Annotated in this window: 59 protein-coding genes, 1 tRNA gene and 1 riboswitch (1 of these 61 cut by a window edge); of the genes, 24 read left to right on the forward strand and 36 right to left on the reverse strand. The window is 61.7% G+C overall.

The window, feature by feature from the left end:
- The 4 genes from INF37_RS07425 to INF37_RS07440 form a co-directional block, all read right to left on the reverse strand.
- Window positions 1-217: transposase (locus INF37_RS07425; RefSeq protein WP_193537461.1), on the reverse strand; the 217-nt coding region annotated here is incomplete at its 3' end.
- Between the two features lie 276 nt (window positions 218-493).
- On the reverse strand, window positions 494-787 hold the full coding sequence (locus tag INF37_RS07430) for a hypothetical protein (RefSeq protein ID WP_193537463.1): 294 nt from the start codon (window positions 785-787) through the stop codon (window positions 494-496).
- 1 nt (window position 788) lies between these two features.
- Entirely contained in the window at window positions 789-1,334 is a 546-nt protein-coding gene (locus INF37_RS07435; protein ID WP_193537465.1) for a DUF6883 domain-containing protein, read from the reverse strand.
- A gap of 141 nt (window positions 1,335-1,475) precedes the next feature.
- A tRNA-Pro gene (locus INF37_RS07440) sits at window positions 1,476-1,552 on the reverse strand.
- Between the two features lie 135 nt (window positions 1,553-1,687).
- On the opposite strand from INF37_RS07440, the gene INF37_RS07445 reads away from it, so the two are divergent.
- The 3 genes from INF37_RS07445 to INF37_RS07455 are packed head-to-tail and all read left to right on the forward strand — an operon-like array spanning window position 1,688 to window position 3,547.
- Window positions 1,688-2,077: a spore cortex-lytic protein gene (locus INF37_RS07445; RefSeq protein ID WP_101693350.1), complete on the forward strand. Its 390-nt coding sequence runs from the start codon at window positions 1,688-1,690 to the stop codon at window positions 2,075-2,077.
- Between the two features lie 19 nt (window positions 2,078-2,096).
- Window positions 2,097-3,254 carry a peptidoglycan-binding protein gene (locus INF37_RS07450; RefSeq protein ID WP_193537467.1) on the forward strand — a complete coding sequence of 386 codons (1,158 nt, stop codon included), beginning with the start codon at window positions 2,097-2,099 and terminating at the stop codon, window positions 3,252-3,254.
- 23 nt (window positions 3,255-3,277) lie between these two features.
- The gene (locus tag INF37_RS07455; RefSeq protein ID WP_193537469.1) at window positions 3,278-3,547 is read left to right on the forward strand and encodes a hypothetical protein; all 270 of its coding nucleotides are present in this window, start codon (window positions 3,278-3,280) and stop codon (window positions 3,545-3,547) included.
- Between the two features lie 55 nt (window positions 3,548-3,602).
- Here INF37_RS07455 and hisE read toward each other — a convergent pair whose 3' ends face one another.
- The 20 genes from hisE to rpsB all read right to left on the reverse strand — a co-directional run bounded on the left by hisE (window position 3,603) and on the right by rpsB (window position 23,296).
- Entirely contained in the window at window positions 3,603-3,935 is a 333-nt protein-coding gene (hisE, locus tag INF37_RS07460; RefSeq protein ID WP_193537471.1) for a phosphoribosyl-ATP diphosphatase, read from the reverse strand.
- Window positions 3,936-3,938: 3 nt separating this feature from the next.
- Window positions 3,939-4,274 (reverse strand): phosphoribosyl-AMP cyclohydrolase, encoded by a 336-nt coding sequence (gene hisI / locus INF37_RS07465; protein WP_101693354.1) that lies wholly within the window; start codon window positions 4,272-4,274, stop codon window positions 3,939-3,941.
- Window positions 4,275-4,325: 51 nt separating this feature from the next.
- On the reverse strand, window positions 4,326-5,081 hold the full coding sequence (gene hisF, locus INF37_RS07470; RefSeq protein ID WP_193537473.1) for an imidazole glycerol phosphate synthase subunit HisF: 756 nt from the start codon (window positions 5,079-5,081) through the stop codon (window positions 4,326-4,328).
- The gene (hisA, locus tag INF37_RS07475) at window positions 5,075-5,797 is read right to left on the reverse strand and encodes a 1-(5-phosphoribosyl)-5-[(5-phosphoribosylamino)methylideneamino]imidazole-4-carboxamide isomerase (protein WP_193537475.1); all 723 of its coding nucleotides are present in this window, start codon (window positions 5,795-5,797) and stop codon (window positions 5,075-5,077) included. The genes hisF and hisA overlap by 7 nt, the downstream gene beginning before the upstream one ends.
- Window positions 5,794-6,402, reverse strand: coding sequence for an imidazole glycerol phosphate synthase subunit HisH (hisH, locus tag INF37_RS07480; RefSeq protein WP_193537477.1), 609 nt, complete (start codon window positions 6,400-6,402; stop codon window positions 5,794-5,796). The genes hisA and hisH overlap by 4 nt, the downstream gene beginning before the upstream one ends.
- Complete coding sequence (gene hisB / locus INF37_RS07485; RefSeq protein WP_193537479.1) at window positions 6,402-7,013, reverse strand: imidazoleglycerol-phosphate dehydratase HisB; 612 nt, start codon at window positions 7,011-7,013, stop codon at window positions 6,402-6,404. Before hisB ends, hisH begins: the two co-directional genes overlap by 1 nt.
- Window positions 7,013-8,314, reverse strand: coding sequence for a histidinol dehydrogenase (gene hisD, locus INF37_RS07490; RefSeq protein WP_193537481.1), 1,302 nt, complete (start codon window positions 8,312-8,314; stop codon window positions 7,013-7,015). The genes hisB and hisD overlap by 1 nt, the downstream gene beginning before the upstream one ends.
- On the reverse strand, window positions 8,311-8,961 hold the full coding sequence (gene hisG / locus INF37_RS07495; protein WP_101693360.1) for an ATP phosphoribosyltransferase: 651 nt from the start codon (window positions 8,959-8,961) through the stop codon (window positions 8,311-8,313). Before hisG ends, hisD begins: the two co-directional genes overlap by 4 nt.
- Window positions 8,958-10,127: an ATP phosphoribosyltransferase regulatory subunit gene (gene hisZ / locus INF37_RS07500; RefSeq protein ID WP_193537483.1), complete on the reverse strand. Its 1,170-nt coding sequence runs from the start codon at window positions 10,125-10,127 to the stop codon at window positions 8,958-8,960. Before hisZ ends, hisG begins: the two co-directional genes overlap by 4 nt.
- Before the next feature lie 140 nt (window positions 10,128-10,267).
- On the reverse strand, window positions 10,268-10,780 hold the full coding sequence (locus INF37_RS07505; RefSeq protein ID WP_186962731.1) for a ferritin: 513 nt from the start codon (window positions 10,778-10,780) through the stop codon (window positions 10,268-10,270).
- 79 nt (window positions 10,781-10,859) lie between these two features.
- Window positions 10,860-15,020 carry a PolC-type DNA polymerase III gene (locus INF37_RS07510; RefSeq protein WP_193537486.1) on the reverse strand — a complete coding sequence of 1,387 codons (4,161 nt, stop codon included), beginning with the start codon at window positions 15,018-15,020 and terminating at the stop codon, window positions 10,860-10,862.
- A 35-nt stretch (window positions 15,021-15,055) separates the two neighbouring features.
- On the reverse strand, window positions 15,056-16,093 hold the full coding sequence (ispG, locus tag INF37_RS07515) for a flavodoxin-dependent (E)-4-hydroxy-3-methylbut-2-enyl-diphosphate synthase (RefSeq protein ID WP_193537488.1): 1,038 nt from the start codon (window positions 16,091-16,093) through the stop codon (window positions 15,056-15,058).
- A 16-nt stretch (window positions 16,094-16,109) separates the two neighbouring features.
- On the reverse strand, window positions 16,110-17,168 hold the full coding sequence (locus tag INF37_RS07520; protein WP_101693365.1) for a M50 family metallopeptidase: 1,059 nt from the start codon (window positions 17,166-17,168) through the stop codon (window positions 16,110-16,112).
- A 63-nt stretch (window positions 17,169-17,231) separates the two neighbouring features.
- Window positions 17,232-18,368 carry a 1-deoxy-D-xylulose-5-phosphate reductoisomerase gene (locus tag INF37_RS07525; protein WP_193537490.1) on the reverse strand — a complete coding sequence of 379 codons (1,137 nt, stop codon included), beginning with the start codon at window positions 18,366-18,368 and terminating at the stop codon, window positions 17,232-17,234.
- Between the two features lie 17 nt (window positions 18,369-18,385).
- Complete coding sequence (locus tag INF37_RS07530) at window positions 18,386-19,210, reverse strand: phosphatidate cytidylyltransferase (RefSeq protein WP_101693367.1); 825 nt, start codon at window positions 19,208-19,210, stop codon at window positions 18,386-18,388.
- Window positions 19,210-19,956: an isoprenyl transferase gene (locus tag INF37_RS07535; RefSeq protein ID WP_101693368.1), complete on the reverse strand. Its 747-nt coding sequence runs from the start codon at window positions 19,954-19,956 to the stop codon at window positions 19,210-19,212. The genes INF37_RS07530 and INF37_RS07535 overlap by 1 nt, the downstream gene beginning before the upstream one ends.
- 78 nt (window positions 19,957-20,034) lie before the next feature.
- Window positions 20,035-20,589 carry a ribosome recycling factor gene (gene frr / locus INF37_RS07540; protein ID WP_101693369.1) on the reverse strand — a complete coding sequence of 185 codons (555 nt, stop codon included), beginning with the start codon at window positions 20,587-20,589 and terminating at the stop codon, window positions 20,035-20,037.
- Window position 20,590: 1 nt separating this feature from the next.
- Window positions 20,591-21,313, reverse strand: a complete 723-nt coding sequence (pyrH, locus tag INF37_RS07545) for a UMP kinase (RefSeq protein ID WP_101693370.1) — start codon at window positions 21,311-21,313, stop codon at window positions 20,591-20,593.
- A gap of 259 nt (window positions 21,314-21,572) precedes the next feature.
- The gene (gene tsf, locus INF37_RS07550) at window positions 21,573-22,490 is read right to left on the reverse strand and encodes a translation elongation factor Ts (RefSeq protein WP_101693371.1); all 918 of its coding nucleotides are present in this window, start codon (window positions 22,488-22,490) and stop codon (window positions 21,573-21,575) included.
- Window positions 22,491-22,573: 83 nt separating this feature from the next.
- Window positions 22,574-23,296, reverse strand: coding sequence for a 30S ribosomal protein S2 (gene rpsB, locus INF37_RS07555; protein WP_101693372.1), 723 nt, complete (start codon window positions 23,294-23,296; stop codon window positions 22,574-22,576).
- A gap of 260 nt (window positions 23,297-23,556) precedes the next feature.
- Here rpsB and INF37_RS07560 point away from each other — a divergent pair, with 260 nt between their 5' ends.
- Entirely contained in the window at window positions 23,557-24,468 is a 912-nt protein-coding gene (locus INF37_RS07560; RefSeq protein WP_193537492.1) for an SIR2 family NAD-dependent protein deacylase, read from the forward strand.
- Here INF37_RS07560 and INF37_RS07565 read toward each other — a convergent pair.
- Window positions 24,465-25,079 (reverse strand): hypothetical protein, encoded by a 615-nt coding sequence (locus INF37_RS07565; protein WP_193537494.1) that lies wholly within the window; start codon window positions 25,077-25,079, stop codon window positions 24,465-24,467. The two genes, INF37_RS07560 and INF37_RS07565, sit on opposite strands and share 4 nt — an antisense overlap.
- 235 nt (window positions 25,080-25,314) lie before the next feature.
- Between INF37_RS07565 and INF37_RS07570 the strand changes: the two genes are divergently transcribed.
- The 3 genes from INF37_RS07570 (at window position 25,315) to INF37_RS07580 (ending at window position 28,104) form a co-directional block, all read left to right on the forward strand.
- Window positions 25,315-25,956 (forward strand): hypothetical protein, encoded by a 642-nt coding sequence (locus INF37_RS07570; RefSeq protein WP_193537497.1) that lies wholly within the window; start codon window positions 25,315-25,317, stop codon window positions 25,954-25,956.
- Between the two features lie 271 nt (window positions 25,957-26,227).
- Window positions 26,228-27,541: an HD-GYP domain-containing protein gene (locus INF37_RS07575; protein ID WP_193537499.1), complete on the forward strand. Its 1,314-nt coding sequence runs from the start codon at window positions 26,228-26,230 to the stop codon at window positions 27,539-27,541.
- Window positions 27,535-28,104: a DUF5317 family protein gene (locus tag INF37_RS07580; protein WP_193537501.1), complete on the forward strand. Its 570-nt coding sequence runs from the start codon at window positions 27,535-27,537 to the stop codon at window positions 28,102-28,104. Before INF37_RS07575 ends, INF37_RS07580 begins: the two co-directional genes overlap by 7 nt.
- 47 nt (window positions 28,105-28,151) lie before the next feature.
- Here the strand turns inward: INF37_RS07580 and INF37_RS07585 are convergent, their stop codons facing one another.
- From INF37_RS07585 to alr, 3 genes are all read right to left on the reverse strand, one after another.
- Window positions 28,152-28,682: a hypothetical protein gene (locus INF37_RS07585; protein WP_193537503.1), complete on the reverse strand. Its 531-nt coding sequence runs from the start codon at window positions 28,680-28,682 to the stop codon at window positions 28,152-28,154.
- 116 nt (window positions 28,683-28,798) lie between these two features.
- Entirely contained in the window at window positions 28,799-29,164 is a 366-nt protein-coding gene (locus INF37_RS07590) for a type II toxin-antitoxin system PemK/MazF family toxin (RefSeq protein ID WP_101693379.1), read from the reverse strand.
- 202 nt (window positions 29,165-29,366) lie between these two features.
- The gene (alr, locus tag INF37_RS07595; protein ID WP_193537505.1) at window positions 29,367-30,491 is read right to left on the reverse strand and encodes an alanine racemase; all 1,125 of its coding nucleotides are present in this window, start codon (window positions 30,489-30,491) and stop codon (window positions 29,367-29,369) included.
- A 318-nt stretch (window positions 30,492-30,809) separates the two neighbouring features.
- On the opposite strand from alr, the gene INF37_RS07600 reads away from it, so the two are divergent.
- Window positions 30,810-31,202: a hypothetical protein gene (locus INF37_RS07600; RefSeq protein ID WP_186962741.1), complete on the forward strand. Its 393-nt coding sequence runs from the start codon at window positions 30,810-30,812 to the stop codon at window positions 31,200-31,202.
- A 312-nt stretch (window positions 31,203-31,514) separates the two neighbouring features.
- Here the strand turns inward: INF37_RS07600 and INF37_RS07605 are convergent, their stop codons facing one another.
- The 5 genes from INF37_RS07605 to INF37_RS07625 all read right to left on the reverse strand — a co-directional run bounded on the left by INF37_RS07605 (window position 31,515) and on the right by INF37_RS07625 (window position 36,593).
- Window positions 31,515-32,114, reverse strand: coding sequence for a hypothetical protein (locus tag INF37_RS07605; protein ID WP_328821049.1), 600 nt, complete (start codon window positions 32,112-32,114; stop codon window positions 31,515-31,517).
- Between the two features lie 16 nt (window positions 32,115-32,130).
- Window positions 32,131-33,702: an NAD(P)H-hydrate dehydratase gene (locus INF37_RS07610; protein WP_193537507.1), complete on the reverse strand. Its 1,572-nt coding sequence runs from the start codon at window positions 33,700-33,702 to the stop codon at window positions 32,131-32,133.
- A 240-nt stretch (window positions 33,703-33,942) separates the two neighbouring features.
- The gene (locus INF37_RS07615) at window positions 33,943-34,674 is read right to left on the reverse strand and encodes an SDR family NAD(P)-dependent oxidoreductase (RefSeq protein ID WP_186962743.1); all 732 of its coding nucleotides are present in this window, start codon (window positions 34,672-34,674) and stop codon (window positions 33,943-33,945) included.
- 27 nt (window positions 34,675-34,701) lie between these two features.
- Window positions 34,702-35,739 (reverse strand): BMP family lipoprotein, encoded by a 1,038-nt coding sequence (locus INF37_RS07620; protein ID WP_193537510.1) that lies wholly within the window; start codon window positions 35,737-35,739, stop codon window positions 34,702-34,704.
- A 107-nt stretch (window positions 35,740-35,846) separates the two neighbouring features.
- Window positions 35,847-36,593 carry a GntR family transcriptional regulator gene (locus INF37_RS07625; protein WP_193537512.1) on the reverse strand — a complete coding sequence of 249 codons (747 nt, stop codon included), beginning with the start codon at window positions 36,591-36,593 and terminating at the stop codon, window positions 35,847-35,849.
- Window positions 36,594-37,008: 415 nt separating this feature from the next.
- Here INF37_RS07625 and purE point away from each other — a divergent pair, with 415 nt between their 5' ends.
- The 10 genes from purE (at window position 37,009) to purD (ending at window position 46,484) form a co-directional block, all read left to right on the forward strand.
- The gene (gene purE / locus INF37_RS07630; protein WP_101693998.1) at window positions 37,009-37,524 is read left to right on the forward strand and encodes a 5-(carboxyamino)imidazole ribonucleotide mutase; all 516 of its coding nucleotides are present in this window, start codon (window positions 37,009-37,011) and stop codon (window positions 37,522-37,524) included.
- 57 nt (window positions 37,525-37,581) lie between these two features.
- A complete protein-coding gene (locus tag INF37_RS07635) occupies window positions 37,582-38,271 on the forward strand; it encodes a phosphoribosylaminoimidazolesuccinocarboxamide synthase (protein WP_101693387.1) in 690 nt (229 codons plus the stop codon).
- A 57-nt stretch (window positions 38,272-38,328) separates the two neighbouring features.
- Entirely contained in the window at window positions 38,329-39,039 is a 711-nt protein-coding gene (gene purC / locus INF37_RS07640; RefSeq protein ID WP_101693388.1) for a phosphoribosylaminoimidazolesuccinocarboxamide synthase, read from the forward strand.
- An 84-nt stretch (window positions 39,040-39,123) separates the two neighbouring features.
- Window positions 39,124-40,551, forward strand: coding sequence for an amidophosphoribosyltransferase (locus tag INF37_RS07645; protein ID WP_101693389.1), 1,428 nt, complete (start codon window positions 39,124-39,126; stop codon window positions 40,549-40,551).
- Between the two features lie 33 nt (window positions 40,552-40,584).
- Window positions 40,585-41,628: a phosphoribosylformylglycinamidine cyclo-ligase gene (gene purM / locus INF37_RS07650; protein WP_101693390.1), complete on the forward strand. Its 1,044-nt coding sequence runs from the start codon at window positions 40,585-40,587 to the stop codon at window positions 41,626-41,628.
- A 4-nt stretch (window positions 41,629-41,632) separates the two neighbouring features.
- Window positions 41,633-42,265, forward strand: coding sequence for a phosphoribosylglycinamide formyltransferase (gene purN / locus INF37_RS07655; protein WP_101693391.1), 633 nt, complete (start codon window positions 41,633-41,635; stop codon window positions 42,263-42,265).
- Window positions 42,266-42,321: 56 nt separating this feature from the next.
- A riboswitch (ZMP/ZTP riboswitch) is annotated at window positions 42,322-42,402 on the forward strand.
- A 56-nt stretch (window positions 42,403-42,458) separates the two neighbouring features.
- Window positions 42,459-43,166 carry an IMP cyclohydrolase gene (locus INF37_RS07660; protein ID WP_193537513.1) on the forward strand — a complete coding sequence of 236 codons (708 nt, stop codon included), beginning with the start codon at window positions 42,459-42,461 and terminating at the stop codon, window positions 43,164-43,166.
- A 36-nt stretch (window positions 43,167-43,202) separates the two neighbouring features.
- A complete protein-coding gene (locus INF37_RS07665) occupies window positions 43,203-44,375 on the forward strand; it encodes a phosphoribosylaminoimidazolecarboxamide formyltransferase (protein WP_193537515.1) in 1,173 nt (390 codons plus the stop codon).
- Between the two features lie 3 nt (window positions 44,376-44,378).
- The gene (locus INF37_RS07670) at window positions 44,379-45,197 is read left to right on the forward strand and encodes a TraX family protein (RefSeq protein ID WP_193537517.1); all 819 of its coding nucleotides are present in this window, start codon (window positions 44,379-44,381) and stop codon (window positions 45,195-45,197) included.
- Between the two features lie 27 nt (window positions 45,198-45,224).
- Window positions 45,225-46,484 carry a phosphoribosylamine--glycine ligase gene (gene purD, locus INF37_RS07675; RefSeq protein WP_193537519.1) on the forward strand — a complete coding sequence of 420 codons (1,260 nt, stop codon included), beginning with the start codon at window positions 45,225-45,227 and terminating at the stop codon, window positions 46,482-46,484.
- A 62-nt stretch (window positions 46,485-46,546) separates the two neighbouring features.
- Here the strand turns inward: purD and INF37_RS07680 are convergent, their stop codons facing one another.
- The 3 genes from INF37_RS07680 to murQ are packed head-to-tail and all read right to left on the reverse strand — an operon-like array spanning window position 46,547 to window position 49,154.
- Entirely contained in the window at window positions 46,547-47,011 is a 465-nt protein-coding gene (locus tag INF37_RS07680) for a GNAT family N-acetyltransferase (RefSeq protein ID WP_193537522.1), read from the reverse strand.
- Complete coding sequence (locus INF37_RS07685) at window positions 47,008-48,231, reverse strand: anhydro-N-acetylmuramic acid kinase (protein WP_193537524.1); 1,224 nt, start codon at window positions 48,229-48,231, stop codon at window positions 47,008-47,010. The genes INF37_RS07680 and INF37_RS07685 overlap by 4 nt, the downstream gene beginning before the upstream one ends.
- Window positions 48,231-49,154, reverse strand: a complete 924-nt coding sequence (gene murQ, locus INF37_RS07690; protein WP_193537526.1) for an N-acetylmuramic acid 6-phosphate etherase — start codon at window positions 49,152-49,154, stop codon at window positions 48,231-48,233. The genes INF37_RS07685 and murQ overlap by 1 nt, the downstream gene beginning before the upstream one ends.
- A 168-nt stretch (window positions 49,155-49,322) precedes the next feature.
- On the opposite strand from murQ, the gene INF37_RS07695 reads away from it, so the two are divergent.
- From INF37_RS07695 to INF37_RS07720, 6 genes are all read left to right on the forward strand, one after another.
- A complete protein-coding gene (locus INF37_RS07695) occupies window positions 49,323-50,168 on the forward strand; it encodes a MurR/RpiR family transcriptional regulator (protein WP_193537528.1) in 846 nt (281 codons plus the stop codon).
- A gap of 49 nt (window positions 50,169-50,217) precedes the next feature.
- Window positions 50,218-51,255: a serine hydrolase domain-containing protein gene (locus INF37_RS07700; RefSeq protein WP_193537530.1), complete on the forward strand. Its 1,038-nt coding sequence runs from the start codon at window positions 50,218-50,220 to the stop codon at window positions 51,253-51,255.
- Between the two features lie 61 nt (window positions 51,256-51,316).
- Window positions 51,317-52,924, forward strand: a complete 1,608-nt coding sequence (locus INF37_RS07705) for an ABC transporter substrate-binding protein (RefSeq protein WP_193537532.1) — start codon at window positions 51,317-51,319, stop codon at window positions 52,922-52,924.
- A 151-nt stretch (window positions 52,925-53,075) separates the two neighbouring features.
- A complete protein-coding gene (locus INF37_RS07710) occupies window positions 53,076-54,020 on the forward strand; it encodes an ABC transporter permease (RefSeq protein ID WP_101693401.1) in 945 nt (314 codons plus the stop codon).
- A gap of 16 nt (window positions 54,021-54,036) precedes the next feature.
- Complete coding sequence (locus tag INF37_RS07715) at window positions 54,037-54,873, forward strand: ABC transporter permease (protein ID WP_101693402.1); 837 nt, start codon at window positions 54,037-54,039, stop codon at window positions 54,871-54,873.
- 16 nt (window positions 54,874-54,889) lie between these two features.
- On the forward strand, window positions 54,890-55,738 hold the 5' portion of the coding sequence (locus INF37_RS07720) for an ABC transporter ATP-binding protein (RefSeq protein WP_193537534.1). Its footprint extends 165 nt past the window's final position; only the first 849 of its 1,014 coding nucleotides appear in the window; the start codon lies at window positions 54,890-54,892; its stop codon lies off the right edge, out of view.

The following is a 55,738-nucleotide window of genomic DNA, read 5'->3' on the forward strand; positions in this document are numbered from 1 at the left end:
GGGTGACATCTCCAGAAGTGGTGGTGAGATTTCGGCTATAGTGGCCGCTGCGATAGCCCTGGCGCTGCTCATTGCGTTCATACCGGGCAGCCTGGGTCAGTTTCTGAGCCTCGGCCTCCAGCAGCTCGTTGAGGGTTTCCTCTACGCTGCCTCGTACCAACTCCTTGAGCTGCCCCTTGATAACTTCCTCGTTTAGCTGTACAATCTTCTCGGACATGGTTTGCTGTCTCCTTTCGAATGGTGGTGTCGCAACTTCATTCTACCAGAGATCTGCAAACCATGTCTTTTTTTGTTTTTGCGAAACTTATTCTACCTGACCGGAGAGAATAAGCAAAAAGTTGCACGCTTCCGTACAACTATCACAGAACAATTTAAAAAATAAAAAATCGGAGTACCCCGAAGGATACTCCGATTGGTCCGAGTGTCATTAAAGGATCTGTGGAAATCCAGTAATATCAATGGTTTGCAAGCAGCAAGCAAGAGCTTTATCCAATCAAATCATATAATTGGAAATACCCTCTGCCTTTTTCTCTTTTTCTAGTGCATCAAACTGCGCCTTGATTTGCTCATTCACATCTGGGGACATAACAGGGATCAATTTCAGATCCTCTTCTTTCATGTAGAGATCTGCAATATCTTCCTTATCTCCACATTGAGGAAAGAGAACGACCCAGCAACCGTCTTTTGGCTCCTCTTCCCAGACGACCCCTTGCATTCCTTTGTGAACGCCTTCTTTTGCATAGCTGTCTTTTTCTACAATCACTTCTACACAGTCCATCATCTTCATTTTATTTTCCCCCATACGGCGTATTCAATTTGAGTTTTCCGTTCGGCATAATCATCCATCCAGTAATAAATGACACGCTACCTGATTCGCCTTTTCTGGGAATCGTAACTCTGATATTAATTCGCTGGCCTCGTTTATCCAACTTTCCTAACGTATAGTCACCGGATAGGTATTTTTCAAGTGCCTGTTTCTCAATTTCATTCTTAAGCCACATGGAATCGGAAACAGAATAGCCCCAACTTTCAAATGCTCGATTTTTTCCATGCCTATATGTATTTTCTGGGTCAAATAGATAGGGATCAAATTTGCTGTAATCGCTATATGATGTTGCATTCATCAAAACCAAAGCATAAGGAATCGGGTCTAATGTGCAGTGACAATAAGGATGATGTGGACAAGGTGGGGCTTTTTCTTTCTGAAACCAACAACCATCTAATTTCAGACATTCTTCACAGTGAGTTTTTCCTTCTGAATGATGTGTCCATTTGACCCAGCTTGGTAGTCTGGCACCCTTTTGTATTGTACCGAAACATTGCTTATAGTACAATAGTTATTCCCCCTTTTGAAAGTATAAGAAAATCATTCTTTACAAATAGAGGGAAATAAGCAAAAAGTTGCACGTTTCCGTACAACTATCACAGAACAATTTGGAAAATAAAAAATCGGAGTACCCCGAAGGATACTCCGATGGTCCGAGTGACTGGATTCGAACCAGCGGCCTCTTGAACCCCATTCAAGCGCGATACCAAACTTCGCCACACCCGGATTTCGTCGCCTCACCAGACGGCTTATATAATATAGCATATCTTTCCTCCTTTGGCAAGCCCTTTTTTCAAAAAATTTTTGACACATCGGAAGCGGCCTTTCCATACACTGAAAAAGAAAAAGGAGGAATGCGCTTTGGCTTCCATCGGAACCATCATCACCCGTATTTACGCCTCCCAGGCCCGTCTCCCGATCCAGGGTGCCACCGTGGCCTTTACCCAGGGCGCCGCCAATGAGCGGCAGACTCTGCTGGCCGTCCGGGTCTCCGACGCAAACGGTCAGACCGCCCCCGTCCGCCTTACGACACCCAGCCAGTCCCAGGGTACCAGTCCCGGCGGAGAAACCCCCTATGCCCTGTGCAATATCTGGGCGGAGGCCCCCGGATACGAATACCATGTCATACAGGGGGTACAGGTCTTTCCCGGTACGGAGACCATCCAGGAGATCGAACTCACCCCTCTCCCCCTCACGCTGCCCAACCACCAAAATACCGACACCGCCCAGATCACCCCCCAAGAGCTTTGATTCGATTGGAGTGAACGCCATGCCGTCCACCGTACTCCCGTACATCCCGCAATATATTACCGTGCATCTGGGCCCTCCCGGGTCAGACGCCGAAAATGTCACGGTCTCCTTTCCAGACTATGTAAAAAATGTGGCCTCCAGTGAGATCTACCCCACCTGGGAGCCCGCAGCGCTCCGGGCCAATATCCTGGCTATCATCTCTTACGCCCTCAACCGGGTCTATACCGAGTACTACCCCAGCCAGGGCTATCCGTTTAACATCACCTCTTCCACCGCGTACGACCAAAAATACATCCATGGACGCAACACCTATGAGAATATCGACCAGATCGTGGACGAGATTTTCAATACTTACATCCGCCGGATCGGCTATGTGGAACCTCTGGCCGCAAAATTCTGCAACGGCACCACCACCACCTGCGATGGCCTTTCCCAATGGGGCAGCCAGGATCTGGCCAAACAGGGCTATGACACCATGGACATTCTCCGCTATTATTACGGCGACAACATCGAGCTGGTCAGCAACGCGCCCATTCTGGGCATCCAGTACTCCTATCCCGGCGCTCCGCTCCGGCAGGGAGCCCAGGGCCCCGACGTGGTCCAGCTCCAGACCATGCTCAACCAAGTGGCCAGAGATTATCCAGCCATTCCCCGTATCCAGCCGGTGGACGGGATCTTCGGCCCCTCCACGGAACAGTCCGTCATCCGCTTTCAGGAGATCTTCGGACTCACCCCGGACGGTGTCGTGGGGAATGCCACCTGGTATCGACTGGTCTATCTCTATGTGGGAATCCGCGACCTGTCCGAACTGGTCAGCGAGGGACAGACCTTTTACAGCTTCCAGCTGCAAAATCTCAACGACGGGCTCCTCACCCTGGGCAGCCAGGGCGACGGCGTCAAGGTACTGCAATACATGCTCACCGTGCTCTCGGAATTTTACCCCGATGTCCCCGCGGTGGAACAGGACGGCATCTATGGTGACAGCACCCGGCGCTCCGTGATGGCCTTTCAGCGACACGTAGGTCTGCCGGCCACCGGGGCGGTGGATTCCGCCACCTGGACCGCCCTTTACCGCGCCTATGAGGGCATCCGCGATACCGTCATCGTTGACGGAAACCTCTTCCCCCTGGCCTCATTTGTCGGGGAGCAGGGCCAGCCCGGTACAAACAGCCCCTGACCTTACCGATAGGAGGTGATCTTGTGTACCATGCGATTCCCCCCGGGACACGCTGCCCGGAGTGCGCCCATGCCCAGCGGCTCTTTCTGGAGCTCTCCACCGCTCTCTCCGGAATCGAACGCTGCCCCGCCACCGGTCTGCACACCGGTGCCTCTGTCCGCAATGTCATGTGGCTCCAGCGCTCCCTGGGGCTGGCACAGACCGGAGTGATGGACGACACCCTGCTCTCCGTCCTTGCCGCACTCCACCGCTCCGCCCGCCGCTGTTCCGGCTGTTATGGAGCATCCGTTTAAAACATACCAAAGCGGGGGACGGCAAGCCGTCCCCCGCTGTTTGCTTCTCTTTGTCTTAAGTCTCCCGGTCCACGGTGTGGAACTGTTTCAGGTTGCCGATTTTCTGACTGCGCCGGTCCAGCTCCTCCATCACGGCGCTCAGCGGGATCTCCTGGGCTGCCAGAAGCACCATCAGATGATAGATGAGGTCGGAAATCTCTCCCACCGTCTCGGGGGCCACCCCGTTCTTGGCGGCGATGATGGTCTCGGCAGACTCCTCACCCACCTTTTTCAGGATCTTGTCCAGTCCCTTGTCAAAGAGATAGCAGGTATAGGAGCCCTCCTGCGGATTGCGTTTGCGCTCCAGTACGACCTCGTATAATCTCTCCAGTACGTCTTTCTCGCACATGGTTTATCCCTCCTGTGGTTCCATTGGTATCTCATTGAAAAAGCAGCTCTCCCGCCCAGTGTGGCAGGTGGGCCCCACCGGTTTGCAGAGGTAGAGCAGTGTGTCGGTGTCACAGTCGGTGATCATCCGCTGCACCCGGAGGAAATGGCCGGAGCTCTCCCCCTTGTTCCAGAGCTTCTTCCGGCTCCGGCTCCAAAACCAGGCCGTCCTGGTCTGGAGGGTGCGCTCCACCGCCTCCCGGTTGGTAAAGCCCAGCATCAGCACTTCCTTGGTGTCGGCCTCCTGAATGATCACAGGGATCAGATCCGACTTGGTGAACAGGCGGTCCAGATCAAACATATCCCTTTCCCCTTTCCGGGAGCTGCGGCTCCCTTTTCCTTCTCTCCCGGATCAGCGCACCGGGATACCCCGGCCCCGCAGATAGTCCTTGACCTGTGGGATGCTCAACTCCCGGAAGTGAAACAGTGAGGCGGCCAGCGCCGCGTCACAGCCGGTCTCCCGGAACACCTCCTCGAAGTGCTCCAGCTTGCCGCAGCCGCCCGAGGCGATGACCGGAATCCCCACCGCCTGGGTCACCGCCCGGGTCATGGGGATGTCGAAGCCGGCTTTTGTCCCGTCGGCGTCCATGGAGGTGAGCAGGATCTCTCCGGCGCCCAGGGCCTCTCCCCGGCGCACCCACTCGATGAGGTCCAGTCCGGTGGGCTTTCGTCCCCCGGCCACCACGACCTCCCAGCCGCCGTCTCCTCTGGCCCGGGCATCCACCGCCAGGACCACGCACTGGGAGCCGAAGCGCTCCGCCGCCCGGGCGATCAATTCCGGGTTGGCCACGACGGCCGAGTTCATGGAGATCTTGTCCGCCCCCGAGCGGAGCAGGGTCTGCACATCCTCCACCGTGCGGATGCCGCCCCCTACGGTGAGGGGAACAAAGACCTGCTGTGCTGTCCGCTCCACCACATCGGCCACTGTCTTGCGGGCCTCCACCGTGGCGGTGATGTCCAGAAAGACGATCTCATCCGCCCCCTGGTCCGAGTAGTACTTTGCCAGCTCCACCGGGTCGCCCGCGTCGCGGATATCGATAAAGTTAACTCCCTTTACAACCCTTCCGTCCCGGACATCCAGGCAGGGTATGATCCGCTTGGCTAACACTGCGCTCCCTCCTCCCGGACGGCCTGTGCCAGATCCACCGCCCCGGTGTACCAGGCCTTCCCGATGATGGCCCCATACAGGCCCTGACGGCTGAGGGCACGCAGATCTTCATTGGAGGAGACGCCGCCCGACGCCACGATCTGGCCGGAATAATTCTGGCGGAGGGCCTCCAGCTGGGCAAAGGACGGACCGCTCAGAGCTCCATCGGTATCGATATCTGTAAAGATAATCGTCTTTACACCAATGGACTCCATCTCTTTGACAAAATCCAGATAATCCAGGCCGGAGTCCTGGACCCATCCGGCCGTACGCACCTTTCCGTCCTTGGTGTCCACGCCCACGGCGATCCGCTCCCCGTACCGGGATACCGCCTCCCGGACAAAGGCCGGGTCCTCCACCGCGGCAGAGCCCAGGACGGCCCGCCACACCCCCAGCCCAAAGACCTCTTCCAGATCCTCCATGCTGCGGATGCCGCCGCCCAGCTCCACCCGCAGGCCGGACTGCTCTGCCACCGCCCGGACCAGCGCGCCGTTCTGGCGCACCCCGTCCCGGGCTCCGTCCAGGTCCACCATGTGGACATATCTCGCACCCGCCTGCCAAAAGGCCCGGGCAGTCTCCAGCGGGTCCTCTGCCACCTGGTGAACCGTTGTAAAATCTCCTTTGTAAAGCCGAACTACTTTTCGGTCTTTCAGGTCAATGGCCGGAAATAAGATCATCGGTTCAGCCCTCCGAAATTTTTTAGAATCTGAAGCCCTGTCTCGCCGCTCTTTTCCGGGTGGAACTGGCAGCCGTAGACGTTGCCGTTCTGGACCGCCGCCACCACCGTGGCGCCGTAGTCGGTGGTGGCGATGACCTGCTCAGGGCGGGTCTCCACCCCGCAGAAGGAGTGGACAAAGTAGACGCAACTCCCCTCCTCTACCCCGGCAAAGAGCGGGGAGTCATTGGGAAAGGCGAGCTGGTTCCAGCCGATGTGAGGCAGCTTCTCTGCCGTCTCTATCTTACGGATACATCCACTGACAAGCCCTAATCCTTCACAGTTTCTGACCTCTTCTCCCCGCTCAAAGAGGAGCTGCATGCCCAGGCAGATGCCAAGCAGCGGCTTGCGTCCGGCCTGCTCCAGCAGCACCCGGTCCAGGCCGCTCTCCCGCAGCCGCTCCGCCGCGTCGGGAAAGGCCCCCACTCCGGGCAGGAGGATAGCGTCCGCCCGCTCCAGTACGGCGGACTCCCCGGTGATCTGAGTTGAAACCCCTACATAGCGCAGGGCGTTAGTCACGCTCTTCAGGTTGCCCACGCCGTAATCCACGATGGCCGTATATCCCATCACAGCACCCCCTTGGTGGAGGTGACGCCGGTACCGGTGATCTCCACGGCCTCCCGTACGGCCACCCCCAGAGACTTGAAGAGGGCCTCGGTGATGTGGTGGGCGTTTTTGCCGTAGAGGCATTTCATATGCAGGGTGAGCCCGCTGTTCATGGCAAAGGCCCGCATGAACTCCTCGGTAAGGCAGGCGTCATAGCTCCCGATCATGGGCTGGGGCATCTCCGCATCAAAGACCAGGAAGGGACGGTTAGAGAAGTCCAGGACCGTGAGGCACAAGGCCTCATCCATGGGGATGTAAGCGGAGGCAAAGCGGCGGATACCCTTTCGGTCCCCCAGGGCCCGGCTCAGGGCCTGCCCCAGAACGATACCCACATCCTCCACCGTGTGGTGGCCGTCCACCTGGAGGTCTCCCTCAGCCTCCAGCTTCAGCCCCAACCCGCCATAGAAGGCAAAGGCGGTGAGCATGTGGTCGAAAAAGCCGATGCCGGTGGACACCTGGATCTCTCCGCCGCTCAGGCAGAGGTCTGCGCGGATGCAGGTCTCCTTGGTTTTCCGCTCCAGAACATAGGCCCGGATGGGTCCGTCTTTCTCGTTGTAGATGGAAGCCTCCATCACTTCCCCTCCCCTCTCGCTCCGGCAGCTTCAAAGCGCACGCGGATGGAATTGGCATGGGCGGTGAGCTTCTCGGTCTCGGCCAGGGCGATGATCTCCTCCCGAATGGGGAACAGGCTCTCCCTGCTGTACTCGATGACGCTCATACTCTTCAAAAAGCTCTCCACGCTCAGAGGAGAGAAAAACCGCGCCGTCCCGCTGGTGGGGAGCACATGGTCCGGACCGGCCAGGTAATCGCCCAGCGGCTCGGGAGACCACGCCCCCAGGAACACCGCCCCCGCGTTTCGGATGGCGGGCAGCAGGGCCCGGGGATCCTCCGTCATGATCTCCAGATGCTCGGGCGCGATCTCATTGGCGAGGGCAGCGGCCTCCTCCAGGTCCCGGCATACGATGGCGCAGCCGAAATCCCGCAGAGAGCACTCCATGATCTCCGAGCGGCTCAGGTAGCCGGTCTGCCGCACGATCTCCGCCCGGACAGCCTCCGCCAGCGCGCCGCTGGTGGTGAGGAGCACCGCAGATGCCAGCTTGTCGTGCTCCGCCTGGCTGAGGAGGTCGGCGGCCACAAACCGGGGATCGGCCGAACCGTCAGCGATGACCAGCACCTCGGAGGGACCGGCCACCATATCGATGTCCAGCGTACCGTAGGCCAGGCGCTTGGCGGTGGCCACATAGGCGTTGCCCGGGCCCACCAGTTTATCCACCCGGGGAATGAAGCCCGCGCCCCAGGTCAGGGCAGCCACCGCCTGGGCCCCGCCAACCGCGATGCAGCGGTCCACACCGGCGATTTTGGCGGCGGCCAGAACGGCATTGCTCAGGTTTTCCGTGGGGGGCGTCACCATGACGATCTCCTCCACCCCCGCCACACGGGCGGGCACCGCGTTCATGAGCACACTGCTGGGATAGGCCGCCGTGCCGCCGGGGACATAGATCCCCACCCGGGTCAGTCCCCGGACCACCCGGCCCACCCGGCCGCCGTCCGGGGATGCCCACTCCACACTCCGGTGGAGGAGCTTTTCATTGTAATCCCGGATATTGGCCGCGGCGTGCTCCATAGCCCGGATGAGCTCGGGCGGACAGGCGGCATAGGCCGCCTCCATCTGCTCCCGGGTGATCTCATAGGGTTCCCGCCCATCAAAGCGGAGGGAGTACTCCCGCACCGCCTCCAGCCCGCGGGCACGCACATCCTCCATCACGGCGCGCACCGCACGCTCGATCTCGCTATTCTGTTCAGCCGCCCGCTGGCGCATGGCGGCGATCACCGCCTGCTCCCGCGTGCCGTCGGCCTGAATGATCTCGATCATGTCTCTTCCCTCCGCCGTTTCAATTCCGCCTCACAGCGGCCGATCAGGTCCTCGATCTGGGCCTTGTGGAGCTTCATGCTGGCTGTATTCACAATGAGCCGTGCGCTCACCTGGGCCACGTCCTCGATGGGGACCAGCCCGTTCTCCCGCAGGGTGGCTCCGGTCTCCACGATGTCCACGATGCCGTCGGCCAGGTCCAGGATGGGCGCCAGCTCCACCGAGCCCTCGATCTTGATGATGTCCACGTCCATTCCCTTCCGGGCAAAGAACTGCTTGGTCACATTGGGGTATTTGGAGGCCACCCGCCGGGTGCGGTAGGTGCCGTAGAAATCGCTTCCCTCCCGGACGGCCAGGGCAAAGCGGCAGCGGCCAAAGCCCAGGTCCAGCACCTCGTAGAAGGACTTTCCCTGCTCCAGGATGGTATCCTTGCCCACGATCCCCAAGTCGCAGACCCCGTGCTCCACATAGGTGATGACGTCAGGGGCCTTGGCCAGCACCGCCTCCAGGGGATAGTTGGGCAGAGCGTGGATGAGCCGCCGCCCGGGGCTGCGGATGGGCGAACAGTCCAGCCCGATGGCCTCGAAGAGCTCCACGCTCTTGTCCTGCAAGCGCCCCTTGGTCAGGGCAATGCGGAGATTCTGTCTCATACCTCTACCATCCTCTCTCCGTCGGCATCCAGTACCAGCACATGGAGCGCGCCCTTGGAGCGTGCCAGGGCCAGCGTCTCCTCCAGTGTCTCACAGGGGGAGAGCTCACAGGTCCCGGCCGCCCGGCCGTCCACCGCGGTCAGCGCCCGGTCCAGCTCCCCTGCGGCAAAGTGGACCAGCGTGCCCACCCTGGGGAGCTCTGTCCCCGGCCGGCAGGCGGCCACCGCGTCCACATCCACCGCAAAGCCGGTGGCCGGGGCGGGACGGCCGAAATCACCCACCAGACGGTCATAGCGCCCGCCGGAGAGGACGGCGTCCCCCGCCCCCTCCACATAGCCCCGAAAGACCACGCCGGTATAGTAGTCGATCTGGTGGACCAGTCCCAGGTCAAAGCGCAGATACTTTCCATAGCCCGCGCCGCATAGGGCCTCATAGAGCTCCCGCAGATAGGAGAGGGCCTCGTTCTCCCCGGCCAGGGCCTCGGCCTCCTCCAGCACCTCTGCCCCGCCAAAGAGACGGGAGAGCTTTCCCAGGGCGGCTGTGGCGCTCTGCCCCTGATAGGGGGCCAGGAAATCCCCCAGCGCGGCGAAATTCTTGCCCTCGATCAGAGTTCGAAGCTCCTCCACCTGATCCTCCTCCAGCTCCATGCGCTCGGCCAGAGAGCAGAAGAATCCGGCGTGTCCCAGCTCAATGTGGAACCGGGCCAGCCCGCAGGCGCGCAGGGCGTCCACCGCCATGGCGATCATCTCCAGGTCCGCCTTCCGGCCCGCCGCGCCGATGAGTTCCACCCCGCACTGGGCGATCTCGCTGCTGCCTCCCCGGTGCTGGTCGCCGGAGCGGAACACCGTCTCGGCATAGTAGAGCCGCTGGGGAAGCGGCAGATGCTTGAGCTTGGTGGCCGCTACCCGGGCGATGGGGGCGGTGCAGTCGGGCCGCATGACCATGATCTTCCCGCTGCGGTCGATGATCTTGAGCATGGCCTCCTGGGGAATCGGGTTCCCCGAGCGGAGAAACAGGTCGTAGAACTCCACCTCCGGCGTACTCACCTCAGAATAGCTCCGCCGACGGAACAGATCGGTCAGTGCGGTCTGCGTATCCCGCCGGTCCCGGCATTCCGCAAAGAGTCGGTCCCGGGTACCCTCCGGGGTGTGAATCGTATAGGCCATAGCGCGCCGCCCTCCTTCTTCATCGCTTTACCACGCTAATATACTATAACAAGAGCACTTTGTCAAGCTCTTTTGGTTTGGGAGAACGGGAGATCCGACAAAACGGCCCCTGTCCGCAGTGCGGACAGGGGCCGTTCCTCTTACAGCACCAGCGAAGGGGCGGAATAAACCCGTCCTGCCATTTCGCTGTTGAGCATATACAGGCTCTTGGCATCGTCTCCAAAGAGCTTCATCTTTTTGATGAGGTCCTCGGCGTTCTTCTCCTCCTCGCCCTGCTCCTTGACAAACCAGTCCAGGAACTGAGTGGTGCGGAAATCCCTGACTTCATGGGCCGCCTCGTACATCTCGTGGATCAGGCTGGTGACATAGCGCTCGTGCTCCAGGCCAAACTCCAGCACTTCCAGCTTATCCTTCAGCACCTTGTCCGGCTTGGCAATGGCATCCAGCGTGACCTTGCATCCGTTGTTCTGGAGATATTTCAGGAAGAGCATGGCATGGTCCCGCTCCTCCTGGGCCTGGATCTGATACCAGTTAGCAAACCCGTCCAGACCAATGTCGTCAAAATAGACAGAGAAATCCAGATAGAGATAAGCGGAATAAAATTCCTTGTTCACCTGATTGTTCAAAAGCTCGGCTACCTTTGCGTCCAGCATTGTGAAACACTCCTTATCTATAAAAGTAATCTGATTTCATGGTATCACCCCCGGTCGGAAAACGCAAGCCCGCGTCCCCTTAGAAGAGGGTGATCTGGCTGGTCTCCGGCATCCCGTCCAGGGCTCCGGCCGCCTTGAGCTGCTCGATATGGGTCTTGGACACCTTGGGACAGGCGGCGGAGAACTCCTCGATGGAGATGAAGTGCTTTCCCTCCCGCTGCTCCAGGATGGACCAGGCCGCGGTCTCGCCCAGACCGGGAATGGCGGTAAAGGGTGGGATGAGGGCCCGCTTCTCCCGGTCCACCCGGAAGAGGGTGGCGTGGGACTCGTAGAGGTCCACATGCCGGAAGGTGAAGCCCCGGAGATAGAACTCATAGACCACTTCCAGCGTGGTCATCATATCCTGCTCCACGGCGGTGGCCGCCTTCTCCTTGGCCGCGATCTCCTTCATCTTGGCCTGGGCGGTCTCCATTCCCCAGCACATGCAGGTGGCGTCGAAGGCCTTGGCCCGGATGGAGAAGTAGGCCGCATAGAAGGCCAGCGGCTCATGCACCTTGAACCAGGCGATGCGGTAGGCCATCATCACATAGGCTACCGCGTGGGCCTTGGGGAAGAGATACTTGATCTTCTTGCAGGAGCCGATGTACCAGTCGGGGACCCCCGCGGCCTGCATCTCCTCCTCCGCCCCCTCGGGCAGCCCTCTCCCCTTTCGCACCGACTCCATGATCTTGAAGGAGCGCTTTTCCGGCATACCGCAGGAGATGAGGAAGATCATGATGTCATCGCGGCACCCGATGGCCTGTCCGACCGGGATGCCCTGGTTGACGATCAGATCCTTGGCGTTGCCCAGCCACACGTCGGTTCCGTGGGAGAAGCCGGACAGACGCACCAGAATGTCAAACTGAGTGGGCTGGGTATCCACCAGCATCCCCCGGACAAAGGAGGTACCGAACTCCGGGATGGCCACCGCCCCGGTTGGGCCCAACACCTTGTCGTTGGCATAGCCCAGCACCTCGGAGGAGGTGAAGATGGACATGGTGTCCGGGTCGTCCAGGGGGATGGTCTTGGCGTCCATCCCCGTCAGGTCCTCCAGCATGCGGATCATGGACGGGTCATCGTGTCCCAGCATGTCCAGCTTGAGGATGTTGGACTCCATGGAGTGATATTCGAAGTGGGTGGTGATGATGTTGGTCCCCGTGTCGTCCGCCGGGTGCTGGACCGGGCAGAAATCATAGATCTCCCGGTCCTGGGGAATGACCACCATGCCGCCGGGGTGCTGGCCCGTGGTCCGTTTGACCCCGGTACAGCCCAGGGCCAGGCGGTTTTCCTCGGCCCGGGTCACATGGGCCGCCCGCTCGTCCAGGTATTTCTTCACATAGCCGAAGGCGGTCTTTTCGGCCACGGTGCCGATGGTGCCCGCCCGGAACACGTGGCTCTCTCCAAAGAGCTCAAAGGTGTGACGGTGGGCCTTGGCCTGATATTCTCCCGAGAAGTTCAGGTCGATATCGGGCACCTTGTCGCCGCCGAAGCCCAGGAAGGTCTCGAAGGGGATGTTGAAGCCGTCCTTCACATAGGGCGTCCCGCACACGGGACACACCGCGTCGGGCATATCCGCGCCGCAGCCGTATCCCTCCCGCACGCCGGTCTCAAAGTCGGAGTGCTTGCAGTTGGGACAGCGGTAGTGGGGCGGCAGGGAGTTTACCTCCGTGATGCCCGACATGAAGGCCACCAGGGAGGAGCCCACCGATCCACGGGAGCCCACCAGATAGCCGTGGTCCAGCGAGTCCTGCACCAGCTTCTGGGCCGACATGTAGATCACGTCGTAGTGGCGGCCCAGGATGGCATCCAGCTCGATATTGATGCGGTCCACCACCAGCTGGGGCGGCTCTTCCCCATAGAGTGCCTTGGCCTTGCCCCATACCAGGCGCTTGAGCTCACCCTCTGAGTCCTCCAGATTGGGGGCAAAGAGTCCCTTGGGCAGGGGGACCACATCCTCGCACCAGTCGGCCACCAGATTGGTATTGTGCACCACCACGTTGTAGGCCTCTTCCTCTCCCAGATAGGAGAACTCCTCCAGCATCTCTGTGGTGGTCTTGAAGTAGATGGGAAGCGGGGAGTCGGCGTCCTCAAAGCCCTTGGTGGCCAGCAGGATGTGCCGGTAGACCTCGTCCTCCGGGTCCAGGAAGTGGACGTCCCCCGTGGCGCAGACTGGCTTATCCAGCACCCGGCCCAGCTCCACGATGGTGCGGTTGAAATCCCGGATCTCCTCCACGCTCTGAACGATGCCCTTGCGGAGCATAAAGGCGTTGTTGCACACCGGCTGGATCTCCAGATAGTCATACCAGGAGGCAATGCGCTTGAGCTCCTGGAAGTCCTTGTGCTTGACCACCGCGTCATAGAGCTCACCCGCCTCACAGGCCGATCCCAGGATCAAGCCCTCCCGGTGCTGGTTGATAAGGCTCTTGGGCATGATGGGATAGCGCTTGTAGTGCTCCAGATGGGCCTTGGACACCAGCTGATAGAGATTGCGCAGGCCCAGCTGGTTTTTCGCCAGGACGATGAGGTGTTTGGGCTGGCGCTTGGCCTTGCCCGCGCCCCGGAGCTTGGTCATGGCCGGGTTGATGGCCTGGAGGGTGTGGACCCCCCGGTCCTCCAGCATCCGGAAGAAGGGCACCAGCATATAGGCCACCGTGGCCGCGTCGTCGCTGGCCCGGTGGTGGTTGAAGGCCGGGAGGTTCAGGTGCTCGGCCACGATGTCCAGCTTGTGCTTGGAGAGCTGGGGCAACAGGTTCTGGGCCAGGATCAGGCTGTCCAGAGAGGTATTCTCAAAGGGCCGGCCCATCCGGCGGCATCCCTCGGCGATAAAGCCCATATCGAACTCCGCGTTGTGGGCGGCCAGGGGCCGGCCGGCGGCAAAGTCCAGGAAGGCGTTGATGGCCTCCTCCTGGGAGGGCGCGCCCTGGAGCATCTCGTCGGTGATGCCGGTGAGCTCCACGATGTTCCGGTCCAGAGGGCGGCCCGGGTCGGCAAAGGTGTTGAAGGTCTCGGCCACTTCCCCGTTCCGCAGCACCACGGCGCCGATCTCGGTGATGAGGTCCCGCTTTTTATTGAGACCGGTGGTCTCAATATCAAAGCAGACGATCTCCCCCGAAAAGTCCTGCTCGGTCTCCCCGTGGACCACCACCCGGTCGTCCACGTCGTTGACAAAATAGGCCTCCACCCCGTAGAGGATCTTGATCTTCTTGGCCGAGTGCCAGGCGTCCGGGAAGGACTGGGCCACGCCGTGATCGGTGATGGCGATGGCCCGATGTCCCCACGATTCGGCCCGCTTGACCACGTTTTTGTCCGGTCCCAGCTTGGGGCCCACCTGGGTCAGGGCATCCATGGAGGACATGGTGGTATGCAGGTGGAGCTCCACCCGCTTCTCCGGGGCGTCATCCATCTTGACGGTCTTGCTCCCCTCCATGATGGCATAGGGCTCCAGCACCATGTCGTTGGTGAAGCGGTCAATGTTCAGGCGGCCCTGCACCACCAGGTGCTGTCCCTTCTTCACCCCGTCCACGATGGGCTTGCCCTCCTCGCCGGGGAAGAACTTGTTGATCCGCACCGATCCGGTATAGTCGGTCATATCGAAGGAGACCACCCAGGCGCCCCGCTTCTTGAGCTCCTTGTGGTCAACGGCGAACACATCGCCCTCCACAATGACGGTCCCCATGTCCAGCTCCAGGGTGTTCATGGGCACCGCCTCCCCCTTCACCTCCCGCTTGCCGAAGAGAAGGCGGCTGCTCTTGGCGGCGGCCTTGGGCTTTGCCTTGGGCCGGGCCGTCTTGAGCTTGCGCAGAGCCTCCTGCCGGATGGCCTCGGTGCGGGCAAAGGCCTCGGCCGCATCGGCGTCCACGCCGCTGGGGACGGGCGCTTCCACAGGGGCTGGGGCCGGTGCGGGAGCCGGTACCGGCTCCGGAGCTGGAATGGGCGGGTGCGTCTCAGGAGGCGCCGCCGCGGGCGCGCTCTGGAGCAGCTCCACCCGCTGGAGACGGTATGCCTCCCGCAGCTCCCCCTCCAGACGGGCGAGGAGCGCCCTCTCCAGGTGGGGAGGCTCCTCCAATTCCGCCTGCAGCGTGCGCTCCGCCGGGTCAATCACCGCCCGCTTCACCAGAAGGCCCCGGAGCCCATCCATCACTTCGGGCTCGGATCGCCAGGCGGAAAAAAGTTGTAAAAAGGGTATCTTCTGCTCAGACATGGACCTACGCTCCTAGCTATGTATCGGTATGCGGCTCAAATCTGGTCGATGAGCCGGAACAGCTCGTCCACCAGCTGGCTCTGGGGGACCTTCTTGACGATCTCGCCCCGCCGGAAGAGGAGGCCCTCGCCGTCCCCTCCGGCAATGCCCACATCGGCAGAGCGGGCCTCGCCGGGGCCGTTGACCACGCAGCCCATAACGGCCACGGTGATGGGCTTGTCCACCGTCTTGAGGCGCTCCTCCACCTCTTCGGCCAGGCCGATGAGGTCGATTTTGGTCCGCCCGCAGGTGGGACAGGAAACCAGCTCGGCCCCCTCCCGCCGCAGGCCCACCACCTTGAGGATATCCCGGGCCGCATAGACCTCCTCCACCGGGTCCGCCGAGAGAGAGACCCGGATGGTATCTCCGATCCCCAGGGCCAGGAGTCCCCCGATCCCCACCGCGGATTTCAGCACGCCCATACGGGGCGTCCCCGCCTCGGTGAGGCCCACATGGAGGGGATAATCGCTCTGGGCGGCCATCTGGCGGTAGGCCGCGATGGTGTTGGGCACGCTGGAGGTCTTGAGGGAGACGCAGATATCGTCAAAATCATATCGGTTGAGCAGCCGGATATGCCCGAAGGCCGACTCCACCAGGGCCTCGGGCGTGGGGCCGCCGTATTTGGCCAGCAGCTCCTTTTCCAGAGAGCCGCCGTTGACCCCGATGCGGATGGGGATGTTCCGCGCCCGGCAGGCGGCGGCCACCGCCTTGACCCGGTCCTCTCCGCCAATGTTGCCCGGATTGATGCGCACCGCGTCGGCCCCAGCCGCCGCGGCCTCCAGAGCCAGCTTGTAGTCGAAATGGATGTCCACCACCAGCGGGATGTGAATGCGCTCCCGGATGGCCCCCACCGCTTTTGCGGCGGCCAGGTCCGGGACAGCGCACCGGATGATCTCACACCCGGCGGGCTCCAGACGGAGGATCTGCTCCACCGTGGCCGCTACGTCGTCGGTGCGGGTATTGGTCATGGACTGGATGGTTACCGGGGCTCCGCCTCCCACAGGGACATTTCCCACGTGAATCTGTCTGCTCATACCTGCCGCTCCCTTCTTATTGGATGAGTTTGTACACGTCGTTGACGGCTACCACCGCCATCAGGGCCAGCAGGCAGAAAAAGCCCGCCACGTTGACCGCGTTTTCATACTTCGGGTCCAGCTTCTTATGGGTAAAGAGGGTCACCACCGTGTTGATCAGCAGGAAGAAGATCCGTCCGCCGTCCAGCGCCGGGATGGGCAGGAGGTTCATCACCGCCAGGTTGATGGCGATGAAGGCCACCAGGCTCATCACATTCTGCACGGCCTGCATAGGCGTGGCCGACTGGCTCCCCACCTCACCGATGGTATTGACAATGCCGATGGGGCCGGAGAGATCCTGGAAGCCCACCGCGCCCCGGATCAGATCGCCCAGGCTGAACCAGACCATACGCACATAGTCCAGGGACTGCTTGACCGACATCTCCACCTTCACCAGGAGCGTGGCCGGACGCTCCACCGCGCCCAGGTTGATCCCCCGCAGGCGGGTCATACCCTGCTCCGTCTGCCGCTCCTGATAGGGGATGTGGAGATCGTCCAGCACCACCCGGGCGCCGTCCCGCTCCACCACCACGTCCACCGTGTCCCCGGCCCGGTCCAGCAGGAGTTTGGCGTCCCCGAAGATCCAGACCGGATGGCCGTCGATCTCCAAAAACCGGTCCCCGATCTGGAGGCCGCTGTCCTCCAGCCCGTACCCCTCCGAGAAGCTGGACACCACCGGCAGCAGATAGGCCCGGGCCGGGATGGACAGCAACAGGAGGATGACCACGCCGGTCAGGAAATTCATGAAGGACCCCGCCACCAGGATGATGACCTTGCGCCAGGCCGCCTTGTTCTCAAAGGAGCGGGGATCGGAGGAGTCCCCCTCCTCCCCTTCCATGGCACAGAATCCGCCGATGGGCAGCAGGCGGAGGGAATACTGGGTCTCTCCCTTCTTGCGGGAGAACAGCTCCGGCCCCATGCCGATGGAGAACTCGTTCACCTTTACCCCAAGGAGCTTGGCGGTAAAGAAGTGGCCGAATTCGTGGACGGCAATGAGCAGGCCAAACATCAGGATCGCGATCAAAATATACAGCATGGGACCTCCAATCAAATGAAAAAGCAGGGGCGGCGCGTGACCGCGCCGCCCCGATGGGAACTCTCAGCGGACGCAGGCGCGGGCGGCCTCATCCGCTGCGAAAACATCGTCCAATGTGTCTGCCGGTCCGGCGGGGACCCGCTCCAGCGCCCGTTCCACCAGGCGCGGGATATCCAGGAACCCGATCTCTCCGGCCAGGAACCGGGCCACGGCCGCCTCATTGGCGCCGTTGAGGATGGCGGTCGCCGTTCCGCCCCGGCGGGCGGCCTCCTTGGCCAGCGGCAGGGACCGGAAGGTCTCCTCGTCCGGCTCGGCAAAGGTGAGGACCCCGCACTTGACCAAGTCCAGCGGCTCGGTCACCGCACTTCCCCGGTTGGGCCAGGTGAGGGCATATTCGATGGGCAGGCGCATATCGGGCACCCCCAGCTGGGCGAGCACCGCGTTATCAGTGTATTCCACCAGGGAGTGAACTATACTCTCCCGGTGGACCACCACCGCGATTTTTTCCGGCGGAAGGCGATAGAGCCGCATGGCCTCGATAAATTCCAGGCCCTTGTTCATCAGCGTGGCCGAATCCACCGTGATCTTGGCGCCCATGGACCAGTTGGGATGGCGCAGGGCATCCGCCAAGGTCACATGCTCCAGCTCCTCCCGGCTTTTTCCCCAGAAGGGACCGCCCGAGGCGGTGAGGATGAGGCGCTTGACCTCTCCCCGGTCCCGGCAGCCCTGGAGGCACTGGAAAATAGCCGAGTGCTCCGAATCCACCGGGACGATCTCGGCGCCCCAGCGGTCAGCCTCGTCCATTACCAGTTCTCCGGCGCAGACCAGGGTCTCCTTATTCGCAAGGCCGATCCGCTTGCCCGCCCGGATGGCGGCCAAAGTGGGGCGCAGGCCCACACTCCCCACCACAGCGGTGATCACGGTGTCCGCCTGGGGCAGCGTGGCCGCCTCCAGAAGACCCTCCATGCCGGAGGCCACCCGAATGCCCGTGTCGGCCAGCCGGACCCGCAGGTCGTCGGCTGCCGCCGGGTCCATCAGAACAGCCAGCTGGGGCTGGAATTCCCGGCACTGGGCCTCCAGGCGCACCACGTCCCGGTTGGCCGTCAGGGCGGCCACACCGATCTGACAGGCCCGGGCCACGTCCAATGTCTGCCGGCCGATGGAGCCGGTAGAGCCCAGGATCGAGATCATCTTCTGCATGCGCTCTCCTCCCTCCGTCAGACCCGGATGGCGGGCAGACACCGGACCAGCGCCTCCATCAGGGGGGCACAGAAAATCACGCTGTCAAACCGGTCCAGCACACCGCCGTGTCCGGGGAAGATCTTGCCATAGTCTTTGATGCCATACTCCCGCTTGATGTAGGAGAAGGACAGGTCCCCGATCTGGGAGACCGCACTGCCCACCGCACCGTACAGGGCCAGGAGCGGATAGCTCACCTGGAACTGGAAGCCAAACTGGAGCACCGCTCCATAGAGCAGCAGCGTCAGAATGCTTCCCACAAAGCCGCCCACGGCCCCCTCCACCGTTTTCTTGGGGGAGAGCTCAGGGGCCAGCTTATGCTTTCCAAAGAGCATCCCGGCGAACAGGGCAAAGGCGTCGCTGAGGAAGGCCGCCAGGAAGGGCAGCAGGATCAGCACCTGCCAGTGCTCCATCCCACGGATGCGCACAAAGGAGGAGAGAAAAAAGGGAATAAAGACCGTAAAGAAGAAGGCCCCTCCCATTTTCTCCGTGGTGATCGTCTTGTGGCTGCGGATGGCCCGCAGGAACAGGAGCAGCACATACACAAAGAGGCCCGTCATGGCCCAGGCCTCATCGCCCCCCAGATAGACCCAGAAAGGGATGAGACCCGCCAGCACGATGGAGCCCCAGGTAAGGGCGGCATCCTTCAAAAAACCCGTGGACCAGAGCACCTCATGGACGGCGATCATGGACAAAATGGCCACCGCCGCCGGCAATACCACGGGAAACTGAGGCGCCAGGCCAAAGAGCACCAGAAAAATGACCGGGATAAAGACCACGGCCACCAGAATACGCTTCCCCATCAGACACCTCCGAACCGGCGGGAGCGGGTCTGATAGGCGTGAAGCGCCCGGTGGAGCTCCTCTTTCGAAAAGTCCGGCCACAGCACGTCGGTGAAATAGAACTCCGCATAGGCCGACTGCCAGGGCAGGAAATTGGACAGGCGCAGCTCCCCGCTGGGGCGGATGACCAGATCCGGGTCCGGGATACCGCCGGTGTAGAGATAGGAGGCAAACTGTGCCTCGTCCAGCGCCTGGGGGTCCTGCCGCCCGGCGGCGCAGTCCGCCGCAAAGGCCCGGGCCGCCCGGACGATCTCATCCCGGCCGCCGTAGTTGAGGCAGATATTGACCTGACAGCCATCGTAGTGGGTGGAGATCTCCTCTGTCCGGCGGCACAACGCCTGGAGCTCCTCGCTCAGCGGTGAGAGATCGCCCAGGAACTTCATCTTGACCCGGTCCTTCTCCATCTTGCCGATGGCCTCTTGCAGATACTTTCTGAGCAGTCCCATGATGGCCGAGACTTCCTCCTCCGGCCGCTTCCAGTTCTCGGTGGAAAAGGCATAGACCGTCAGATATTCCAGGCCGATCTCCTTGCAGTAGGTGGCGATGGTTCGGAAGGTCTCCGCCCCCGCCGCGTGACCTGCGGTGCGGGGCAGGCCCCTCCGCTTGGCCCAGCGGCCATTTCCATCCATGATGATCGCCACATGGCGGGGCAGCCGGGTAAAGTCCACCTGGACTCCCGGCGCTTGCTTCGGTTTAAAGATGGGCATAGTGTTACTTCCTACCAAATCAGAATTTGAGTGCGGGGCGCGCCGCGTCCCGCACTCAGACTGTCAAACAAGCGGGGCTTACACCGCCATGAGCTCGGCTTCCTTCTTGGCGGAGAGCTCGTCGATCTGCTTGCAGCGCTTCTCCGTCAGGTCCTGCATCTCCTTCTCGTACTCCTTCAGGTCGTCCTCGGTGATCTCAGCCTTCTTCTTCATGGCCTTGTAGGCGTCCACCGCGTCCCGGCGGATGTTGCGGATGGCCACCTTGCCGGCCTCGGCATACTTCTTCACCTGCTTGGAGAGCTCCTTGCGGCGCTCCTCGGTCAGCTGGGGGAAGGCCAGGCGGATAAGACGGCCGTCATTCTGGGGATTGATGCCCAGGTCGGAGGTCTGAATGGCCTTCTCAATGGCCTTCAGGATGGTGGCATCCCAGGGCTGGATGGTCAGGGTGCGGGGATCGGGAGAGGAAATGGCGGCCACCTGGTTGATGGGGGTGGGGCTGCCGTAGTAGTCTACCGTCACCTTATCCAGCACGGCGGCGTTGGCGCGGCCGGCACGGACGCTGGCGAAATCACTGATGACCACGTCAATGGTCTTCTGCATCTTCTCGTCATAGGGCTTGTGGACTGCGTTCATCTCACTTTTCCTCCTTCACAATGGTGCCGATCTTCTCGCCTTCCAGGACCCGGATGATGTTCTGGGGGTCCTTCAGGGCAAAGAGGATGACGGGAATCTTATTGTCCATGGACAGGCTGGTGGCAGTGGAATCCATCACCTGGAGGTGCTGCGCCAGCACGTCGTCATAGGTAATGGAGTCGTACTTCACCGCGGTGGGGTCCTTGTTGGGATCAGCGCTGTACACGCCGTCGATATTCTTGGCCAGCAGGATCACATCCGCATCGATCTCCGCGGCGCGGAGCACTGCGGCGGTATCCGTGGAGAAGAAGGGATTGCCGGTACCGCAGCCGAAGATGACCACTCTTCCCTTCTCCAGATGGCGGATAGCCTTGGAGCGGATATAGGGCTCGGCAAAGGCCCGCATCTCAATGGCGGTCTGCACGCGGACCTCCACCCCCATCTGCTCCAGCACATCGGCCAGTGCCAGACAGTTCAGGGTGGTGGCCAGCATCCCCATGTGGTCCGCACGGGTACGCTCCATCCGGCCGCCGCCGTCCTTGACGCCCCGCCAGAAATTGCCGCCGCCCACCACGATGCCCACCTGGACACCCATGGAAATGGCCTGTTTGACCGCCTGGCATACGCTGCCGATCACACCGAAATCCAGTCCGCGGCCGGCGTCACCTGCCAGAGCCTCTCCGCTGATCTTCAGAAGAACGCGTTTGTATTGCGGCTCACTCATACTGTCAACCCCTTTTATATCTATGGTAAGGCGGCACCGGGCGGATGCCGATAAACCGCCAGTTTCAGTCTTTTGTTATTTTAACTTATTTTCCCCTGTTTGCATAGGCCTTGAAGCAAAGTTTTTACAATTTGTTCGCAACCGGCATACGGTTCTGCCGGCGCAAAAAAGGGACCAAGTACAAAACGTACCTGGTCCCTCTCGCTCCCCGGTCGCAAAGAGCGGGGACACCTGCTTCAAATCTGGCCGGCAGGGGAAATTACTTGCCCAGCTGCTTGGCGATCTCCTCGGCGAAGTTCTCCTGCTTCTTCTCGATGCCCTCGCCCTTCTCGAAGCGGACGGCGTTCTTGAAGGTGATGGTGCCGCCCAGAGCCTTGGCGCTGGAAGCGATATACTGCTCCACGGTCATGGAGCCGTCCTTCACGAACTCCTGCTGCAGCAGGCAGTTCTCGGCATAGAACTTGTTCAGCTTGCCCATGACGATCTTCTCACGGACCTGCTCGGGCTTGGAGGCCATCTTGGGATCATTGGACATCTGGACCATCATGATCTTCTTTTCCTCGTCCAGGACGTCCTGGGTCACCTGGCTCTTGTCCCAGAAGCGGGGGTTCAGAGCGGCGATCTGCATGGCCACGTCCTTACCCACGGTCTCCACCTGCTCAGCGGAGAGGCTGGTCTCCAGGTTCACCAGCACGCCGATCTTGCCGCCCGCGTGGATGTAGGGCACGGACACGCCGTCGGTGAAGAAGGAGAAGCGGCGGACCTTGATGTTCTCGCCGATGACCAGGACCATCTCCTGCTGCTGCTGGGTGACGGTCAGGTCGGTGCCAACATACTTGCACTCCATCAGAGCGTCCATGTCGGCGGGCTTGTTGGCGGCCACAGTGGCGGCCACACCCTTGACGAAGTCCACGAACTTCTCGTTCTTGGCCACGAAGTCGGTCTCGGCGTTGACCTCGACCACAACGCCCATGCCGTCGATGACGGCGGCGTAAGCCATACCCTCGGCGGCGATGCGGCCAGCCTTCTTCTGGGAAGCGGCCAGGCCCTTCTCGCGCAGGATCTCAATGGCCTTGTCCATATTGCCCTCGGCCTCGGTCAGAGCCTTCTTGCAGTCCATCATGCCCACGCCGGTCATTTCGCGCAGCTTCTGTACGTCCTTAGCAGTGATTGCCATGATCACATACCTCCATTTTTTGTATAAAAGGAGCGCCCGCCCGCGCGGGCGGGCGCTCCCAATGTGTTTGTATCTCTGTAAAATTACTCAGCAGCCTCGGCGGTCTCCTCAGCGGGAGCGTCCTGGCCCTGCTTGCCCTCCTGGATGGCGTTGGCCATCACACCGGAGATCAGCTTGATGGCGCGGATGGCGTCATCGTTGCCGGGGATCACGTAGTCGATCTCGTCGGGATCGCAGTTGGTGTCGACGATGGCCACGATGGGGATGTGCAGCTTGCGGGCCTCGTTGATGGCGTTGCGCTCCTTGCGGGGATCCACGACGAACAGAGCGCCGGGGAGCTTCTTCATCTCAACGACGCCGCCCAGGTACTTCTCCAGCTTGGCGATCTCGCCCAGGTGCTTCATGACTTCCTTCTTGGGCAGCATGTCGAAGGTGCCGTCCTCCTGCATCTTCTTCAGCTGGTTCAGGCGCTCCACGCGGCCGCGCATGGTCTTGAAGTTGGTGAGCATGCCGCCCAGCCAGCGGGCGTTCACATAGTAACCGCCGCAACGGGTGGCCTCTTCCTTGATGGCCTCCTGGGCCTGCTTCTTGGTGCCGACGAAGAGCAGGGTCTGGCCGGACTCGCCCAGAGAACGGACGAAGTTGTAGGCCTCCTCCAGCTTCTTCACGGTCTTCTGCAGGTCGATGATGTAGATACCGTTGCGCTCAGTGTAGATGTAGGTGGCCATCTTGGGGTTCCACCGACGGGTCTGGTGACCGAAGTGGACACCGGCCTCCAGAAGCTGCTTCATAGAAACGACTGCCATGATTATTTCCTCCTTTTTGTTGTTACCGCCATCCGCCTCATCTTCCCTGCCCACCCTTGCGGGCACCGGACACAGAATCAGCAGATGTGTGTAATCATGCTCTGGTATTATATAATAGCTTTTCCCAAGATGCAAGTATTATTTTCCGAAAATCTGTTTTTATCCTTAACCTTGCCTTTTGTCCCCCTCTTTTTTATAATGTGGGTGTGCCGCCCTTTGGGAGAAAGGCACAAGTTTCAAATGAAACGGAGGAGAACTCCATGACATACGCCGAGCGGATGGCAGCCTATGCCGCCCGGGCGGCCGAGCTGGCGGCCCAGGACCCCACGCCCGCCCTGGAGCGGGCGGTCTCCCTGCTGGAAGGGGCCGGACACATCATCATCGGCGGTGCGGCCGGTCTCTCGGCCGCCGGCGGACTGGACTACCAGTCCGAGGAGGTCCTGCGCCGGGACTTTCCCGCTCTGCACGCCCTGGGCTACCACACCCTCTGGGAGGCCCTGTGGGACCCGTCGCGCACCTATCTGCAAAAGCAGGGCATGATCGCCGCCGAGGCTCTCTGGGCGCGATACGATTTTCCGGTCATCCAGGCCTATCGGGACCTGCTGGCTCTGGTGGAGGGGCGCAATTATTTCGTCCTGAGCAGCAACATCGACGACCAGTTCCAGAAGGCCGGATTTGATCCGGACCGGATCTTCTGTCCTCAGAACAGCATCGCGGATTTTCAGTGTTCTGTCCCCTGCTGTGACGCCCTGTGGGACGGCGAGGCCATCTACCGCACCATCGTGGCCCATATGGACCCGGTCACCTATGCCTGTCGGGAGGAGGATCTCCCCCGCTGTCCCCACTGCGGCGCGCCCGCCGTGCGGAACATGCGCGGAAGGGACGTCTTTGTCTCCTGGAAGGTCATGGCCAACCGTGCCCCCTTTGAGCGCTTCTGGGCGGAGGCCGCCCAGGACGATACCGTCTTTCTGGAGTTGGGGGTGGGCTTCAACTCCCCCGGGCTCATCCGTCACCCCTTTCAGCGCATGACCGCCCTGTGGCCCCGCGCCTCCCTCATTCGGATGAACCGGGACTATCCCTCGGTGCCCGAGAAGATCCGCTCCCGCTCGGTGGAGCTGGGCGGCGACATGGCCCTGCACCTGCACCGCATGCGCCTCCTCGCCTCCCGCTAATCTGTCCTCCCTTTCGACCGCTCCGGCTCTCTCCCGGGGCGGTCTTTTGGCGTAATCGGCCATCCCCTTTTGTCCAGCCGGACACTGGCATACCTGGCTCCACCCCACTCCCACACCCACATCAGGCAGAACAGCGGTGTTAAGTGAAATCGGCCTCCCGCCGTGAAGGGTACGGCGATTTCCACGCCTTCTCCCACCGGGCGGATGAGCGCCCCTGCCACCCCCTCCGCCGCCCGGCGGAGAAGGGGGTCTCCCAGACGGGCAGGCAAATCAGAGAGGCGTGTCCACCCGGTCGGGACGGGCTCTCCCCCGCCCGGTTTGCCCCGGGAAAAGGCCAGTACCGCCTCCGCACCCGTCACCGGCCAGACCCCCAGCTCGTTCAGCGTCTCCCGGGACACCACGCGCCGGAGACACAGCTTTTTCCCCTCCGGGAGAAAAGTGCCTGCCAGGTAGCTTCCTCCCCCGGCGCCCTGTATCCTTCCTTTATAGATTCCCTGTCCATCCTCCGGCAGTTCCCCGTACAGGTGGATCTTGCCCCCCTCTTCCTGTACCCTTAAAAAACCCCGCCCACCGGCCAGTGCGAACTGCATCTCCACGCGCTTCCACCTCATTTCTCCTGCAATCTCATCCCTCCTATTATTCCTATGTGACGGCCGGTCAGACCATGCGCTGTCACACCCAGACCGCCTTTCCGCCCCTGTTGAGAAGGTTTTGGGAAAAAGGAAAAAATTTCTCTTTTTTCTGTCTAAAATATACGGTTACATACTTGCACCTTTTCGTCGGATTCTGTATAATAGCAACAGTTGTTGTAACTTTTTTGTCCCACCAAAAGGAGGACCTCAGACGATGGTTTTGGATACCGAGGCCTGGAAGGCGCTCGTCAATCAGCTCCCAGGTGTGCTGGGCGCCGCATTTCATGTGGAGGAAGAGACCGTGCGCGAGGTCCATATTCTCTCCGATCAGTCCCGCAGTCCCAAACAGGTGGTCCGGGACGTTCAGTCCGCCCTGCTGGCCAAGTTTCAGCTGGAGCTGGACCACCGGATCATCAGCGTGGCTCAGATCCCTGCCCCGCTGAAGGAGGGTCCCCGCCGTCTGGTCTTTGAGCGTCTGGATATGGCCAGCAGCCGGGAGGGTGTCTCGGTCAAAGTCCATCTCCGTCTGGGCGACCGGCTCTATGAGGGAGAGTCCCGCTGCGCCCCTTCCTCGGGCACACGGACCCGCGCCATTGCTGCCGCCACGGTAGAAGCCATCAACTGTCTTTTGGCTTCCAACTGCCGGTTCTCGGTGGAGGCCGTGCGCACCACTGCGCTGGCGGAGCATCCGGTGGTGATGGTCGGTCTCTTCCTGAAGCTGGACGGAAAGACCGAATCCCTGCTGGGTGCCTGCTATGTGGGAGATGACGTCAATTTCTCCGTGATCCTGGCCACGCTGGATGCGGTCAACCGCCGTCTTTTGACCCTCCCCCCCTCTTCGGACTCTCTCCTGTAATTTTTCCCTTTTTCATATAGAGCGAAGCGAATACAGCCTGCCTATAGCGACACGGCAGAGTATCCGGTAAAGGAGCTGTATTCGATGAATAAGGCGAAAATCATGGTTGCTCTGACTTCCCTGGTTTCCCTGCTGGTCGCTGGCGGCGCTTACTTTAACTGGCGCTGAGCGATTCTTCGTGAGGCAGAAGCGGCTGGAATTTCTGGCCGCTTTTGCCTGTTCCCGCATATTCTGACGGTCCATACGGGTCTATTCGGAGGTTTTGACACTCATGCAGAAACACCAACCCTCTACCTGGTATATTGGCCTGGTCATCCTGCTGGGAATGGGCAGCGGAATCTATTCTGTCTGCCGCAGTCTCCAGGACGCCCCCTGGCAGGATCCCTATGTGCTGGGGGCACTGGTGATCCTGTGTGTGCTCTGCCGGTGTCTTCCGCTGTATATCCGTCCGGACTGCACCATTGATATGTCCTTTATCAGCATTCTGGCCACCGTTTTGCTCCTGGGGCCTGAGACCGCCACTGCCATCGTCTTTCTGACCAAACCGCTGGAGATCTATCCCCGGGAAAGCGGCGGCGGATACTGCCACATCTTCAATACCGCCCCTGTCAAAACCCTCTTCAATACCAGCAATCTCAACTTGTCCTTTACTCTGTCGGGGTTCCTCTATCACGCCGCGAATGGCGTGCCGGGAGATCTGTCTCTCCCCGGCGTGCTGCTCCCCTCCCTGCTCTTCGTGTTCTGTTCCATTGTGCTCAACAGCTTTATTCTGCTCTTCCTCTTCCTGCTGGAGGGCAAGGTCTCCTTTTATCCTACTATCCTTCAGATGTTTCTGGGGCTGCTGCCCAGTATCCTGTGTTCCGCTCCTATGGCCTATTTCCTGGCGATGCTGCTCCAGATGCCCGCAGGAGCCTGGCTGGCCTTCCTCTTCATGCTGCCGCTGCTGCTGGCCCGCTATTCCTTTAAGCTCTATCTGAGCAGTGTGCAGCAGCAGTACAGCATCCTGAAGGCGCTGACCGCCGCTCTGGACGCCAAGGACACCTATACAGAGGGTCACTCCTCCCGAGTCTCCCGCTTTGCCGTGCAGATCGCCGGGCGCATGGGGCTCTCCTCCAAGGCGATCCGGCAGCTTCAGACAGGGGCGGTGTTCCACGATATTGGAAAGATCGGCATCCCCGATTCCATTCTGCAAAAGCCGGGAAAACTGACCCCGGAGGAGCGGGCCGTCATTCAGCGGCATCCGGTCATCGGAGTGGACATTTTGAAGAACATCGACTCTTACCGGGAGATTCTGGACATGGTGCGCCATCATCACGAGCGCTATGACGGCGGCGGCTATCCGGACGGCACCCGGGGTGAGGAACTCTCTCTGGAGGTCTATATCCTGGCTGCGGCCGACGCCTATGACGCCATCACCAGCGACCGGCCCTATTGCAGCGGCCGCTCTCCCAAAGTAGCCGCCGAAATTCTGCGTGCCGAGGCAGGGCGGCAGTTTCACCCGGAGGTGGCCCGTGTGGCCGCCGACATGGCCGAGTCCGGTCTGCTCGATCCCCACTCGGAGGAAGAGGAGGGCCCGCCATGCTGACCGCCGCGGTGATCCTCAGCCTGCTGATCGGCTGGATGGGCGGCGGACGGCTCTCCCGCTGGGAGGAGGCCCGAATTCACTGGCTTCTTCTACCAATAGCAGCCCTTTTCATACAGCACATTGCCGTCTCCTGGGTCCCCTGGCCCAAGACTGGTTCCGGCTTCTGGGGTCCGGCCCTGCTGCTCCTCTCCTATCTGATGCTGGGCCTGTTCCTGCTGCGCAACCGCCGGCGGACACGCACGGCCCTGTGTGCCGGGGCTGGATTGCTGTGTAATCTGGTGGTCATTGCCGCCAACGGCTGGCGTATGCCGGTCAGTACCCAAGCCGCTCTCCGGCTCTCCTCCCAGGGACTGGAGGCCCTCTCCTCGGGTGCCATCCCTATGTACGCCCTGGCCAGTCCGGAGACCAAGCTTCTCTTTTTGGGCGATATTTTTTATCTTCCTATTCCCCTTCTGCGGGGCTTTGCCAGCGTAGGGGATTTTTGCCTGGCCGCGGGGGTCTTCTTCTGCTTTATGGCCATGATGAAGCCCACCCGTCTGCCCATATGGCTGCGAAATGGATAATGATAGAAAGAGGGACAGCCCCCCAGGGGCTGTCCCTCTTTTTCATCTTATCGGATGCTGTAATTTCCTCTCACCATCAGGGTAACTGCTCCGGAGGCCTTCACGCCCCGCCCCTCAATGGTGGCCAGGTAGAGGTGATTGGCAATCAATGCTCCTCCCGGCGCCAGGGTGCTCCCGGCCGTCATATCCACCAGGCCGGGCGAGGAGTCGGATACACAGACCGCAGTGCCGCTGCGCAGCAGGATCTCGCAGGAAGTGCCCGCGACCAGCTGCTGCCCCTGCTTCAGGGTCACCACCTGATAGACCGAGGCGTTCCCCCCGCTTCCGCCGGAACCCTGTACCTCCTGGGCGTAACCGTCCGCCACCTGCTGCAGCTGGGTCTTGAGTGCGCTCTCCCGCTGGGTGAGTTTGCTGTCCACCTGGGACAGAATGGAGGGAGTCGCCTTCTCATTGAGATAGCTCAGTGTCACCAGGGGATCGCTCTGGCTGCCCTGTGCGGCAGCCAGAGCTACTCCCATCAGGGACAGCGTCACCAATCCTCCGGCCAACAGGCGCGGCATCCACTTTGTTGCTTTCATGGGTGTCCTCCTATGTACGATTCCAAAACGGACGCCAGGCCGGCAAATGCTGCATATTGCTATGTAGCCTTTCGCCGGCCCGCGTCCCGTGTGTTCTGTCTCTGCCGCCTCAGCGGTCAGACCAGCTGCTGGGGATGGAGGCCAAAGCTGACTGCAATGGCGGAATCCACCTGTTTCATCAGTGTACTGTCCAGCCTTCCCATATGCTCACGCAGCCGTTTCTTATCCAGAGTCCGGATCTGCTCCAGCAGGACCACCGAATCTTTTGGGAGCCCGTAGCTCCCGGCCGCAAACTCGATGTGGGTCGGCAGGCGCGCTTTGCCCGTCTGAGAGGTGATGGCCGCCGCGATGACAGTGGGACTGTGCTTGTTGCCCGTATCGTTCTGCACGATCAGAACCGGACGCACGCCCCCCTGCTCGCTGCCCACCACAGGACTCAGGTCGGCATAAAAAATGTCTCCACGTTTCACGCTGTTGTCCACAAAAGCTCACACTCCGCCGGAAGATAGTGGCCGGCGTCACCGGGGGTTTTCCCCCCTTCGCCAAGCTACTATGATTCTCCCACGGCACGGCGGGATTTATACACGGCGCCGGGAAATCCCCCGGAAGCTGTGTGCCCTCCGTCGGCCCGGCGATACTCTCCCCGGGTCATTTTATGCTCCGGCACAGGCAGCGGTTCCTTGCTCACTCCAGGTAGATCCGGGGCACCCGGCGGGAGACGGCGCAGAGCAATTCATAGGAGATGGTGCCCAGCAGGTCTGCATGCTCCTCCACCGGGAGTTCCTTTCCAAAGACCTCGGCCACATCGCCGGGGTGGACATTCTCCCCCGCGGGGACCATGCACAGGTCCATGCATACCCGGCCCAAAATGGGACGCCGCTCGCCTCCCAAAGAGACCACGCCCCGGTTGGACAGGCCCCGGAACAGGCCGTCGGCATATCCGATGGGGAGCACCGCCAGGCGGGTATCCTCCTCCAGCTGGGCCGTCCGGCCATAGCTCACGCAGGCACCGGCGGGCCGCTCTTCCACGGCGGCCACCCGTGTCTTGAGGGTCATCACCGGCTCCAGCGCACCGCCGTCCAGTCCCTCACACTCCGGCGAGGGATAGTGGCCATAGAGCGCGATCCCCGGCCGCACCATATCCAGATGGGTGCACGGAAAGCGCAGGGTGGCCGCGCTGGCGGCACAGTGCCGGATCGCAAAGGTGATCCCCATGTCCTTCAGCTTGTCGATCAGGTCCAGGAATCGGGTAAACTGGAGCATGGTAAACTCCTCGCTCCCGTCGGCGTCCGAAAAATGGGTAAAGATGCCCTCATGGTTCAGCCCCGGGAGGGCGCAGATAGCCGCCATGGTCTCTGCCGTCTGCTCCAAATGGGATGCATCGCAGCACAGACCCAGCCGGGACATTCCGGTATCCGCCTTGAGGTGGATCTTCACCTCTCTGCCCTCGGCCTGGGCCGCCGCAGAGAGGGCCTTGGCGCTCTCCAGATCCCAGACGGTCTGAGTCAGACGCAGACGCACCACATCAGCCGCGAACTCCGTCGGAGTCTGCCCCAGAACCAGGATGGGGGCCGTGATCCCCGCTACCCGGAGCTCCGCGCCCTCATCCAGAGAGGCGACCGCCAGGTAGTCCGCGCCCAGCTGTTCCAGACGCCGGGCCACCGGGATGGCACCGTGGCCGTATGCGTTGGCCTTGACCACCCCTAAAAAGCGGCAGCCAGGGGACAGCATCCCCCGCAGCGCCCGGTAATTATGCTCCAGAGCGCCCAGGTCGATCTCGGCCCAGGTGCGCTTCTGCCTGCTCTCCATGTAACCTGCCTTCTTTCCCGTTCACCATAGACACCATTGATTTTCATGCGTGCAGACATTATCATAGCACAAACCGTACCTTCTCACAAGGGAAGCCGGGCAACTTCCGGGAATTTCCCCACGAACTGGCGTTTCCTGCGGGTTCTGGACTCTTTGCCGGTTCTTTCATCCGTTTTTAATCTTCCCTTTAAAGAAACTCAAAGACATTTTGCCCGGGTTCGGGTATAATATAGAGCATCGGAGGGAGAACATCTCCCGTCGTGACATTCAAACCAATCGCACATCCCAGGATCAATCTAATTCAGGAGGTGTCTCTCTATGTGGGATAAACTGACCGATACGCTGACCAATGTGGCCTATGCCGGTGTGGGCGCCGCCGCCATCGCAGCGGAAAAAGCCGGTGAACTGGGCAAAGTCCTGGTCGAAAAGGGCGAGATCGCCGCGGAACAGGGGCGGCAGATCAGTGAAGAGCTCCAGGAAAAGGGCAGACAGGCTGCCAAAGAGCGCCGGGAGCAGCAGTTCCAGGAGATGCTCGAGGCCATGACCGCCCAGGAGCGGGACGCGCTGCGCCGCCGTCTGGACGAGCTGGATGAACTGGAGCGTCAGGCCGAGGAGGCCGCCCGGGAAGCGGCGGAAGCCGCTCCGGCCGACAATGTGACCGAGATTCCCTGTCCTCACTGCGACTGCTGCGAAGACGAACAGGACCAGTAATACCAAAAAGGAGCTGCCATCCGGCAGCTCCTTTCAGCGTGTCGAAAAACTTCGACACGCTTCTCAAAAATGCAAGCATTTTTTCGAGGAGATACAGGCCGCCGCATGCACTCGCTGACGCTCGCACACTTGCGGCCTGAGAGGAGCGTTTTCCGACGTACACGCCACCGGAAAACACCATTTAATTTGATTCTGCCGTCTGCGGACGGCAGAACTCTGCGAGGCTCTTGCCGCAAAAATCGCAGAAATACCCTTCCGCGACCGTCTGCAAAAAGGAGCTGCCATCCGGCAGCTCCTTTTCTTATTCTGAATTTACGTCATGGAGAATCCCGAAAGGACACATTGGACCACGGTAAAGCCGTCCTGGCTGATCTCTCCCCGCAGCATGGCATGGGTCGCAAGGTCAAACCAGATCTGAAGCTCGGTTCCGCTGCCTACCTCTGCCTCCGGGTCCCGGATGGTGATGTGGAGGGTCTCCGGCTCTTCTCCGCCTCCCTCCAGCACACTCTCGGCCAAAAAGCCCTCCTGTATGCCGGTCAGCAAAACCGGAAGGGCGTTCATAGGACTCAGCCCCGCCTCGTTCAGGGGCCCGGTCTCCACCCGCACTCCCTCATATTCCAGCGTGGTCTCCCCCTCCCGGATATGGGCCATAATCCCCGCGATATGCTCCGGTTCGGTGATGGTGAGGGTCATTTCCTCCTCCCGCGCATAGGAGAGGTCCAGCCCGTAGGTATACACCCGCTGGCCATAATCTGCGGTCAGTTCCACGTGGGCGGCACAGCTCTGCATGGCCAGATATTCCGTCCGGATATCAAGCGCCAGCTGTTCGGCCTCATTACCTGTCTCCCCGCCGCAGGACGGCAGCAGCAGACACAGGGCTATCATCGGTGCACACATCCAGCGATGGCGCACACCCGTCCCTCCTTCTTTATTGGGGTCCCAGTTCCCGGATCTTTCCCTCGCACTCCCGCAGGACACGGGGGAGCCGTTCGATCAGATCTCCGGGGGTCATGCCGTATTCGCCGATCTCTTCGGCGCACAGGTCCCCCGCCCGGCCGTGGAGCCACACGGCCATGGGCACCGCCTCCCGGCAGGACATCCCCTGCCCCAGCAGGGCCAGAATGATGCCGCCCAGGACATCTCCGCTGCCGCCCTTGGCCATGCCCGGATTTCCGGTGGTATTGACATAGGCCGAGCCGTCGGGGAACGCCGTGATCGTGCGGTGTCCCTTGAGTACCAGACAGCAGCCGTGCTCCTGTGCAAAGGAGCGGGCGGCGGCCAGCCGGTCCCCGCTGCTCAGATCTCCGCCCAGGCGGAGGAATTCCCCGTCATGGGGGGTCAGGATGGTGACCACGCCCCGCCGGGCCTCCAACACATCTATATGCCCTTCCAGCGCATTTATGCCGTCCGCATCCAGGATCACAGCAGTATGGGCCGAGCGCAGCAGATGCCGCACCACCGACGCCACGCCGTTCCCCCGGCCCAGCCCGGGTCCGATCAGGCAGACGTCACTGGAATTCATCCGGGCCAGGATCTGCTCCGTGGCCTCCAGCGAGAGCATTCCCGTTTTACCTGCAGGCAGCGGGCTGGGCATGGCCTCATCCAGCTTCATGGCCACCACAGGCCAGATGGGCTCCGGCACACCCACCGACACCAGGCCCGCGCCCGCGCGGACGGCGGCCCGGGCCGCCAGGACAGGGGCTCCGGTATAACCCACCGATCCGCCCAGGATATAGTCCCGCCCGAAATTCCCCTTGTAGGCGTCCCGCTCCCGGCGGGGCAGGTAGACGTCATTTTCACACACGGAGTAAAAATTGCTCTCCGTCCACAGCACCAGATCCAGCGGGATGCCGATCTCGGCCACCGTCAGCCGTCCGGTGCGCAGGCCGCCCTCTCCCAGGAAATGTCCGGCCTTGGGCAGGGAGAAGGTCACCGTCACATCGGCCTGGACGGCATCCCCCAGGACCCGTCCGGTATCGGCCTCCACACCGCTGGCGATGTCTGCGGACACCACCGGGATGTCGCAGGTGTTCATCATCTGCACCGCCATCAGGGGATCCCCCCGCAGGGGGGTATTCAGCCCAATCCCAAACAGGGCGTCCACCATCACGTCGGCCTCCAGGCACCAGCAGGCAAAGTCCGGGTCATCGGGGGTGAAATCCTCCAGAGAGCCACCCTTGGCCTCCAGACGGCGTTCCATCTCCCGGCAGTCAGAGGTCATCTTCTCCCGCCGGCCCACCAGGACCGCCCGGACCTCCATCCCCGCCTCCATCAGAAAGCGAGCCGCGGCCACGCCGTCCCCGCCATTGTTGCCCGCGCCGCAGAAGCAAACCGCCCGGCGGGGTCTTCCCGGACGCTCCGGCCGCGCCTCCGCCACGCTGACAGCGGCACGCGCCACTGCCCGGGCCGCATTTTCCATGAGCAAGGTGGACGCGATCCCCCGCTCCTGAATGGCCGCGCGGTCCATCTCCCGCATCTGTTGGGCTGTTGCGATCTTCATATACTCTCTTCCTCCGCTGAAACGGCTGCACGGCCGGCCTTCTCCGCTGTCCGCCCCCTCTCTTGACAGGCGAGACAGCCCGGTCCGATCCATGCGCTGTGTGATTCAGCCCCTATTCTAGCACGTCCCCTGTCCTTTGTCTAAGCCTATTTTTTCGCTCCGGGACAGAAAGAGCGGGAGCGCCCCGCCGCTCCATATGGAGTGCGCGCGCTCCCGCTTTCCCAGGCGGCTTTTCCGCCCTTAAATACAGGTAAATCCTCCGTCCACCAGCACGGTGCTCCCCGCCATAAAGCTGGCCGCGTCGCTGGCCAGGAATACGATCATGGCGGCGATCTCCTCCGGCTGGGCCAGGCGCTTGATGGGGAAGAGACTGGCGAAGTCGTCCAGGCTGCCGTTGGCCTCGATCCCGCACATCAGGGGCGTAAGGGTCCCTCCGGGGCAAACCGCGTTGACCAAAATCCCCTCCGCGGCATAATCCGCCGCCATGCTGCGGGTGAGCTGGATGACCGCCCCCTTGGTGGAGGCATAGGCGTCCAGCCCAGGGGCTCCCACCGTGCCCGCGGTGGAGGCGATGTTGATGATGCGTCCCCCGCCCCGCTTGCGGATGGCCGGAATCAAATACTTGCTCATCAGGTAAACGCTGGTCACATTGACGGCAAAGATCTGGTTCCACTCCTCCAGAGACAGTGTCTCTACCGTTCCGTCAATGGACATGCCCGCATTGTTGACCAGAATGTCGATCTCCGGATAGTCCCGCAGGATGGCATCACAGGTCTCTGCGATCTCCTCCGGGCAGGCCATATCACAGGGGTAGAAATGGCAATTCCCAAGCTGCTCCATTTCCGCGCCCCGCTCCCGGCTGCGGCCCAGGACCAGGACAGTGGCCCCCCGCTCCAGCAGCTTTTCTGCGGTGCTCCTTCCGATTCCGGAGGTTCCGCCGGTGATTACCGCTACCTTTCCGCTCATTTCCATGGCGTCCTTCTCCTTTCTGCTCTTGTATCAGCCCAGCTCGTACTCATTGGGAACGTGGATGGTGCCGTCCGCAATAGCCTGAATGGTCTCGTCCACCTTGTCCAGCACTTCCTGGGGGACCTCCTTCTTGAGCTCCTCGTTCCACTCGAAAGAAACCGACTCGTTGGACATATCGAGATACATGATCTCCGGTTCGCCCACCTGATCGTTCAGGATGGCCTCGGTGGCGTTGATAAAGGCCTTGGACCAGTCGCCCATGGTATTTGCAAGCACAGTCTCCGGGGCCTGGGGAATAAAATCTCCTAATGTTCCAAAAGCATAGACCCCTTCGCTTTCTGCCGCCGCCTTTATTGATCCTGACTGCGCTTCGTTGCTGTTGCTGTAAATAAAATCTGCACCCATCTTAATTTGATTCATGGTGACTTCGTATCCCTCTGTCGGATCTGTTGAACTGAGCACATTAAATAAAATTTTTACATCTGGATTAACACTCTTAGCCCCCAGCTCGAAGGCATTTGTCGTCTTTGTATATGCCGGATAATCTCCTCCCACTGAACAGCCAAGCATGTTGCTTTCTGTCATCATTCCCGCTACAACACCGGCCACATAAGTGCTCTGCTCCAGGCAGAGAGAAACTGGAAATTGGTTCTCTCTTACCTCGGTTCCTCCTGTTGTGACGAACCTGGTGTCCGGGTAATCCTTGCTGATCTCGGCCAGGGGTGTGGAGCACTGTCCCCCGTGGCCGAATACGATCTTGTAGCCCTCGGCGGCCATGGTCTCGCCCTCGCTCTTGATCGCGTCTGCTGTGGCCGCCTCGACCACGGCCACATGGCAGTTAAACTGCTCCTCCAGCAGCGCGCCGGCCTCGGCCGCCTGCTGGGAGAAGCCGCCATCCGTGGGGGAACCGGGAATGAGGATGCCGATTTTGATCTCACTTTCTCCCTCCGGTGTTCCGGAAGAATCGGCGGGGGCGCCCTCTCCTCCCCCGCCGCACGCGGCCAGTCCGCCCACCAAAAGGGCGGAAGCGGTCCATAGGGAAATCTGCTTTCTGAGACATTCCTTCATATCTGTTTCCTCCTATCTCAAAATGGAGCCCCCGGCTCCAGGGATAACGGAAAACATATGGGTGTTTCGTATGGATGCAGTCTATGGCGCTGTGAAATCGTTGTATCTTATCTTCTGCGGACCAGGCGCAGCGGCAGGATGTCCTTGCAGAAGCAGGCGGTGCCGCGCAGGAGCTCCAGGCTGCCCACACCATATCGGACATCGTCCATCCGGAGCAGCGGGGTCCCCTCTGCCACCTCCAGTTTGGCGGCCAGGGCGGCATCCGCCGTCTCCACCGTCTGCTCTGCCAGTGTGACCACCGGCTGCCGGATGCAGAAGAGCTCCAGAAATTCGTTCATGGTAAGCTCGGCAAAATTCTTCCAGCTCTGATAGTCAAACTCCAGGTTGCTGCCCCGGAAATAGACCTTGCTGTGGATCATGGGAACGCCGTCCCCCAGGAACACCCGCTCCAGCATCAAAAGCCGCTCCTCCCCCTGGCCGATCTCCGCTCCAAGGGGCAGCTCCGCCTCTTCAGGGGAGATCCAGCGGTCCTCCAGAAGGCGCACCGCAGGTGTCATTCCCCGGGCGGCAAAGAGTTCCTGAAAGCTGAATTCCTCGTCGATGCGGGGCTGTGCGGTGCAGATCGGCGCATTGATGAGGGTGCCCCGGCCCCGCCAGCGGGTGAGATACCCCCTGGACTCCAGTTCACTCAGCACATCCCGGATCACCACCCGGCTCACTCCGGCCAGCTTTGCCAGCTCTTCCTCGGACGGCAGCTTCTCCGTCCCCTCTTTGACCGACTGGGAGATGAGACGCAGAAGCGTCACCTTCCCCTGGGCATAGGGCTCATCCGGCGTCCGCATCGGTCGTGTCATCTTATTTCCCTCTCTTTCTGTACCACTATTTGTGATACATACGATCTATTAGTATTACTATTTGAAGTATAGTATGACAAATCGGTTCTGTCAACCCCTTCTCGACACTGCACTGCCGGGTATGGCAAAATGCGCCGTTCTTCCCCCCGTTCCCCTTGTATAAGCATACAAAAATCCACCTCTGCACTTGCAAAGCGACAGAAGAGCCGATATAGTATAAGTATTCTTTCTTTGATAAGGGGGAACGGACGTGGATCGGATGCTGAACTGGAAGATTACCGCACATAAGCGCCTGTCTCAGGGTCCCAATGCGTCCAAAATAGCGGTTTGATTAGGAAGGGTATCCGTATAACGGATACCCTGATTTATTTTGTACCGACCTAACTTTTTGTTTGGTTCCATCTCCCTTCCCAAGATGAACGAGGAGGTCATTCCTGTGAAGAAAGTTGCCATCATCATGGGCTCCGACAGCGACTGGCCGGTGGTCAAGGCCGCCTGCACCCAGCTGGACGAGTTCCACATCCCCTACGAGGCCCATATCCTCAGCGCTCACCGTACCCCCGTCCAGGCGGCCGAGTTTGCCCGGGATGCCCGGAAGAACGGCTTCGGCGTGCTCATCTGTGCCGCCGGTATGGCCGCACATCTGGCGGGCGCCTTTGCCGGCAACTCCACCCTGCCCGTCATCGGCATCCCCATGAAGGGGGGCGCCATGGACGGTCTGGACGCCCTGCTGGCTACCGTCCAGATGCCCAGCGGCATCCCCGTCGCCACGGTGGCCATCAACGGCGCCAAAAATGCCGCCGTCCTGGCCGCTCAGATCCTGGCCGTCAGCGATGACGATCTGGCTGCCCGGCTGGATGAGGCCCGGGTCAAGATGGCCCGGCAGATCGCCGAGAAGGAAGCCAAGCTTCAGGCCGAGCTGGCCCAGTAAGCGTACCCGCTGCCCGATAAACTGATCTACTAATCTTTGTTCTGGAGGATGATCCACATGGAAAAGAAACTGGTTTACACCGGAAAGACCAAAGACGTGTTTGCCCTGGACAACGGCAACTACCTGCTGAAGTTCAAAGACGACTGCACCGGCAAGGACGGTGTGTTCGATCCCGGTGAAAACTCCGTGGGCCTGACCATCGACGGTGTGGGCGACGTGAACCTGCGCATGTCCATCTATTTCTTTGAGAAGATCAACGCCGCCGGGATCAAGACTCACTATGTCAGCGCCGACCTGGAGAACACCACCATGGAGGTCCTTCCCGCCAAGGTGTTCGGCCATGGTCTGGAGGTCATCTGCCGCCACAAGGCCGTGGGCAGCTTCCTGCGCCGGTACGGCGAGTACATCGAGGAGGGCGCTGATCTGCCCGCCTATGTGGAGACCACCTTCAAGAACGACGAGAAGGGCGACCCTCTGGTCACCAAGGACGGCCTGGTGGTTCTGGGCGTCATGACCGAGAAGCAGTACGACGACATGAAGGCCCAGACCCAGCAGATCACCCAGATCGTGGCGGACGAGCTCAAGGCCCGCGGTCTGGTCCTGTACGACATCAAGTTTGAGTTCGGTTACGATGCCGACGGCAACGTCATGCTCATCGACGAGGTGGCCTCCGGCAACATGCGGGTGTACAAGGACGGCAAGTATGTGGATCCCATGACCCTCTCCAAGCTTTTCTTCGCCCAGTAATCATCTCTGCTATCAATTGCTATCAATATCCTAATGTGTGCAAGGGGAATGTGAACTATGGAAAAAACAACGCAGCTCTATGAGGGCAAGGCCAAGAAGGTCTATGCCACCGAGGACCCCAATCTGGTCATCGTCTCCTACAAGGATGACGCCACCGCCTTCAACGGCCTCAAGAAGGGCACCATCACCGGCAAGGGCGCCATCAACAACCGCATGACCAACAACCTCATGCGCCGCCTGGAGGCCAAGGGGGTCCCCACCCACTTTGTGGAGGAGCTCAGCGACCGGGAGACCGTAGTCAAGAAGGTCTCCATCGTGCCCCTGGAGGTCATTGTCCGCAACATCTCCGCCGGCTCTTTCGCCAAGCGCTACGGCGTGGAGGAGGGCATCGTCTTTGACGAGCCCACCATCGAGTTCTCTTACAAGAACGACGACCTGGGTGATCCCCTGCTCAACTCCTACCACGCTCTGGCCCTGAAGCTGGCCACCCGGGAGGAGATCGAGCTCATCAAGAAGTACGCCTTCATGGTCAACGACCTGCTCAAGGGCTTCATGAAGGAGATCGGCATCGATCTGGTGGACTTCAAGCTGGAGTTCGGCAAGACCGCCGACGGCCAGATCGTTCTGGCCGACGAGATCTCCCCCGACACCTGCCGTCTGTGGGACGAGAAGACCCATGAGAAGCTGGACAAGGACCGCTTCCGCCGGGATCTGGGCGGCGCGGAGGAGGCCTATGAGGAGGTCATGCGCCGCCTCATGGGAGAGTAAACCTCTCCCGGTTTCCGTTATCATCTGACTTGGCGGACCGGCCCCGCGCCGGCCCGCCCCCACATTTCTATTGGAGGAAAGACTTTGGGCGGTTTCTTTGGTGCGGTCTCCAAGCGGGACTGCGTACTTGACATCTTTTTCGGCGTGGACTATCACTCCCACCTGGGCACCAGCCGGGGCGGCATGGTCATCTATGACCGGGACAAGGGGTTCCAGCGCCAGATCCACAACATCAAAAACACTCCCTTCCGGACCAAGTTCGAGAAGGACCTGTCCGATTTTGCCGGACACAGCGGCATCGGCTGCATCAGCGACACAGACCCCCAGCCCCTGCTGGTGCGCTCCCATCTGGGCCTCTTTGCCATCACCACCGTGGGCATCATCAACAACGCCGAGGAGCTGGTGAAGCAGTACTTTGACGCCGGTGTGGGCACCCAGTTCATGGCCATGAGCTCCGGCAAGGTCAACTCCACCGAGCTCATCGCCGCCCTCATCAACCAGAAGGACAACCTGGTGGACGGCATCCGCCACGCCCAGGATGTGGTGGACGGCTCGGCTACCATCCTCATCCTCACCCCCGACAACGAGATCATCGCTGCCCGGGACAAGGTGGGCCGCCTCCCCGTTCTGGTGGGCCGGGACGAGGACGGCTGCTGCATCTCCTTCGAGTCCTTCGCCTACCACAAGCTGGGCTATCACGATTATTACGAACTGGGCCCCCGGGAGATCGTCCGGGTCACCACCGATGGGGTGGAGCAGCTCTCTGCCCCCGGCACCGAGATGAAGATCTGCGCCTTCCTGTGGACCTATTACGGCTACCCCAACTCCAACTATGAGGGTGTCAACGTGGAGGTCATGCGCTACCACAACGGCGAGATCATGGCCGACGCCGACCGGGAGCGGGGTATCGCCCAGGACGTGGACTATGTGGCGGGCGTTCCCGACTCGGGCATCCCCCATGCCATCGGTTACGCCAACCGCAGCGGCAAGCCCTTTGCCCGTCCCTTCGTCAAGTACACCCCCACCTGGCCCCGCTCCTTCATGCCTGACAACCAGAAGGTCCGCAACCAGGTGGCCAAGATGAAGCAGATCCCCGTGCCCGAGCTCATCCAGGGCAAGAAGCTGCTGATGATCGACGACTCCATCGTCCGCGGCACCCAGATGCGGGAGACCGTGGATTTCCTCTATGAGTCGGGCGCCAAAGAGGTCCACATCCGCTCGGCCTGTCCCCCCATCATGTACGGCTGCAAGTACCTGAACTTCTCCTCCAGCAAATCCGAGATGGAGCTCATCACCCGCCGCACTGTTCAGGAGCTGGAGGGCGAGGAGGGCGAGGCCCATCTGGATGAGTACGCCGATCCCACCACCGAGCGCGGCCAGTGCATGCTGGAGGCCATCTGCAAAAAGCTCCACTTCACTTCTCTGGGCTATCAGTCCCTGGAGGGCCTCATGAAGGCCATCGGACTGGAGCCCTGCAAGGTATGTACCTACTGCTGGACCGGCAAAGAGTAAGGCCGTTCCCCCACTATTTTTTTGGAGGTTCGTATGGAAAACTCTCATTCCGCTTCCTACGCCGCTGCCGGCGTGGACGTGACCGCCGGCTATGAGGCGGTCAAGCGTATCAAGCCCATGGTGGAATCCACCTACATCCCCGGCGTGCTGGGCACCCTGGGCGGCTTCGGCGGCATGTTCGCCCCCGACCTGGCCGGGATGAAGCGCCCTGTGCTGGTCTCCGGCACCGACGGCGTGGGCACCAAGCTCCGCCTGGCCCTGCTGCTGAACAAGCACGACACCATCGGCATCGACTGCGTGGCCATGTGCGTCAACGATATCATCTGCGGCGGCGCGTCCCCCCTCTTCTTCCTGGACTACATCGCCTGCGGCAAGAATGATCCCGTGCGCATCGCCGAGATCGTCGCCGGCATCACCGAGGGCTGCCGCCAGTCCGAGTGCGCCCTGGTGGGCGGCGAGACCGCCGAGCACCCCGGCGTCATGCCCGATGAGGACTATGACGTGGCCGGTTTCTCGGTGGGTATCGTGGACGAGGAGAAGATCATCGACGGCAAGCGCCTGAGCGAGGGCGACGCCCTCATCGGTCTGGCCTCCACCGGCGTTCACTCCAACGGCTTCTCCCTGGTGCGCAAGGTCTTTGATGTGGAGCACGCCGATCTGAACGCCCCCGTGGACGAGCTGGGCGGCAAGAGCCTGGGTGAGACCCTCCTCACCCCCACACGCATCTATGTCAAGGCGGTCAAGGCTCTCCTGAAGGCCGGCGTGGACATCCACGCCATCAGCCACATCACCGGCGGCGGCTTCTATGAGAACGTCCCCCGCATGATGACCGAGGGTCTCACCGCCCGCATCGAGCTCTCCTCCTTCCCCCGCCTGCCCATCTTCGACCTGATCCAGAAGAAGGGCAACATCCCCGAGCGGGATATGTACAACACCTTCAACATGGGCCTGGGCATGCTCCTGGCCGTCCCCGCCGGGGAGGCCGAGAAGGCTCTGGAGATCCTCCGTGCCGCCGGAGAGAGCGCCTACGCCGTGGGCTCCGTGGTCCGGGGCGACGCCGGCGTGGAGCTGGTGTAAGGCCATGGCGGAAAAACGCATCGCTGTTCTGGTCTCGGGCGGTGGAACCAATCTTCAGGCCCTCATCGACGCCCAGGGCCGGGGAGAGCTGGGGGGCGGCGTGCTGGCCGCCGTCCTCTCCTCCCGGGCAGACGCCTATGCCCTGGAGCGGGCCGAAAAAGCCGGTATCCCCGGCTATGTGGTGGCCCGGAAGGACTACCCCTCCCCCCAGGCCATGACCATCGCTCTGGTGGAGAAGCTCAAGGCCCTCTCCATCGATCTGGTGGTGCTGGCCGGCTTTATGCACATCCTCACCGAAGAGATGGTGGAGGCCTTCCCCAACGCCATTCTGAACGTCCATCCGGCCCTCATCCCCTCCTTTTGCGGCAAGGGGGCCTACGGGCTCCACGTCCATGAGATGGCCCTCTCCTACGGCGTGAAGGTCACGGGCGCTACCGTCCACTTCGTCAATGAAGAGGCCGACGGCGGCCCCATCGTGCTCCAGAAGGCGGTGGAGATCCGGGAGGGTGACACCCCGGAGATCCTCCAGCGCCGGGTCATGGAGGAGGCCGAGTGGAAGCTCCTCCCCCAGGCCGTTTCGCTCTTCTGCCAGGATAAGCTGGCGGTAGAGGGCCGGCACGTGCACATTCTCCCCTAAATTCCCCGCCCTTCCGACAGGCGTCTTGACAAGGCCGCTGGGGATATGCTATCCTAAAAAAGCTGTATGACTGACGGAACCGTGGGCTTACCACATGGAGTACAGCTTTTGTTATGCCGACCGTCTGGGCGCACCTGTTTTTGGTGCGCCCATTTTCTTTTTTCATCCACTTCATCGTCAGGAGGAATCTTTCATGAACACCTTGAATCTCTGTGAGCTGCTCCAGTCCCATCCCTACCCCGGTCGGGGCATCCTGCTGGGCAAGTCTGCCGACGGCAGACACAGCGTCATCGCCTATTTCATCATGGGCCGCAGCGAGAACAGCCGCAACCGCATCTTCGAGGTCACCGAGGACGGCATCCGCACCAAGGCCTTTGACGAGAGCAAGATGACCGATCCCTCCCTCATCATCTACCATCCCGTCCGGGTGGTGGGCGACGACACCGTGGTCACCAACGGCGATCAGACCGACACCGTCCGGGGCGGCCTGCTGGAGGGCAAGGTCTTTGCCCAGTCCCTGCGCACCCGGGAGTTTGAGCCCGACGGCCCCAACTACACCCCCCGGATCTCCGGCCTGCTCCACAAGGACGGCAGCTATGCCCTCTCCATCCTGAAGAGCGCCGACGGCGATCCCTCCTCCTGCCGCCGCTACTTCTTCGGCTATGAGCACCCCCTGGCCGGACAGGGCCACTTCATCCACACCTATCAGGAGAACCGGGACCCCCTGCCCTCCTTTGAGGGAGAGCCCCGTCAGGTCGCCATCACCGCCCCCGACGCCCAGACCCTGGCCCGGGAGCTGTGGGAGAGCCTCAACGAGGACAACAAGGTCTCCCTCTTCGTCCGCTACACCGATCTGGAGAGCGGAAAGAGCGACACCGTCATTCTGAACAAGCATCAGTAATTTCACCACTACATACCAACAAACGGAGGCTCTCACATGACTGAACTGGAACTGAAATACGGCTGCAACCCCAACCAGAAGCCCGCCCGCATCTATATGGAGGAGGGAGAGCTCCCCCTCCAGGTCCTCAACGGCCGCCCCGGCTACATCAATTTCATGGACGCCCTCAACTCCTGGCAGCTGGTCAAAGCCCTGAAGAAGGCCACCGGCCTGCCCGCCGCCGCCTCCTTCAAGCACGTCTCCCCCGCCGGAGCTGCTCTGGGTCTCCCCCTCACTGAGGTGGAGCGGAAGATCTACTTTGCCCCCGAGGGGGAGCTCTCCCCCATCGCCTGCGCCTACATCCGGGCCCGGGGCGCGGACCGTCTGTGCTCCTTCGGCGACTGGGCCGCCCTCTCCGACGTGTGTGACGCTGACACCGCCCGCTTCCTGGCCGGTGAGGTCTCCGATGGCGTCATCGCCCCCGGCTATACCGACGAGGCTCTGGAGATCCTCAAGACCAAGCGCAAGGGCGGCTACAACGTGGTGGCCATCGATCCCGACTACACCCCCGCCCCCATCGAGCGGCGCAACATCTTCGGCATCACCTTTGAGCAGGGCTATAACGATCTGGACATCTCGGAGGAGATGCTCCAGAACATCGTTACCGCCAACAAAGAGCTCCCCCAGCAGGCCAAGCACGATATGCTCCTCTCCCTCATCACCCTCAAGTACACCCAGTCCAACTCGGTCTGCTATGTGAAAAATGGCATGACCATCGGCGTGGGCGCCGGACAGCAGAGCCGCATCCACTGCACCCGTCTGGCCGGCAACAAGGCGGACATCTGGTGGCTGCGCCAGCATCCCAAGGTCCTGGGTCTCCAGTTCGTGGAGGGCATCCGCCGTCCCGACCGGGACAATGCCATTGACCTGTACATCTCCGAGGAGCACGACGACGTGCTGGCCGAGGGCGTGTGGCAGACCATCTTCCAGGTCAAGCCTGAGGTTCTCACCGCCCAGGAGAAGCAGGAGTGGATCGCCCAGCTCTCCGACGTGACCGTGGGCTCCGACGCCTTCTTCCCCTTCGGGGACAACGTGGAGCGCGCCCATAAGTCCGGTGTGCATTACATTGTCCAGCCCGGCGGCTCCATCCGGGACGACCAGGTCATCGCCACTGCCGACAAGCACGGCATGGTCATGGCCTTCACCGGTGTGCGCCTGTTCCACCACTAAGCGGTGTCCGCCCTGGAACGGAGCGGCGGTCTCAGCGGGACTCAGCTCAAATATCTGGCCGCCCTCTTCATGGTCATCGACCATGTGGGGATGTTCTTTGAGCCCATGGCCCCTTTCTTCCCGCCCGACTCCCTGTGGTTTTATCTCTTTCGGTATGTGGGGCGGCTGGCCTTTCCCATCTTCGCCTTCTTCGTGGCGGAGGGCTGCCGGAAAACCAGGCACTATGCCGCTTATCTGCGGCGGCTCTTCTGCTTCGCCGCCCTCACTCAGATCCCCCTCTATTTTGTCATGCCGGAGGACGGGCGCAGCGTCATCACCACCTTTTTCCTCGCCTCTCTGGCCATCGGTCTCTACCGGCACTTTCAGGAAAAGGGCTATCCTGTTCTGGGAATCCTGCTGGGCGGTGTGTGCGTCTTTCTGGCCCAGCCCCTTCACGGGGATTACGGCTGGATCGGCTGCCTCACCGTGGTCATCCTCTATTTCTGCGGAGAGGACCGCGCCCGCCAGCTCCGGATGCTTGCCCTGTGCCTGCTGTGCTACTATCTGGCCGGCAGTCTCTGGGCCTACTGGGGCGTGCCCACTCTCTCCATCCTCCCCACCGAGGGGTGGGCACGGTTCCTGGTAGACATGGGAGGACGGCTCCCCTATTTCCAGCGCTTCTATCTGCCCTACTCCCTGCTGATGTCGGCCTTTGCCTGTCTCTCTCTGGTGCCCCTCTCCCGCTACAATGGGAAGCGGGGCAACGGGAGCCGCTGGTTCTTCTACTGGTTCTATCCGGGGCACCTGGTCCTGCTGGCCGGACTGAGCGCCCTGCTCTCCTGACTTTATTGTGATTTGGAGGTCATCTCTATGCATGTTTTAGTGGTTGGCGGCGGCGGCCGCGAGCACGCCATTGTCTGGGCCCTGTCCAAGAGCCCCAAGGTAACGAAACTCTCCTGCGCCCCCGGCAACGCCGGGATCGCTGCCCTGGCCCAGTGTGTCCCGGTGAAAGCCACCGACGTGGAGGGCATGGTGGCCTGGGCCCGGGAGAACGCTGTGGACTTCGTCATGGTCGCCCCCGATGATCCCCTGGCCCTGGGCATGGTGGATGCCCTGGAGGCCGCTGGCATCCCCGCCTTCGGTCCCCGGGCCAACGCCGCCGTCATCGAGGCCAGCAAGGCCTTCTCCAAGGATCTGATGGCCAAGTATCACATCCCCACCGCCCGCTATCAGACCTTCACCGAGCTGGAGGCCGCCCTCGCCTATGTCCGGGAGCAGGGCGCCCCCATCGTGGTCAAGGCTGACGGCCTGGCCCTGGGCAAGGGCGTCATCGTGGCCCAGAGCGTGGAGGAGGCCGAGGAGGCCGTCCGCGCCATGATGGCCGACAAAAAGTTCGGCGAGGCGGGCGCCAAGGTGGTCATCGAGGAGTGCATGACCGGTCCCGAGGTCACCGTACTGGCCTTCTGCGACGGGAAGCACCTGGTTCCCATGCCTGCCTCCCAGGACCACAAGCGGGCCTTTGACGGCAACCAGGGCCCCAACACCGGCGGCATGGGCTCCATCGCCCCGGTGGCCTGCTACACCCCCGATCTGGCCCAGGTGTGCATGGAGACCATCTTCCAGCCCACGGTGGATGCCATGGCCGCTGAGGGCCGTCCCTTCCAGGGCGTGCTCTACTTCGGCCTCATGCTCACCCCCCAGGGCCCCAAGGTGGTGGAGTACAACTCCCGCTTCGGCGACCCCGAGTGCCAGTCCGTCCTCTCCCTGCTGGAGAGCGACCTGATGGACATTCTCCTGGCCTGCCGCAATGGCACCCTGGATCAGACCGAGATCCGCTGGAAAGCGGGTGCGGCCTGCTGTCTGGTGCTGGCCTCCGGGGGTTATCCCAGCTCCTACCGGAAGGGACTGCCCATCACCGGTTTGGAGGAGGCCGGCAAGACCGCCGTGGTCTTCCACGCGGGCACGGCCCGGAACGACTCCGGCGAGCTGGTCACCGGCGGCGGCCGCGTACTGGGTGTCACCGCCGTGGGCGGGAATCTGGACGAGGCCATCCGGGGCGCATATGCCTCGGCCGAACACATCCATTTTGAGGGGATGCAGTTCCGCACCGACATCGGCCGGGCCTTCTAACTGAAATCTGTCACGGACGCAGAAAGGCCGTCCGGAGCAAATATGCTCCGGACGGCCTTTTTTCATACCTCTTTGACCAGCACCAGCTCGGTGATGCCCTTCTTGGCCGCGTCGGGCAGGCTTCCCAGCGTCCAATAGCCCCGCCCGGCGTAGAATTTCTGGGCGCCGGTGTTGAAGTCGCTGACCATCATCGTCACGCGGGAGGCCCCGGATGCCCGGGCCATCTCCTCCAGCTGCTCCATGAGCCAGCTTCCCACCTGCTGCCCCCGGAAGGAGGCCTTGACACCCAGCAGGCTCAGATAGGGATACAGCCCGCAGAAGCCACGCAGGACCACCCGCATGGCTCCGGCGATCTCTCCCTGCTCGGTGACCGCCAGATAGAGCTCTCCCCGTCCGGCCGCCCCCCGCAGGGAGCGCTCCAGCCGGTCGTCTCCCCGGAAATAACGCTCATAGATGGCGCTGTCCAGAAAGACTGGAAGACATGCCTCCACGTCCTGCTCCGTCCCTTTGCGCAATTCCAGCTTCATCGATGCTCCCCCTTTCCCGATCCACGGGGCGGAAGGGAGATTTTTCCCATGACCGCGGCCCGCTCCGCCCCGGTGACGCCGGGCAGGCTGTTGGCCTCTCCCATGGCGCACCGGTCGGCCAGTACCGCAAAGGCCACCGCCTCCTTGGCATCGCTGCTCCATCCCAGATCCTCCTGGGTCTGCACCGCGACACCATACTCGCCCAGACGACGGGAGAGGAAGGCCAACAGCGTGGGGTTATAGCTCCCACCGCCGCCCACCACCAGGCGGGAGGCCTGATAACGGGGCTGGACATACCGCCCGTAGGCGTCGGCAATGCTCCAGGCGGTCAGGTCAGTCACCGTGGCCACGATGTCCTGGGGTGAGAGGCCCAGCTCCCTGCCCCGCTCCAGCACACGCTCGGTGTACTGGGTGCCGAACTCCTCCCGCCCGGTGGTCTTGGGCAGGGGACGGCTGTAATAGGGCTCCTGCTGGAGCCAGGCCAGCAGGTCCGCATTGACCTGGCCCGCCGCCGCCATGGCCCCGTCCACGTCATAGGTCTGCTCCCCTCCGGTCAGGGCGGAGACCGCCGCGTCAATGATCATATTGCCCGGCCCGGTATCAAAGGCATAGACTGCCTCCGGTCCCGCTCCGGCGGGCAGGACGGTCATATTTCCGATCCCGCCGATGTTCTGGAGAAGAATGGTCTCCTCTTCCCTCCGGTAGAGGAGGTACTCGGTGAAGGGCACCAGGGGCGCGCCCTGTCCGCCCACCGCCATGTCCGCCACCCGGAAGTCCGACACCGTGGGCACACCAGTGCGGGCGGCGATCACGGCTCCCTCCCCGATCTGCACGGTGTAATGGATGGGGAAGCCCTCCTCCCACACGGTCTGGGGGCTGTGCCAGATGGTCTGTCCGTGGGAACCGATGAGATCCACATCCTCCAGACGCAGTCCGGCCCCCTCCACCACCGAGCGGGCGCTGCGGGCATAGAGCTCTCCCAGCAAAACGTTCATTCGTCCCACCCGGTCCACCGTGGCCTGCTCCGGCTGAAAGAGGGTAAAGATCTCCTCCCGCACCGTCTCCGGATAGGGCCGGTTCTCAAAGGCCAGCAGCTTCACCTGACAGCGGTCGCCCGTGCCCCGGACCTCCACCAAAGCGGCGTCCACCCCGTCCACCGAGGTGCCCGACATCATGCCCACGATCCGGCGCACCGGCTTGTCCGTTCCGCTCCAGAGCATTACGCCCCGCCTCCTTCTTCCCTGGCCTGGCAAATGGCCCGGCCCAGATGGTCCTCACAGCGCGTCAGCAGCGCCTTGGCTTCCTCCCGGTCCAGACCGCTCTCCAGCATCAGGATGGCCAGCTTGGCGTGGCCGTCCGCCCGGGTCAGATATTCCGCCGCCGTATCCGGGTCGGTCCCGGTGGCGTGGACGATCAGGCGCTTGGCCCGGTCCTCCAACTTGCGGTTGCTCACCTTCAGATCCACCATCAGATTGCCGTAGACCTTGCCCAGCTTGATCATGGAACAGGTGGTGAGCATATTGAGCACCATTTTCTGGGCCGTTCCCGACTTCATACGGGTGGACCCGGAGATCACCTCGGGCCCCACCTGAGGGGCGATGCACACCTGACAGACCCGCTCCAGCTTGGAGTTTGCATTGGTGCAAAGCCCGATCACCGCGGCGCCCAGCTCTCCCGCCCGGCGGACCGCCGCCAGTACGTAGGGGGCGCTGCCGCTGGCGGTGATGCCCACCACCGCGTCTTTGGGGCCTACCTTCAGCTCCTCCACCAGGCGGATGCCGTCCTCTTCCCGGTCCTCACAGCCCTCCACCGGGTGACGCAGCGCAGTGTCGCCTCCCGCGATGTAGCCCTGCACCATGTCCGGGTCCACGCCGAAGGTGGGCACGCACTCCGACGCGTCCAGCACTCCCAAACGCCCCGATGTCCCCGCGCCCAGATAGATGAGTCTCCCTCCTGCACGGAACCGCTCATAGATCAGATCCACCGCCGCGGCGATCTTGTCCGTCTCCTTGGCCACTGCCGCTGCCACCCGTGCATCCTGTTGGTTGATGAGCCGCACCATCTCCTCTGTGGAACAGGTGTCGATCCGCCGGGTCTCCTCATTGATCCCCTCTGTGCTCAGGCCTGCCAGATAGTCGTCCATGCGCACACCTCCTGTCTGTTTGCTTCTAGCCTACCGCATCCCTCTCACTCTGTCAACACAATATTATTTCATCTTTTTTGCAAGATTCATGAAATTATATTTCAAACCCTCTGGACTTGCCTCTCACGCTTTGCTATAATATCTACAAAAAGAGAGGAGGTTGTCGCCGTGGGATGCACACTTTTGATCAAAGAAGGCCTCGCCTCGCTGACAGAGACCGAACGGCGTCTTGCCGCCTACCTTCTGTCCCACAGCGGGGAGGTCACCCGCATGAACGCCAAGGAGTTTGCCGCCGCCTGCGGCTCCTCCCCGGCGGCGGTGGTGCGCTTCTCCCAGAAGCTCGGTTTCAAAGGCTTTACCGAATTAAAGCTGGACCTGGCCAAAGAATCTGGTGCCGAGGCACTGGACGAGTTTCAGACCGTCATCCAGGAGCACGACGACCTGGACACCATTCTCCAGAAGGCGGAGCTCATCCATCTCAAGAACACCTCCCTGACCTATCGCATGGTCAATGTATCCGTCCTCAACCAGGCGGTGGAGGAGATCTGTGCCGGACGGCGCATCCATCTCTTCGGTATCGGGGCCTCCGGCCTGCTGGCGATGGATTTCCTCTACAAATCCTCCCGCATCGGCATCCCCGCCTTCTATCACGCTGACGCCCACACCAATCTGGCCACCGCCGCTCTGCTGGATGAGAGCGACATTGTCATTGCCATCAGCTACAGCGGTGAGACCCGGGAGACTGTCCTGGCCGCCCGGGCCGCCAAGGAGCGGGGATGCAGAGTCATCGCCATCACTCAGGCCAACCACAACTCGCTCTCCCGCCTGGCCGACTATCCCCTCTACATCCCCAGCGAGGAGGGGGAGTTCCGCATGGGGGCCATGACCTCCCGGATCTCCGGCCTGCTCCTGCTGGACCTGCTCTATCTTGGGATCGCCAAGCACGACTTCGACCATACCCGGAAGAGCCTCTCCCAGACCAGGGAGCTCATACGCTCCCTCCAGCAGGACTGAGCGCTCTTCCTGCGTGAACCATATCATTTTTCCAATGGAGGTGCGGCAGATGGAACTGTCACAGCTTGACACCATATTGGAGACCTACCGGCAGGAAGGGTATTACCCTTCTGCGGTCTGCCAGGTATTCAACGAGAAAGAGATCCTGTACCGCCGGGCCGTGGGCGGAGTGGAGCTCAGCGCCTGGTTTGACCTGGCCTCGGTCAGCAAACTGGTGTGTACCACGATGCTCCTCTCGCTTATGGAGGAGGGGCGCTTCACCCCGGAGACACCTGTGCTCTCCCTCCTGCCCGCCCATGCCCCCGGCCCGGTCACCCGGCGGCGGTTGGAGAAGGTGACCGTGGGACAGCTCATGACTCACACCTCCGGTATCGTACCGTGGTATCCCTTCTACGCCGATGGGCGGGACTTCTACACGGTGCTGGAACACGTTCTGGCCACCACGGAGCCCGAGACCGGCATGGCATACAGCGATCTGAACTTCATGCTCCTGGGCCTGGTGGTGGAGGCGGTCTCCGGCCTTCCCCTCCGGCAGGCGCTGGAGCGCTATGTCAAAGCTCCCCTTGGTATCTCGGATATGGCCTATGGTCCCATCGATCCCGCTCTGGCCGTGCCCACCTGCTATGGAAATCAGATCGAGCAACGCATGTGCGCCCAGCGGGGCCTCTCCTTTGACGGCTGGCGGCCCAACGGCGTGGAGGTACGGGGCACCTGCAACGACGGGAACGCCTTCTATTACTGGAACGGCGCCAGCGGACATGCCGGGATCTTCGCTACGGCGGACGCCCTCTCTGCTCTGGGGCAGTTCTATCTCTCCACCGACCGCCCCTGGTTCCTCCGGGCCATGGAGACCTGTGTGGAGGAGCGTGGTCTGGGCTTTGACCGGTGTGACGTCTTCCCGGATGGTTGCGGACACAACGGTTTTACCGGCACCAGTCTGTGGATCAGCCGTGCCCATCACATAGGCGCGGTCATCCTCACCAACAAATTCTACCGTATGGAGGGGGAGCCGCCCGGATCCTCCAACGATTTCCGCCGGGCGGTCCACTATGCTCTGCTGGGACGAACACCCCCCGTTCCCGTCTGACCGGTATCCGCAGGCGCTGGCCTGTGACATACGAAATCTGAATGGAAAAGAGGTACTTACTGTGAAGAACGCAAAAAAGTGGCTATCCCTCTCCCTGGCCGGCGTCCTGCTTACGGGTCTGCTGGCCGGATGCGGCGGCGGGAATACGCCCCCCGCATCCTCCGCCCCCAGCGCTCCGGTCTCCACCACCCCGGTGGAGGGCGGCATCCTCAAGTACGGTACGGACTCCGAGCCCACCGGCTTTGATCCCCACACCGTCTCCGAGGAGGCCTCCCTCCGGATCATCAACCAGCTCTATGAGACTCTGGTTGCTACCAACGCCGACATGACCTACTATGGTCAGCTGGCCGAGAGCTGGGAGATCCCCGACGACGTGACCTACATCTTCTATCTCCGCAAGGGCGTGAAGTTCCACTCCGGCCGGGAGATGACTGCGGACGACGTGGTCTACTCCTTTGACCGTGTCCTGGGCAAGACCGAGGCCGGCGACATCGGCGCCCTGGGCAGCAAGGACAGCTACTATGGCGGCATCGAGAGCGTGGAGGCGGTGGACGATTACACCGTCAAGTTCACCCTCAAGGAGCCCAACGCCGCCTTCCTGGGCAACCTCACCAGCAACTACGGCGCCATCGTGGACAAGGATGTCATCGCGGAGAACGGCGACCTGATGCGCGCCGACGGCGGCACCGGTCCCTTCATGCTGGGCGAGTGGCTCCCCGACAACTACGTGGAGCTGCCCAAGTTTGAGGAGTACTGGGAGGCCGACCGGGTCAAGCTGGGCGGCATCACCTACTACCTCATCGGCGACGAGGCCGCCCGTCTGGCCGCCCTGCGCACCGGTGAGATCAACATCGCCAACCTCTCCTCCACCAACGTGACCGCCGCCGAGAAGGAGAGCAACCTGAGCGTTCTGGGTTACCAGACCAACGACTACATCGCCATGGGCTGCAACCTCTCCACCCCCGCGCTCCAGGATCAGAACGTCCGTCAGGCCATGAGCTACGCCCTGGACCGCCAGACCCTCATCAACGTGGTCTTTAACGGCCAGGCCCAGGTCAGCACCATGATGCCCCCCGCCATGGGTCACTGGTCTCTGGGCGCCGATTCCTTTGACCTCTACCAGTTCAACCTGGACAAGGCCAAGGAGCTGATGGAGGCCGCCGGGTACAGCGACAGCAACCATCTGAGCCTGAAGCTGGCCGCCGGTCTGATGGACTCCCTCCGCCAGGCCGCCGTGGTCATCCAGCAGCAGCTCTCCGAGATCTACATCGACGTGGAGATCACCAACCTGGAGTCCGGCGAGTACGTGGACATCTGGGGCAAGATGAGCACCCCCGAGGCCGGCTTTGACCTGATGGTGGTCAGCGACGGCGCCGGCACCGATCCCAACCGTGCCATCTCCTTCTTCTTCGGCACCGGTTCCAGCGCCAACGTCTTTGGCTTCTCCAATGAGCGTGTGGACGAGCTGTGCGCCCTGGGCATCGCCACCACCGACGAGGCCAAGCGGGAGGAGTACTACAACGAGGCCCAGGAGATCTGCGTGGAGGACTCCACCAAGATCTGCATCGCAAGCCCCATGAAGTACTTCGTCTCCAGCACCAGCGTGCAGGGCTTCGCCCCCTCCGCCGCTGACGCCAGCGACTTCCGGGACACCTATCTGACCCAGTAAAATCGATCTTCCGCGGGGAGACGGGGGCAAAATTGCCCCCGCTCCCCCCGCGCTTCTCCTGATTGAGGACTGACCGCTCTCCGCCCCACTTCCCGGGCGGGTGGCGGTCAATCCTCAATCCAAGGCACCGTTCGAAAGGGAGTGTGACACGATGAAACAATACACCATTCGCCGCATCCTTCAGCTCATTCCGGTCTTGCTGGGCATCAGTATTCTGATCTTCGCCGTCATGAAGATGATCCCCGGCGACGTGATCTCGGGTATCCTGGGCGTGGAGGCCACGCCTGAGCTGCGGGCTCAGCTGGCCGCCAAATACGGCCTGGACCGCCCCTATATCGTACAGTACCTGGACTGGATCGGCGGCGTGCTCCGGGGCGATTTCGGGGAATCCATCCGCACAGCGGAGCCCATCCTGCCCCAGATCCTCACCCGCTTTCAGGTGACCGCTGAGCTCACCATCCTGGCCGCCGTTATCTCCTGGTTCGTGGCCATCCCTCTGGGCATCCTCGCCGCGGTCAAGCGCAACTCCATGGCCGACCGGCTGATCCGGGTCTTTGCCCTGCTGGGCGTCTCGGTCCCCGGCTTCGCCCTGTCCATCCTGCTGATCCTCTTCCTCTCCCTGGCCTTCGGTTACTTCTCCCCCCTGGGCTATGTGGGCTTTTTTGAGGACCCCCTGCGCAACCTTCAGATCATGATCCTCCCGGCCTCGATCCTGGGCATCTCCATCTCGGGCTCGGTCATGCGCATGACCCGCTCGTCGGTGCTGGAGGTCCTGCGGCAGGATTTTGTCCGCACCGTCCGGGCCAAGGGCGCCAGTGAGCGGGTGGCCATCTTCAAGCACGTCCTGCGCAGCGCCCTCATCCCCATCGTCACACTGGTGGGCATGCAGATCGGCTCCCTGCTGGGAGGCGCGGTCATCGTGGAGCAGATCTTCTCCCTCCCCGGCCTGGGCCAGATGACCCTGACCGGCATCAACCAGCGGGATTACCCCGTGGTGCAGGGCTGCGTGCTCTTTATCGCCTTTGTGTACGTACTGGTCAATGTGGTGACCGACCTGCTGTACGCCTACATTGACCCCCGTATCTCTTACGACTGACGGCAGGAGGATTACCATGAAACGACTTGGACAGACGATCCGGGATCTGTGGAAGGATCCCATGGGGCGCATCGGCATGATCGGCATTCTGCTGGTCATCCTGGTGGCCATCTTTGCCCCCCTGGCGGCTCCCTTTGAGCCGGACAAGATGGTGGCCATGCCCAAATCCGCCCCCAGCGCCGACTATTGGTTCGGCACCGACAACTACGGCCGGGACATCTTCAGCCGCATCCTCTACGGCGCCCGGGTCTCTCTGGAGGTGGGCATCATCGCCGTGGGTATCGGCGCGGTGGCCGGCTACATCCTGGGCCTGCTGGCGGGCTATTTTGAGGGCTGGGTGGACCGGGTCATCATGTGTGTGATGGACATCCTCTTTGCCTTCCCCTCCATCCTGCTGGCCATCTTCATCTCGGCGGTGCTGGGACGGGGCCTGGTCAACACCATGATCGCCATCGGCATCGTCAACATTCCCGTCTTTGCCCGGACCGTACGGGCGGCGGTCATCTCGGCCAAGGGCCTGGAGTATGTCTCCAATGCCCGGAGCGTGGGCGTCCGGACGGGCGCCATCCTGGTGCGGCACATCTCCCCCAATGTGGTGGCGCCCTTTACGGTGCAGGCTACCCTGGCCCTCTCCAGCGCCATTCTCACCGAGGCCTCCATGAGCTTCCTGGGCCTGGGCATCCAGCCCCCCGATCCCTCCTGGGGCTCCATGCTCTCCGAGGCCCGCACCTTTATGGAGCAGGCCCCCTGGATGGCCATCTTCCCCGCACTCTTCATCATTGTGACCATCCTGCTCTTCAACATCCTGGGCGACAGCCTCCGCGACGTGCTGGACCCCAAGCTCAAAACCTGATGGGAGGACTGCCGACATGGATCATCTCTTGGAAATGCGCAATCTCTCCATCGACCTGTACCGGGGACGGCGGACGCCTCCGGTCAAGCTGGTGGAGGGAATTGACCTCAACATTGATAAAAAACAGAATTTCGGCATCGTGGGCGAGTCCGGCTGCGGGAAGAGCATCACCTGTTCCTCCATCATGGGACTGCTCTCCTTCCCTCTTTCCGTAGGTGCAGGGAGCAGCATCCGCTTCCAGCGGGAGAATGGGACCGATACCGAGTTGCTCTCCCTTCCGAAAAAGCAGATGCAGCAGCTGCGGGGCAAGGAGATCTCCATGATCTTTCAGGAGCCCATGACCGCCCTGGACCCCATGTATACCATCGAAGACCAGATTGTGGAGTCCCTCCGCTTCCACACCGATCTCAGCCGCTCCGCCATGCGGGAGGCCGCCCTGGAGATGCTCCGCAAGGTCAAGATCCCCCGGGCGGAGGAGATCCTGAAGGAGTATCCCCACCACCTCTCCGGCGGCATGCTCCAGCGGGTCATGATCGCCATTGCCCTCATCAACAATCCCCGGCTCCTCATCGCCGATGAGCCCACCACCGCCCTGGACGTGACCATCCAGGCCCAGATTTTGGACCTGATGAACGAACTGCGGGAGAGCTATGACACCTCGGTCATCATGATCACCCACGACCTGGGCGTCATCGCCGAGACCTGTGAACAGGTGGCGGTCTTTTATGCCGGCCAGGTAGTGGAGCAGGCCAGCGTGGACGACATCTTCCACCACACGGCCCACCCCTATACCAGCGGACTGCTGCGCTCGGTGACCTCTCTGGGCGGAGAGCAGAAGGAGCTCTATACCATCCGGGGCACCGTG

It is taken from the genome of Pseudoflavonifractor gallinarum (assembly GCF_014982855.1).
Classification (GTDB): Bacteria; Bacillota; Clostridia; order Oscillospirales; family Oscillospiraceae; genus Pseudoflavonifractor_A; species Pseudoflavonifractor_A gallinarum.

Excerpts from the sequence above, each read along its gene's own strand:
- INF37_RS07430 (WP_193537463.1), bottom strand. The coding sequence starts at position 787 with ATGAAGATGATGGACTGTGTAGAAGTGATTGTAGAAAAAGACAGCTAT.
- INF37_RS07450 (WP_193537467.1), top strand. The coding sequence starts at position 2,097 with ATGCCGTCCACCGTACTCCCGTACATCCCGCAATATATTACCGTGCAT.
- hisE (WP_193537471.1), bottom strand. The coding sequence starts at position 3,935 with ATGTGCGAGAAAGACGTACTGGAGAGATTATACGAGGTCGTACTGGAG.
- hisI (WP_101693354.1), bottom strand. The coding sequence starts at position 4,274 with ATGTTTGATCTGGACCGCCTGTTCACCAAGTCGGATCTGATCCCTGTG.
- hisA (WP_193537475.1), bottom strand. The coding sequence starts at position 5,797 with ATGATCTTATTTCCGGCCATTGACCTGAAAGACCGAAAAGTAGTTCGG.
- hisH (WP_193537477.1), bottom strand. The coding sequence starts at position 6,402 with ATGGGATATACGGCCATCGTGGATTACGGCGTGGGCAACCTGAAGAGC.
- hisB (WP_193537479.1), bottom strand. The coding sequence starts at position 7,013 with ATGGAGGCTTCCATCTACAACGAGAAAGACGGACCCATCCGGGCCTAT.
- hisD (WP_193537481.1), bottom strand. The coding sequence starts at position 8,314 with ATGATCGAGATCATTCAGGCCGACGGCACGCGGGAGCAGGCGGTGATC.
- hisG (WP_101693360.1), bottom strand. The coding sequence starts at position 8,961 with ATGAGACAGAATCTCCGCATTGCCCTGACCAAGGGGCGCTTGCAGGAC.
- hisZ (WP_193537483.1), bottom strand. The coding sequence starts at position 10,127 with ATGGCCTATACGATTCACACCCCGGAGGGTACCCGGGACCGACTCTTT.
- INF37_RS07505 (WP_186962731.1), bottom strand. The coding sequence starts at position 10,780 with ATGCTGGACGCAAAGGTAGCCGAGCTTTTGAACAATCAGGTGAACAAG.
- INF37_RS07510 (WP_193537486.1), bottom strand. The coding sequence starts at position 15,020 with ATGTCTGAGCAGAAGATACCCTTTTTACAACTTTTTTCCGCCTGGCGA.
- ispG (WP_193537488.1), bottom strand. The coding sequence starts at position 16,093 with ATGAGCAGACAGATTCACGTGGGAAATGTCCCTGTGGGAGGCGGAGCC.
- INF37_RS07520 (WP_101693365.1), bottom strand. The coding sequence starts at position 17,168 with ATGCTGTATATTTTGATCGCGATCCTGATGTTTGGCCTGCTCATTGCC.
- INF37_RS07525 (WP_193537490.1), bottom strand. The coding sequence starts at position 18,368 with ATGCAGAAGATGATCTCGATCCTGGGCTCTACCGGCTCCATCGGCCGG.
- INF37_RS07530 (WP_101693367.1), bottom strand. The coding sequence starts at position 19,210 with ATGGGGAAGCGTATTCTGGTGGCCGTGGTCTTTATCCCGGTCATTTTT.
- INF37_RS07535 (WP_101693368.1), bottom strand. The coding sequence starts at position 19,956 with ATGCCCATCTTTAAACCGAAGCAAGCGCCGGGAGTCCAGGTGGACTTT.
- frr (WP_101693369.1), bottom strand. The coding sequence starts at position 20,589 with ATGAACGCAGTCCACAAGCCCTATGACGAGAAGATGCAGAAGACCATT.
- pyrH (WP_101693370.1), bottom strand. The coding sequence starts at position 21,313 with ATGAGTGAGCCGCAATACAAACGCGTTCTTCTGAAGATCAGCGGAGAG.
- tsf (WP_101693371.1), bottom strand. The coding sequence starts at position 22,490 with ATGGCAATCACTGCTAAGGACGTACAGAAGCTGCGCGAAATGACCGGC.
- rpsB (WP_101693372.1), bottom strand. The coding sequence starts at position 23,296 with ATGGCAGTCGTTTCTATGAAGCAGCTTCTGGAGGCCGGTGTCCACTTC.
- INF37_RS07560 (WP_193537492.1), top strand. The coding sequence starts at position 23,557 with ATGACATACGCCGAGCGGATGGCAGCCTATGCCGCCCGGGCGGCCGAG.
- INF37_RS07565 (WP_193537494.1), bottom strand. The coding sequence starts at position 25,079 with ATGAGGTGGAAGCGCGTGGAGATGCAGTTCGCACTGGCCGGTGGGCGG.
- INF37_RS07570 (WP_193537497.1), top strand. The coding sequence starts at position 25,315 with ATGGTTTTGGATACCGAGGCCTGGAAGGCGCTCGTCAATCAGCTCCCA.
- INF37_RS07575 (WP_193537499.1), top strand. The coding sequence starts at position 26,228 with ATGCAGAAACACCAACCCTCTACCTGGTATATTGGCCTGGTCATCCTG.
- INF37_RS07580 (WP_193537501.1), top strand. The coding sequence starts at position 27,535 with ATGCTGACCGCCGCGGTGATCCTCAGCCTGCTGATCGGCTGGATGGGC.
- INF37_RS07585 (WP_193537503.1), bottom strand. The coding sequence starts at position 28,682 with ATGAAAGCAACAAAGTGGATGCCGCGCCTGTTGGCCGGAGGATTGGTG.
- alr (WP_193537505.1), bottom strand. The coding sequence starts at position 30,491 with ATGGAGAGCAGGCAGAAGCGCACCTGGGCCGAGATCGACCTGGGCGCT.
- INF37_RS07600 (WP_186962741.1), top strand. The coding sequence starts at position 30,810 with ATGTGGGATAAACTGACCGATACGCTGACCAATGTGGCCTATGCCGGT.
- INF37_RS07610 (WP_193537507.1), bottom strand. The coding sequence starts at position 33,702 with ATGAAGATCGCAACAGCCCAACAGATGCGGGAGATGGACCGCGCGGCC.
- INF37_RS07615 (WP_186962743.1), bottom strand. The coding sequence starts at position 34,674 with ATGGAAATGAGCGGAAAGGTAGCGGTAATCACCGGCGGAACCTCCGGA.
- INF37_RS07620 (WP_193537510.1), bottom strand. The coding sequence starts at position 35,739 with ATGAAGGAATGTCTCAGAAAGCAGATTTCCCTATGGACCGCTTCCGCC.
- INF37_RS07625 (WP_193537512.1), bottom strand. The coding sequence starts at position 36,593 with ATGACACGACCGATGCGGACGCCGGATGAGCCCTATGCCCAGGGGAAG.
- purE (WP_101693998.1), top strand. The coding sequence starts at position 37,009 with ATGAACGAGGAGGTCATTCCTGTGAAGAAAGTTGCCATCATCATGGGC.
- INF37_RS07635 (WP_101693387.1), top strand. The coding sequence starts at position 37,582 with ATGGAAAAGAAACTGGTTTACACCGGAAAGACCAAAGACGTGTTTGCC.
- purC (WP_101693388.1), top strand. The coding sequence starts at position 38,329 with ATGGAAAAAACAACGCAGCTCTATGAGGGCAAGGCCAAGAAGGTCTAT.
- purM (WP_101693390.1), top strand. The coding sequence starts at position 40,585 with ATGGAAAACTCTCATTCCGCTTCCTACGCCGCTGCCGGCGTGGACGTG.
- purN (WP_101693391.1), top strand. The coding sequence starts at position 41,633 with ATGGCGGAAAAACGCATCGCTGTTCTGGTCTCGGGCGGTGGAACCAAT.
- INF37_RS07660 (WP_193537513.1), top strand. The coding sequence starts at position 42,459 with ATGAACACCTTGAATCTCTGTGAGCTGCTCCAGTCCCATCCCTACCCC.
- INF37_RS07665 (WP_193537515.1), top strand. The coding sequence starts at position 43,203 with ATGACTGAACTGGAACTGAAATACGGCTGCAACCCCAACCAGAAGCCC.
- purD (WP_193537519.1), top strand. The coding sequence starts at position 45,225 with ATGCATGTTTTAGTGGTTGGCGGCGGCGGCCGCGAGCACGCCATTGTC.
- INF37_RS07680 (WP_193537522.1), bottom strand. The coding sequence starts at position 47,011 with ATGAAGCTGGAATTGCGCAAAGGGACGGAGCAGGACGTGGAGGCATGT.
- INF37_RS07685 (WP_193537524.1), bottom strand. The coding sequence starts at position 48,231 with ATGCTCTGGAGCGGAACGGACAAGCCGGTGCGCCGGATCGTGGGCATG.
- murQ (WP_193537526.1), bottom strand. The coding sequence starts at position 49,154 with ATGGACGACTATCTGGCAGGCCTGAGCACAGAGGGGATCAATGAGGAG.
- INF37_RS07700 (WP_193537530.1), top strand. The coding sequence starts at position 50,218 with ATGGAACTGTCACAGCTTGACACCATATTGGAGACCTACCGGCAGGAA.
- INF37_RS07710 (WP_101693401.1), top strand. The coding sequence starts at position 53,076 with ATGAAACAATACACCATTCGCCGCATCCTTCAGCTCATTCCGGTCTTG.
- INF37_RS07715 (WP_101693402.1), top strand. The coding sequence starts at position 54,037 with ATGAAACGACTTGGACAGACGATCCGGGATCTGTGGAAGGATCCCATG.